Raw genomic sequence first — 41423 nt, 5'->3', positions numbered from 1 at the left:
GCAGCGCCCGCGCCGCAGCTGGCTGGCCCTGGCCGCGCTGGGCGGGGCGATTGCGGGCGCGGCGCTTCTGGCCCTGGTCGAATACCTGGCCTGAGCGCCTGACACCCGCGTCGCGGTCATGCCGGCAGATCGCCCGGATCAGCCGGCCCGCGCACCATCCCCAAATAATTCTTGAATGGAAACGAGACAGAACTCTTCTTGGACTCCTTCGGCAAGCGCCTGCTACCTGCTTCTTGGACACAGACATTGAAAGTTTTTGACGTGGCGCCTTCACCGCCGGTGAGCGCAACGCAAAAGCACAGAAGGTATGGGAGAGGTGAGAATGAAGTTTGCCGTTATCGGGTCTCTGGGTTGGGCCGGCATCCGCCACGTGGAAGCTTTGACGCAGCTGGGCCACGAAATCGTGGCCGTGGTCGATCCGGGAGAGGGATGTGCGGCGCAGGCGGCCGAGATCGGCGCCGTGGCGGTGCCCAGCCTAGACGAGCTGGACCTGTCGAGCATCGAGGCGGCAACGCTGGCGCTGCCCCCCAGCCTGCATCCGGCGGCCACTCGGAAGCTTGCCAAGGCCGGTATCCACGTGCTGTGCGAAAAGCCGATGGCCCCCGACAGCAAGGAGGCGCAGGAGCTTGTCGACTTCGCCAAGACCGTCGATGTCACCATCATGCCCGGCTATCTGCTGCGCACCAACCCGCATATCCGCGGCTTTGTCGAAGGGCTCAAGAAACTGGGGCCGCTGCGCCGGCTGCATATCTCGACCAATGTGCGCAAGCCGTCGATGGCCGGCTGGCGCAGCGAGCCGGTGATCGGCGGTGCGCTGCTGGTGAACGCGATCCACCAGCTTGACCTGGCGACCTGGTTCATCGGCGAGCGGCTGACACCGCGGATGGCACAGCTCGACAACGCCCATCACGAAGCCCCGACCGAGGACCTGTTCTATACCGCGCTGGTGTCGCCCAGCGGCGTGACCGCCAGCGTGCTGAGCTCGTGGTCACCGCATCCGCCGATCTCGAACGACGGGCTGATGGTCACCGATGCCGGGCGCCTGCGGATCGAGGCGGAATCCGACACCGGCAATATCGTCCTGATGCAAGAGGGCTATCGGCTCAACGGCGAGGACGTGGTGCTGGACGATATCCACGGCGCGCCCGAAAAGATGGTCGGCGTTAACCAGTTCGTCCGCGAGTTCGAGCATTTCGTGGACGCCATCGAAAACCGCACCCCGCTTTGGGTCACGGTCGAGGACAACTTCGCGGTGCAAAAGCTGATCGAAGATTGCCGCGCCGCCGCCATTGCTCCCGCCGGGCGGACGGCCGCGCGTCGTTGATCCCACCGGTCTGTCCGCAACGTTTTCTGCCTGCGGACAGACCGGAAAGCCACCAATGCATGGGGCGCAGGTGACTGAACCAACCGAAACCGATGTGATCGTCGTCGGCTCTGGCGCGGCCGGCCTTGCCACGGCCTGTGCCGCCAGGGCGATGGGGCTCGATGTGGTGGTGATCGAGAAAGAGCCGCAGTTCGGTGGCACCACCGCGCTGTCGGGCGCGGCGATCTTTATTCCGTTGAGCAAGGCCGCGCGCGACGCGGGCTGTGACGACACTCGGCAGGCGGTACTGACCTATTTGCAGGAAACGATCGGCGAAGGCGCGGATCAGACGCTGCTGGAGGCCTTCGTCGATACCGCGGGCGAGGCGCTGGAGTTTCTCGAACACCACAGCCAACTGCGCTATCGGCTGCGCCAGGTCGCGCCCGATTACCATGGCGAGAACAAGGGGGCGAGCCGGCACGGCCGGGTTCTGGACGTGGTGGAATATGACGGTCGGCGGCTGGGCCGGCACTTCGCAGCGCTGCGACCGCCGCTGCCGACGCATCTGGTGTTCGGCGGCATGATGGTCAACCGCGCCGATGTCAGCACCCTGCTCAATTTCGGCCGCTCGCGCGCGGCCACCTGGCGCAGCCTTGCGCTGATCGGGCGTTATGCGCTGGACCGTCTGCGGGGCCCGCGCGGCACGCGGCTGGTGGTGGGCAGCGCGCTGGTGGCGCGGCTGGCCCAATCGCTGTTTGACGCGCAGGTGCCGCTGATGCTGAACGCACCGGTGCGCGACCTGATCAAAACCGATGGGCGGGTGACCGGCCTGCGCTATCAGGGGGCCGATGGCGCGGCACGCGTTCTCCATGCCCGGCGCGGCGTGGTTCTGGCAACCGGTGGCTTTGCCGCCGATGCAGCGCGCAGCCGCACCGCACGCGGCGGTCCGGAGGCCGATCATTTCAGCATGGCCGCGGGTTCTGCGCAGGGCGAAGGCCAGCACATGGCCCTGTCCGCCGGGGCGCAGATGGCACAGGCGGGGCGTAACCCGCATTTCTGCGCGCCGGTCTCGCTTTACCGCAACGGTTCGGGCGAGGTGGCACAATTTGCCCATCTCACCCTCGACCGTGCCAAACCCGGGATCATCGCCGTGGACCGGACCGGGCAGCGCTTTACCAACGAGGCCGATTCCTACCATCGTTTCGGAGAGGCGCTTCAGGCGCTGCCGGCACCCGGACATGGACAGCCGGTGGCCTGGCTGATCTGCGACTCGCTTGCCCTGCGCCGCTATGGGCTGGGGCTGGCACGCCCCGCCCCGGCGCATCTCGGCAATCGCCGGCTGATCCGGGATGGCTATCTGATCGCGGCGGATAGCATCGCCGCCCTGGCGGCTCGCCTGGGGGTGCCCCCCGACAGGCTGGAAACAACGGTCGAACGCCACAACGGCTTTGCCCGCGCCGGGCGCGACGCGGATTTCGCCAAGGGCGAGACGCCGCATAACATCTCGCTGGGCGATTCCGCGATCGGCCCCAACCCCTGCCTCGCCCCGCTGAAACACGGGCCATTCTACGCCGTCGGGCTCTACAGCGGCGATCTGGGCACCGCGCAGGGTCTGGCCACCGACCATCGCGCGCGGGTTCTGACCGCAACTGGCACGGTGATCGCCGGGCTTTATGCCGTGGGCAACGACATGAACTCGATCATGGGCGGCACCTACCCCGCCGCCGGCATCACCCTGGGGCCTGCTCTGACATTTGCCTATATCGCCGCGCGCGATCTTGCCGGGCACCCCGATCCACAGGAGGACAAGACATGAAATGCGATCAGGTGACACTGGCCCAGCTTGGGCTGAACGACGAAGGGCCGCTGGCGATGCTGGAGGCGGCCGCCGAGTCGGGTTTTCGCGGGATCGGCCTGCCCCTGCGCTCGGGCGCGCTAAAAACGCTCAAGGTCGAAATCGTCGGCAATCACAAGCTGGTCCATCAGATCCGGCGCACGGCCGATGACGCCGGGCTGATCATCTTCGACACCGAGTCGCTGGTCTTGGGTCACGAGCCCGACCGCGAGACGCTGCGCATGATTTTCGAAACCGCTTACGAGCTTGGCGCGACGCGGATGTCCTGCCTCGGCTTCGAACCCGCGATTGGCCCGGGGCATATGCGGGAGGGGGAAGAGCCGCACCGGCTGGCGACGATCTGCGAGATCGCGGCGGAATTCGGGTTGATGATCGGGATCGAATTCATGATGTTCCGCTCCATCGCAACGCTGGAGGATGCCCGCAGGATCGTGGTGGACTCGGGCGCCCCGAACGCGCGGATCATCCTCGATGCGCTGCACTGTTTCCGCTCGGGCCTGACGATGGAACAGCTGCAGGCACTGGATCCGGCGCTGGTGTCACACCTGCAACTCTGCGATGCGGTGGCCCAGGCCCCGGCCCCCGACAAGCTGGTCGACGAGGCGCGCGCGCACCGGCTGATGCCGGGACAGGGTGCCATCCCGCTGGCCGAGATGATCCGGATTCTGCCGGATGACACGCCGCTGTCGCTGGAGATACCGGTGCAGGAAAACGCCCACCTGCCGGTGAAGGAGCGTGTGAAACGCGGTGCCCAGGCCCTGGCGGCGTTCAACCCCTAACCGGCGCGCCGGTCAGAGCTTGTGCACCAGGTTGCCCATACGCTCGGCAAAGCTGTCGACCATCGCGAACAGGAAATCGGATATTTCCGCCTCGGCCTGGAACGGTGCGCGCCGCGAGGAGCGCACCAGATAGAGCGTTCGCGAGACCACCGGGTTGACGATGCGCAGGCCGACCAGCCGGCCGGTGTCGATCTCGGCCCCGACGCTGCCGCGTGGCATGACGCTGGCGGCGTCCCCCCGCATCACCAGGCTTTTCATCATCGAGACCGAGGTCGCCTCGAAGCCGACCTTCAGCGGCAGCGCCAGCCGTTCCGCCGCGCCCACCACCAATTGGCGCACCGGGTCACGTTCACCGGCAAGAACCAGCTCGCGTTCCAGCACATCGGCCATCTCGATGGTGTCGCCCAGCCCTTCTGCGGTTTTGGGCGCCGCCACGAAAACCAGTTCCTCCACCAACAGCGGCGCGCGCAGCAGCGCCGGGCGATCGGCGACCTCATAGGCAATCGCAAGGTCGATCTCATCCCGCTCCAGCGCCTCGATCAGCACATAGCTCATCTCTTCCACCATGCTGAGATGGACATCGGGCAGGGCTTCGCGGGCATCGACAAAGATCTTGCGGCCCATCACATTGGTCAGGCCGGGGGTGATGCCCAGGATCAGGCTTTCCCGCTCGCTGCCGGCAAAGCCCATGATCTCGTTCTTGGTGTTCTCGACAATGCGCAGGATCTCGCAGGCGCGCTCGTACAAAACCTGACCCGAACGGGTCGGCGTCACCCCGCGCGAATGGCGCACAAGCAGCGGCACGCCCAGTTCGTTTTCAAGCTGGCGGATCTGAAGCCCCAGCGCCGGCTGCGCGACGTTAAGCTGCTCGGCCGCACGGGTGATGTTCCCGACCTCGACGGTTTTCGAGAAGTATCGCAGCTGTCTGATATTTATGGGGGCATCCTCCCGTTGCCATTGGCCCGTGTTGCCGGTTCGAGGCGCGGTTATCGCTGCTGCGGCAGCTGTCGACAGGTCCGCGCGCGCCCCGAACAGATCATCCTGTCATTTGCTCACGATAATCGAACATCGACAACCGCCACGCCACCCTTCTCGACATGATGCACGGCTTTCGCCAGGGCGGCCCCCAGCTGAGTATAGTCTGACCCTGCATCAAGGCCCAGTGCGCCCAGGGACTCTGCCAGCGCACAGATATCAACCTCTGGCTGGCTGATCCGATGCCCGATCCAGGCGTTTTCGGCAGTGCGGCCGCGCGCCTGGGCAATCGGGGCCTGACCGTCGGAAGACCCGTCTCCGGCGGGCTCGCTGATCACCAGCAGCATCAGCGGAATGCGATAATGCGCGGCGGTCCAGAGCGCGGCCGCACCGGCGATGAACCCGGCCGCCCCGACCACGGCCGCGGTCATGCGGTCGCTGCCGACCAGCGCCAGCGCCGAGCCGATGGCCTGCGCCGGCGCGCTGTTGCCCGCCCCGAGATAGTCGAGCGGCCCCTGGACAGCAAAACCGCCTATCGGCCAGCCCCGGGGCACCGAGGCAATACAAAGCGCCCGGCTCGCCGCGACCCGCGACAGGGCGCGCGTGACATCGGCGCGCGACAACGGCCCGTCGGTCCTGTCGCCCGGCGGTTCCGGTGCAACCGCGGCATGTTTCACGGTTTGATGGGGCGACGAGATATCGCCCATCTCTTCAACCAGGGCGCCGATCACCTGGTCCACATCCGCCTCGATCAACATGTCGCTGGGTGTCGGGGTGTCACATTCACCGCCGCGTGCCAGCTTGCGCGCCACGTCGGGCGACACTTCGATGATCGTGGCGTGCGGATTGCGTTCGCGATAGCTGCCGCGCGTGAACCCGGCCAGATCGGGCCAGTCAAGGCTGAGCAGGACATCGGATTGCGACAGGTCGCTGGGGCTGATCTCGGGCAGAAACAGGGGGTGGTCGGTGGGGAAGGCTGCCGGGTTGCCCGCGGCGGCGTGAACCTGCGCCCCCAGCAGTTCCGCAAGCCTGACACGTTCGTCCCAGCCCGCGGGCGACCGCGAGACCAGTCCGGCCAGGATCAGCGGGCGTTCGGCCTCGAGAAGCATGGCGGCCAGTTCGGCCACATCCGCGCGCCCGGCCCCGTTGCTGACGCGGGCGCGATAGCGCTGCGGGTTGCGGCGGGTGTCCAGCGGCGCGACCGAGGCACTCTGCACCGCGCGGCTCAGGGTCACACGCACCGGCCCCTGCGGCTGGGCCTGGGCCATGCGGTTGGCCTGCAGGATGGCATAGCGGGCTTCGCCGGGACAGGACGGCGCAAAATCCGCCAGCAATATGGGCGAGGCGGGTTCGTGTGGCGCATCGGCGGTTTCCAGCACCACAAGCGGCACCGCATCGCGCTTTGCCGCGCATAGGGTCGAGCCGGGCGCGAGGGGCGCGCCCTGCGACAGCGCCACCGCCATCGGCCGACCGGTCACCTTGGCATAGCCATGGGCCATCGCCAGCGCGATCTCGTCATCGAGACAAGACAGCAGCTGGGGCCGCGTGTTGCCCAGGTAGTTCACCAGACTGTCGTTCAGCTCGCCCAGCACCGGCCCGGACGTCATGGCGACGAAGGGGATATCAAGCTCGCGCAGGGTTTCGGCGATCAGGTCGCTCCCGAACAGCGCTTTTGGCGGCGTCACCCGAACCGGGCGTTCCACCTCGAATCGCGCCGGCTCGATCGAAAACCCGAAGACCGAACCGCGCCGGTTGGCGGCGATCCCGGCGATCTCGGGCCGGGCGTCCTGCTGATCGTCATCGCGGCTGCTGGAGGAGGTCATGGCTCAACCGGCGAATTTCATGTGGATGTTCTTGAGGTCGGTAAAAGACAGCATCTCTTCGATACATTCCTCGCGGCCGATGCCGGATTGCTTTTTGCCGCCAAAGGGCGCGCCCACGAAATGCTTGCTGACCTCGTTGACCCAGACATAGCCAACCTCGACCGCGGTGGCGGTTCGCAGGGCCGCGTCGAAATCGCGGGTCCAGATCGAACAGGTCAGGCCGACGTCCAGCGCGTTCACCTCGGCCAGCATCGTCGCCTCGTCCTGCCAGCGCAGAACGGAACAGACCGGGCCGAAGATCTCGTCGCGCGCGATGGTCATGTCCGAGGTGACGTCGGTAAAGATCGTCGGCTCGACAAAATAGCCCTCGGCAAGGGCGGGGGTGTCGGGGGGTTTTCCCCCGGCAAAGACGGTGGCGCCTTCGGCGCGGCCGGTTTCGATATAGTGCAGGGTGCGGTCGTATTGCGCCTTGCTGGCCAGGGCGCCCATCGTGGTGTCCCACGACTCGGGCAGACCGGGGGTGAAGGCCTGGATATGCTTGGCCACCCGGGCCAGAACCGCGTCGTGAATGTCACCATGCAGGAACACCCGGCTGGTCGACCCGCAGGACTGGCCGCACCAGGCGAAATTCATGCCCGCGACCATGGCCTGCGCCACCGCATCGGGATCGGCGTCGGGATAGGCGATCAGGGCATTCTTGCCGCCCAGTTCCAACAGCACCGGGCGCAGCGCATCGGCCGAGTTGCGCATCACCGCCTGCCCCGCCGCGACGCTGCCGATCAGGCCCACCTTGGCCACGCGCGGATCGGCGACGATCCAGGCGCCCACCTCGCGCGAACTGCCGGTGACCACGTTGAACACGCCCGGTGGAAAAAGATCGCCGGCCAGTTCAGCCAGGCGCAGGGCGGAAAGCGGGGCCTGTTCCGGCGGCTTGATCAGCACCGTGTTGCCGGCGGCCAGCGGCGCCGCGATCTTGGCGGCGGCGAACATGAAAGGGTGGTTGAAGGGCGAGATCCGGGCGACCACCCCCAGCGGTTCGCGCACCGACACGTTCAGCCGGCCGGGTCCCATCGGGATCGAGGCGCCTTTCATCTCGGTGACCAGCCCGGCAAACAGCTCGATCTGCGCCGAGGCGATATTGGCGTCCCCGACCATGGCGCGCACCGGGTTGCCGCAATCGACAGCGTCAAGCAGGGCAAGTTCATGGGCATTTTCGCGCACGATGCGGGCCAGCTCGCGCAGGATGCGGGCGCGCTCCAGCGGCGGCACCGCGCTCCATTCCGGAAAGGCCGCATGCGCCGCGCCGATGGCCGCCGCAACATCCGCCTCGCCGGCCTCGGCCACCTGGCCCAGGGACTTGCCGCTGCCCGGGCTGAAGGTCTCAAAGCTGCGCGCCCCGGTCGCCTCGTGCCATTCCCCGGCGAAATAGAGCCCGCGTTGCTTGGGCAGCACGGATTCGGTTGCAGGCAGCTGCGCGGCTATGGCTTCGGACATTCTTGGCCCCCTTTAATTCGACAGGAACGAGTAGACCCGGATCGGGCGATGCTGTCCAAAACCGGATCGTTCTTCCTGCCAGAGAGATCCTGGCTTAATCCGCCGGTTTCAGAGCGCGGCCAGCGCATCGACATCGACCCAGCCGCCCGTTTTGACCGATTCAGACACCGCAAGCGTCGCGGCGGCGGTTCTCAGCCCGTCCTCGGCGGTGATCGCCGGCGGCTCCTCACCCCGCATCACCCGGAGGAAATGGGCCATCTGCAGCGTCATGGAATCCGCCGCGACATAATACAGGCGCTGGCGGGTAAAGCTGGCGTCGCGGCCGCCATTGGGCAGGTTGCTCCACCGCTCCAGTGTCGGGATCGCCAGCGAGGCTTGGGTGCCGCACAGCAGATAGCTGTTTTCCGGCACGGTGGCAAAACGCGGATCTTCCCGCGCGGTCATCTCCCAGCACCACGGGGCGACGACGGTGTCCGACACGGTCAGCGTGGCCAGCGTGCCCGATTTGAACCGGGCGACGATGGCGGCGGTATCCTCGACATCATAGCCGCGGACCGCGTTCGAAGTGGTGGCGCAGATCGCCTCGATATCGCCGCACAGCATCCGCAGCGTGTCGAAATCATGCACCGCGTTGATCAGGATGACGCCGCCGCCGCTGGCATGGTCGCGCTTCCAGGCATCGTTGAAATATTCATCCGGCTTGCGCCGCAGCCAGGTGGCCGAAACGGCGCAGATGCGGCCCAGCCCGCCCTCGGCAATATGGGCGCGGGCGGCCTGCAACAGCGGATTGTGCCGCCGGTGATGGCCGACCAGCACCGGCACATCCTGCTGTTGCTGTGCCGCCAGCACGGCACGCGCGGCGGGAAGCGTATCGGCCAGCGGCTTTTCCACCAGGGTCGGAATCCCCCGCTGGATGCAGTCGATGGCAATCGGGGCGTGAAACGCATTGGGGGTGGCAACCAGCGCACCATCGGGCGCGGTGCGGTCAAGCAATTCGCGATGGTCGGCGAAGGTGGGCACGCCCAAACTTGCCACCTTCGCGCGCGAGGCGGCGACCGGGTCGGCCACACCGACCACCTCGATCTCGGGATTGGCCAGCGCAACCGCCAGGTGATGGCGCCCCATCAGGCCGGCGCCGATAATCGCCAGTTTCTGCCGCTCAGCCAATGCGCCCCCTCCCCTTCGGCCCGCGCCCGGTCACTCGAACGGCGGCTTCAGCAGCAGCTGCATCGCCTCGATGGCCGCAAGATAGCCACTTGCGCCAAAGCCAAAGATCACCCCCGTCGCCACCGGGCGGACATGCGACAGATGGCGGAAGGCCCGGTCGGCATAGCGGTAGGAATTGTTGAAATGCAGCTCGATGATCGGGCAGTCGAGGATCCGCAGCGCGTCGGCAATGGCGATCGAGGTATGGGTATAGGCCGCCGGGTTGATGATGACGCCATCAACCTTTTGATAGGCCTCCTGGATCCAGGTCACCAGCTCGGCCTCGGAATTGGACTGACGAAAATCGATCTCGATCTCGTGGCTGGCGGCACGCTCTTCCACCGCGGCCTTGACCTGCGCCAGCGTGGTGCGCCCGTAGAGTTCGGGTTCACGAACCCCCAGCATGTTGAGGTTGGGGCCGTTGAGGCAGAGAACTTTGGAGGGCATCGGGTTTCCTTCAGTTGGTCAGAGCGGCCGGGCGGCTGCCGAAAGCGGCCTCGAAACGGTCGCAGAATTTAGGCCAGGCGGCCGGGTTGATCAGACGGGGCGGCACCTCGCCCCGGAACAGCGTGATCCACTGCGCGGCGGCCTCGGCACTCATGGTGTAGAGGGACTCGTGGGTCAGCCCGGCAATATGCGGATTGGCGACCACGTTGTCGAAGGCCAGCAACGGGTGATCCTGCGCCGGCGGCTCTTCAAGAAAAACGTCCAGGCCGGCGCCGGCGATGCTGCCGGCGCGCAGCGCCGCGGCCAGCGCGGTTTCGTCATGGATGCCACCGCGCGCGGTGTTGATGAAATAGGCCGAAGGTTTCATCGCGGCAAAAGCCTCGACGCCGAACATGCCCAGCGTCTCGGCGGTGCGCGGACAGTTGACCGAGACAAAATCGCTGCGGGCCAGCAGGGTGTCGAAGGTGGTTTCGGTGGCACCGCGCGCCGCGATCTCGTCGCCGGGCAGATAGGGATCACAGGCAAGCACGGTCATGCCAAACCCGTTCCGGCAAATCCCGGCCACCCGGCGCCCGATATGGCCCAGGCCGACAATCCCCACCGTCTTGCCGAACAGATCATTGCCGGGATAGGCGAAGCGTTCGACGCGGCCCTGCCGCCGCAGCGCGCGGTCGGTCGAGACCAGCCGCTTGGACAGGGTCAGCATCAGCGCCACGGCATGTTCGGCCACCGGCTGCGCATTGGTGCCGGCCTGGTTGCACACGACAATCCCCGCCCGGGTACAGGCCTCCACGTCGATCACGTCATAGCCGGAGCCGGTGGAGCAGATGGCAAGCAGCGCGGGGTGGCGGGCGACAAAGGCGGCATCGGCGAACCATGGCGCCTTCAGCTCGACGCGCGGCGCGATCTGATAGCCCTGCGCCGTGTCCATCAGCTCGCGGTTGAGCGCCTCGGGGTCGTCATAAGACTGCCGGATCAGGTCGATGCTGCCCTCCTCCTCCAGCCGCGTCACCGCGACCGGATCGACCCATTTCTCGAAATAGGTGACACGCGGTTTCTGCCCGTTCATCCTGTCTCTCGGCATCATCATCACTTGCGATCAGGTTAGATGCCCGTCGGCGCGAAACCGAATAGTATTAATGTCTCGCAGCCACATCGGCTTATGTATGGGCCCCGCGCCCTCATCGTCCCGTTCTCAAGGCAGTTGGCAGGAAGGGCAGGCAGAGGCCGATCACCAATCCGCAGGTCAGGAACACACCGCCGGTGCCAAGCCAGGGGGTGGCGACGGCGGACACCAGCGGCATCGCAAATTGCCCGGTCCGGTTGACCGCCAGGCGAAGCGACAGCGCCGTTCCCTTGGCCCGCGCCGGGGCAAGCTGCATCGTCAAAGACACCGAACAGGTCACCGCAAATCCCAGGCTGAGGCCCGCCGCCGCAAGAAACAGCGCCATGATCATGGCGGGCATCGGCAGGGCAAAGGCGGCGAAGATGGCCGCGGTGATCAGCAGCGATGCCGCCATCAGCCGTTCGCGGCCCCAGCGGGCGGCGGCACCGGGATAGACCGCCCGGGCCACAAGCTGGGTAAATGAAAACGCGCCCAGCATGATCCCGACCAGCGCCGGGTCGATCCCGCGTTCGGTGGCCACCAGCGGCATGAAGACATAGGTCATTTCCTGCGTCGCCACACAGAGGCTGCCGGAGACCGCAAGCCAGGCAAGCCCCGGCGTGCCGACGATCTCGCCCAGCGGCAGCGGCATGTCATTCTGCACCGGTATCTTGGAGAACCTGCGGATCTGCAGGGCCAGGCCAACCTGGCCAACCGCAAACGCCATGGCGATCCACATCATCGCGACATGGGGCACCGGAAACTGCAGGAAACTTGCGGCGGTCAACAGCAGCGGTGCCATGACCTGACCGGTGGATTGCCAGACCATGAACCAGCCGATCATCCGGTCGCGGTGGCGGATCCGCCCGGTGAGCGAGATTTCCGCCTGCAGCGACGCGATCTGAAAGGTCTGCCCGACGCCGAGACAGGTCATCGCCAGCAGGAAAACCGGAATCGAAGGCGGCAGCAGCGCCGGCAGGGCAGCGCCGACAAACAGGATGCAGGCTCCGGCCAGGATCACCCGGCCCGCTCCGTTGCGGTCGGTGAACCGGCCGACAAACATCGTCAGGAAGATCGGCACAAAGGAGAAGGCCGCGGTCAGCACGAGGATCGCAGAGGCGGAGAGCCCGATCTCGATCGCCTCATAGCCGATGCCGATGCGGGTGGACAGGCCGACGATCTGACCGACAAAGCCGCTCGCCATGATCGGCACCGCCAGATTCAACACCCTGCCGCGTTTCACGTCGGTCCTATCCTCGTTCGCGCCGCGTCAGGCGTGGCGGATCGGTTCAATGGTTCAATGGTTCAAGCCGCGGCCCGGATGCCCCGCATAAAGGACAGGGTCTGCGCCCCGGCGCGACGCACCCGTTCGGTTGGCGGCAGGTCCTGCTGGTCGCGGTGCGGGGCCTCGAGGCTTACCGCGATATCGCTGCGCAGCACCGAGAACAGCGCCGCAAGCGGCAATTCGCCCTCGCCCGGATACAGCCGGCCCGCGCGGCTTTCGGGGGTCAGCCCCTCCTGCCCCGGATGGGCGAGCGGGGCGTCGCTGAGATGGACATAGGCAATCTTGTCCTCGGGCACCGCCGCCAGTTCCTCGATCGTGCCACCCGAGCGGATCAGGTGCAGCACGTCGATCAGCAGCCGCGCGTTGGGGTGATCCACCTTGTCCAGCACTCGCAGACCGTCACGCAGGGATTTCATCGGGCGCGAGGGCATGAATTCGATGGCCATGGTGATCCCGAACTCGGCCGCGGCCTCGGCCAGCCGGGCATAGTTCTCGACCAGCCGGGTCTCGTCCGGATCCACCGCGCCGGATACCAGCACCGAGGCGCCCAGCACGGCGCCGGCCTCCAGCCCGGGCAGGAAGGTTTCGATCGATGCGTCGGCCTCCATCGCGAAGGATTCCGCCTCGAACACGGTAATTCCCAGGTCATCGGCCTGCATCCGCAGCGCCTTGCAGCGCGCCGGATCCACCGCCACCGGGTATTGCAGCGGCGCGTGCCGGGGCGGCAGAACCCGCAGACCCACACCGGTGAACCCGGCGTTGGCCGCCGCGGTGATAAACAGCTCGGGCGCGGCGTCCAGCGCGGTCAGGTGCGAGACGCAGATCATGCCATCTTTCATGCCTGTGCCGTCCGCTCGGCCGTGCCTGCCTGCGCGTTTGGCTTGGGCAGGGCGGTCAGCTCGATCCGTTGAAACCGCCAGCCCGCCGCGATGCGCTTGAACTCGGACTTGCAACTGCCCAGCGCCGCCAGGCGTCCCTGCCCCGACCGCCAGTCGGTGACTAGGATCAGCGAATGACCCACCGCGCTGTCGGCATCGGCACCGGGCAGGATCACGATATCGGTCTGCTGGTGTCGAACCTGGCCCTGGAACATCTCGCGCCGCCCCTTGGTCATCTCCAGAAGCGCCGCGTGCCCTTCGACGGTCTGGGCCGAGGTGCCCAGCCCGCCCTGCGAAGCGCTGAGCTTGGCAAAGACGCCGTCGGGTGTGAAAATCGAAACCCACTCCTCCGGCTCGCCATGGGCGAAAAAGTGACAATAGAGGGCATAGAGCCGGTGGATCCTGCGCTCGTCCTCGGGGTCGATAAAACTGTCGAGCATGGCTGTTCTCCGCTTCTGCATCAGTCAAGGATCGCGCTGGGCAGCCACAGGCTGAACACCGGGACGACGGCCACGATCAGCATCACGATGATATTGACCAGAATGAACCAGCGGTTCACCTTCCACATCTCGCCGATGGATATCCCGGCGATGGCGCAGGTAAGCAGCATGGTCGAGGCCACCGGCGGGGTTTGCGACCCGACCGTGGTGGCCAGCGCGAAGATGATACCGAAATGGATCGGGTCCATCTCGATCGCGGTCATGATCGGCAGCAGCACCGGAACCAGGATGATCATGGCCGGGACACCGTTGATCATGGTGCCCAGCATGATCAGGAAGGCGCTGACGATCAGCGTGATCGCATAGTAGTTGTCGGTGAATTCCAGCAGCGCCATCGCCATCTGCTGCGGGATCTGCCGGTTCGACAGATACCAGGCCAGAATGCCGGAGGCGGCGACGATCATCATCACCATGCCGGTGCGCTTGGCGGTGATCAGCAGGATCTCGTAGGCATCCTTCAGCGATACGTTGCGATAGAACACCAGCACGATGGCGGTGGCCGCGAACACCGCGACCGAGGCGGCCTCGGTCGCCGTGAACACCCCGCCAAGGATGCCGCCCATGATGATCAGCGGGATCAGCAGGGCCGGACCGGCCTTGCGCGTTGCGGGTGCGACGCGCTTGACATTGAAGGTCTCGTGAACCGGCCACTGATGCTTGACCGCAAAGTAATGCGACAGCGCCATGTAGGCCAACATAAGCACGATGCCCGGAATGATGCCCGCCAGGAACATGCGGGTGATCGAGACATTCGCCAGAACGCCATAGACGATCAGCGTGATGCTGGGCGGGATCAGGATGGCGGCGTCGCTGGTGCTGGAGGTGATCGCCGCGGCAAAGTTGACCGGATAGCCCTTGCGCTTCATCTCGGGGATCAGGATCGGCCCCATGCTGGCCACATCGGCCCCGGACGAGCCGTTCATGCCAGCAAAGAGGAACGAGACCACGGTGTTCACATGGGCCAGGCCGCCGCGCATCCAGCCGACCAGCGTGCTGGCAAAGTCGATCATGTGCTTGCCCATGCCCGCCTTTTCCACGATCGCGCCCATCAGCATGAACAGCGGAATGGCGGTGAGCGCATAGGCATTGGCCGAGTTGTAGATCAGTTGCGGCACCGCCTGCAGCGGCAGGCCCGCCGAGAGCACCACGATCAGCCCCGTTCCCCCAAGCGCCAGGGCGATCGGCATCCCGGTCAACACCAGGAAGAGCAGGGTTCCAACGATAAACAGTACCGTCACGATATCATTCCCTTTTGGCTTCAGTCTTCGAGGTGTTTCGGACCGGTCAGGACCGATCGGCGGATCACGTAATAGGCCATGCAGACGAAGCAGACCGGGACGGTGGCCACGAACAGGCCAACCGGCACATCCAGGGTGGTCAGATCAACCCGCCACATCCGCACGACGTTAGGCCAGGACACCCAGGCCACCAGCAGCAGGAAGGCGATGGACAGAACGTCGGCGGTGACGCGCACGATGTTCACCCAGGGCTGCGGCAAGGTGTACCACAGCACCCGCACGCGGATATGGGCGCCATCGCGCATCGCCAGGGTGCCGCCGACCATCGCCAGGGCGACCAGAAGGTTGCCCACCAGTTCGTCCGGCCAGGGCAGCGACTGGTTCATCACGAACCGCTGAAACACCTGCAAGGACATGGTCGTCGCGATGGCCGCGACCAGGAATGCAGCCAACAGGTTGAATATTTTGCTGAGCATCGCCGATCTTTCATGCTGGCGGGAAGCCGCGGACAGGGCCGCGGCTTCACCGGATGATCTCATTCGAGTGTCGAAAGGATCGCGTTGACCAGTTCCTGGTTGGGGAACTGCGCATACATCGGTTTGAGCGCCGCCTGGAAGGCCGCAAAGTCGACATCGTTGATCTCGATCTTGCCCTGCAGTTCGGACAGCATCTGCGCGTCCACCGCATCGCCGTCGGCGCGGTATTCGTCACCGATCTCTTCGGCGGCACGGCGGACGGCCGCCTTCTGTTCGTCCGAGAGCATGTTCCACTTGATCGAACTGACGACGACGATCTGCGGGTTATAGACGTGCTTGGTCAGCGACAGGTATTTCTGCACTTCGAACAGCTTGTGCGACAGGATCAGCTGCAGCGGGTTTTCCTGGCCGTCAAAGGCGCCGGTCTGCAGCGCGGTGAACACCTCGGTAAAGGCCAGCGGCGCCGGGTTTGCCCCCATCAGCTTGAACATCTCCATGCGGGTGACGCTCACCGGGGTGCGCATCTTCAGCCCGTCGAGATCCTCGGGTTTCTGGATCGGCTGCACGTTGTTGGTCATGTGGCGAAAGCCGTTTTCCCACCAGCCGACCACCACCAGACCCTCGTCCTCGAGGCGCTGCACCACGTCCGCCACTTCGGGCAGGGCCAGCGATTTCACGAACTGGTCGCGCGATTGATAAAGGTATGGCAGGCCGAAAACCTCGACGTCCCGCACGATGGGCGCGAAGGTGTCCAGCGACTTGGTCATGTCGACCGTGCCGATCAACATGCCCTCGATGCTTTCGCGGGCATTGCCCTGCTGGCCGCCGGGATAGACGATGACCTTGACCTCGCCGCCGGAATACTCCTCCACCAGATCGGCGAATTTCTCGGTCAGCTCGGCATGGTACGATCCGGCCGGGTCCTCAATGTTGAAGCCGAGCGTGACCTGGGCCTGCGCTGCCATCGACCCAAAGCACAGGCTGGCAGCAGTGGCAGCACCCGCCAGCGTGGCGCGCAATGCATGTTTCATGAGATGTCTCCTCCTCTGAAGCGGATCGGCTTCGACGGCCGGTCCTAGTTCCTTAAGTGTTCCGTCTTTCACCGGACCAAGGCCAAAGCTATTTGGATAGCTGAGCCATATGAAAACCTTTGCCCGTCTCCCCGCGGGACCTGTCCCGATATGTTTCACACCCCGAACTCAGCAGAATTATCCTCGGTAATCCAGCGTAGTTTCAGTATGTTACCAGTATTCTCCATTCCAGATCCGCAATGACCTCGAACCCCAGCTTTTTGCGCTCTGGCGATCGACACCCGGTCAGATCACATGCGCGTCGATCGAGCCGGGGTGAAACAACTCCTCGACCGCGACACGCCGTTTCGACAGCCCCTGCGCATGGTGCTGCTCAAGGAAGTAATCGAGTGTCTTGCGGTTCGCGGCCAGACCGTAGGGCCAGAAATCCGGTCCCATCAACGCCTTGGCCTGGCGCAGCTGCTCTTCGACGAAGGGCAGCGTGATCTTGGTGGCCGAGGTGTCTTCCAGATGGTCCAGGGCGATGTCCTTGGACGCCTGAAAGCCTTTCAGCACCGCCATCGGCAACCAGGGATGCGCCTCGGCCAGGCTTTTGCGGATGCCGATGATATGCATCATCGGAAACATGCCCGTCTTGCGGTAATAGGCCATCGCCTCGGCGGTGGGATCGTCGAACAGCCAACGCAGCGACGGATTGTCGGGCCGAAAGCTGGTGGGCGCGCGCGGACCCATAAAGGCGTCGATCTCGCCGCTGTCGAGCATATCGCGAAGTGTCTGCTCGGGGCCGATCTCGCTCATTTGCACGCCTTCCGGCAGGTCGATCTTGACCTTTTCCGCCCGGCCCGGCTCTTCCAGACCGCCGCGCACCCAGTGAATCTCGCTGGCCTTCACGCCGTATTCGTCCTGCAGGATCGCCCGCATCCAGACAATTGCGGTCAGCTGCCATTCGGGAATGCCCACCCGGCGGCCGCGCAGGTCGGCGGGTGTTTTGATCCCGCTGTCCGAGCGCACGATGATCGAAGTGTGGCGGAATGCCCGCGACACGAAGGCCGGAACGCCGACATAGGGACAATCGCCGCGCGAGGTGCGCAGGGTGTGACTGCTCAGCGACAGCTCGCAGATGTCGAAGGCCTCGTGGCGCATCGCGCGATAAAACATCTCTTCCGGCGTCAGCGTCATGACCACCGGGTCGACACCGTCGATCTGGCAGCGTCCGTCAATCAGCGGGCGGTTGCGGTCATAATCTCCGATCGCGACGGAAAGGCGCAGGTTGCTCATTTCGCTTTCTCCCCAGCGTGGCGGTTCAGCGCGGCAACCATCGCCGGCGTGTAACCGGGCTCGGTGCGCACGTCGACAACGGCGACACCACCGGCCTCGACATGGGCCACGGCTTCGGCAAATACCGCTTCCAGATCTTCGGGCGTCTTGACCGGGCCGAAGCCGCGCGCGCCCTGGGCCGCACCCATGCCGGCAATGTCGATTTCGGGGTCGGTCATGCGCATGCCGATCCACTTGTTTTCAACCTTGCGGTCGCGCATCCGCGCCACCCGCTCCTGGTGCACCTCGTCATTGTAGAACGACTGGTTGTTGGCGACGATATAGAGCAGCGGAATACGATAATGCACCGCCGTCCAGAGCGCGGTGACCCCCATCAGGAAATCGCCGTCGCCACCGATACAGACCGGCAGCCGGTCTGTTTCGCGCAGGGCCAGCGCCGCACCCACGGCGATGCCCGGCCCGCCGCCGATGCCGCCGCCGCCATCAGATCCGAGGAAATCCAGCGGATGGCGGAAGTGCCAGAACGCGCCATCCCAGCCCAGCGGCAAGTGCACGAAAGACACCTTGCGCCGCCCCACGGCACGTTTCAGCCCGGCGGCAAGATGGGCCATCATGAGGTTCGGGCCGCTCAGTTCGGGCAAGTCGGCCTCGGGCTTGCGCTCCCGAGCCCCGGGCGCGGGTGTCTCGGCCTCGCCAAGCGCCGCCAGCATCGGGCGCAGCACCTGATCCGGATCGGCGCCGATCATCATGTCAACGGTGGGCAGGGCCTGATGATCCATCGACCAGCCGTTATGTACCGTGTGATCCAACGAGATCTGCACCACCGTTGCGCCGGGCGTACCACCTTCAAAGGCCGAATCCAGCGCGCCGCCCAGGTCGACCCAGTCGAGGCTGAGGATGACGTCGGCTTCGGCCAGCGCGGTGCGCCCGTCCTGATTGACGTAAATGCCCGGCGCGCCGCAGTGCAGCGGGTGATCGGTCGGGAAAGTGCTGCCGATCTTGAGGTCGGTCACCACCTTGGCCTGCAACCGTTCGGCCAGCTTGACCCGCAGTTCCCATGCCTCGGTGCTGCGCGAGGCGCGGCCGGCCAGGATAACCGGCCGCTCGGCCTTGGCCAGAAGCGCGGCCAGGTCACCCACCTGTTCGGCCGACGCGCCGGAACTGACCTGCGGCCGAAAGCGGGCGGCATCGATGGGCGGCAGCGGCGCGTCAAGAACCGCCTCCTGCAAACCGGCGTCGAGATTCACGTAGACCGGGCCTTGCGGCACGGTATCGGCGATCCAGGCCGCGCGCAGCAGCGCCTCGCGCGCAGCCGCGGCCGAGGCGGGCTGATCATCCCATTTGGTATAGTCGCGCACCAGGGCGCCCTGGTCGCGCGCAGTGTGGATCCATTCGATCCAGGGGCGGCGCTTGGCGGCGTCCACCGGCCCGGTCGCGCCCAGCAACAGCACCGGCATCCGGTCGCACCAGGCGTTGAACACCGCCATGGTGGCATGCATCAACCCGACATTGGAATGGGCCACGGCGGCCATCGCCTTGCCGGTCACCTTGGCATAGCCATGGGCAATGGCCACGGCGTGTTCTTCATGCAGGCACAACAGCATCTGCGGGGCCGAATTGCCGAGAAAGTTCACCAGGCTGTCATGCAGCCCGCGATAGCTCGCGCCCGGATTCAGGGCGATATAGGGAATCGACAGGGAACCGATGGTTTCAGCCATCACATCGCTGCCGAACAGCACCTCGAATTTCTCTTGTTTCAAGGGCGTTTCGACATCGGCCGGTCCAGCCCGTGAAACTACACTGTCGTTCCGCTTGTTCATCCGGTTTTCCTTCGCGCAGCCTTTAGCCTTGGAAGTGGATATTTCCGGGAAGACGGTCTCAATTACCAAGATCGAAAGATTTTGGCAGAAGTCACAAACGCTTTGGTCGGCAGCGTGGGCGCGCAGGGCAAGAGCCAAATTCTGGCTCTAAACGGGGTGTTTTACCAGGATTCAGGCGCGGGGCGTGCCCGCCAAGCGGATCTTGCCGCCGGTTTATCCGACCGAGGCTTCGCGCGGACGATCAGACGCCGTGTCGGCCTCGGCCTGCGCGGCGGGCAGGGTGAAGACAAAGCGCGAGCCGACACCTTCGGTGCTTTCCACCTTGATCCAGCCGCCGTGGCGCTGAACCAGTTCCTTGCAGATCGCCAGCCCCAGGCCCAGGCCGTTATGGCTGCGGGTATTGCTGTTGTCGGCCTGGATGAACCGTTCGAACACCACCGGCACCAGCTCCTTCGGCATGCCGATGCCGGTATCCTCGATCTCGACCCGGATGGCATCGTCCACCCGCCGGCTGCGCACGGTGATCGCGCCGCGTTCGGTGAACTTGATCGCATTGCCGACGATGTTGGTCAGGATCTGGCGCAGCCGCGATTCATCGCAATAGGCGATGTCGTCCTCGGCATCCACGTGCAGCTCCAGCGCCTTTTCATCGGTCAGCGGCCGCATATGTTCAGCCACCGAGTCGATCACGGCGCGGATCGGCACCTCGCGTTTTTCGATACGGATGGTATTGGCCTCGATCCGCGCCAGATCGAGCATGTCGTTGATCAGCGTCTTGAGCTGGTCGCCGGCCTTGTCCATCTTGCCGGCGATGTTGCTGACCTCGTCGGCAAAGGCCTCCAGCAGGGGCGGCACCTCGTCAAAGGCCTGCGCATCGGTGGCGTTTTTCAAACGTTTAAAGCTTGGCAGCATCCGCGCCTTGGCCAGAAAGGCGTTGAACCCCAGGACCGAGGTCAGCGGCGTGCGCAATTCGTGGCTGATCACGCTGAGGAACTGGGTCTTCGCCGCGTCGGCCTTGCGCGCCTCGCGCAGGGCGGAATAGAGCGGGGTCACATCTGCGGTGGTGCCGCGATAGCCCTTGTAATTGCCTGCCTTGTCGAACACCGGCTTGCCGCTGGTCCTGAGCCAGCAGCTTTCCCCCTTAAGGCCGGAGGCTTCGAAGATGAAATCCTCGAAAGGCTGCCGCTGGTCCATGATCTCTTTCAGCTTGCGATAGCCGTCGTCACTGCCATCTTCCTGCTGCATGACCTCGGCCCGGGTCCGGCCCAAAACGCGGGTCAGCGACAGGCCCATGGCCCGTTCGAAACTGGCCGAGACATATTGAATCCGCATTCCGGCATCCTGTTCCCAGAACCATTCGGTGCCGATATCGGCAACATCCTCAAACCGTTTTTCCGCCGCTTCCTTTTCGGCCAGGACAAAGCGCAGCTCGCTGTTGGAGGATTCCAGGCGTTTCTCGTGCCGCCGGGCTTCGGTGACTTCGACCCGGAACATGACGATGCCACCCTCGCTGGTGCGGCGCGAGGCACAGCTGAACCAGCGGTCGCCGGCCACGCCGGTTTCGAACTCGGCGGCGTCCTGGCGCAACAGCGCCAGCAGGGCGTCATCACTGCTGGTGTCGCCGGCCTGCATGTTCGGTTCGCCCAGGAACCGGTTTTCCACCACCTGCTGCAGGCTCATCCCGCTCTGCAGCTTCTGGGTGCTGGCCGGGGTCAGCTCTTCGGACATATCGTTGAACGAGATCAGCCGTTCGCAGGAATCGAACAGCCAGAACCCGATGGGCAGCGAGCCGATGGCATCGGTCAGGCGGCGCTCGGCCAGTTCAGCCCGTTCGCGGCTTTGCACCTGGTCGGTGATGTCGACCCGAACGCCGACCCGCCCGCCATCGGGGGTTTCCTTCTCGATCACCCGCAGCGAACGTCCGTCCTTCAGTTTCTGTTCGAACAGGCTGCTGGACGCCTGGTGTGCGGCCATCCGTTCGGCCAGCCATTCCTCTTCGCGCCCGACCGCTTCGGGATATTGCTGATGGCGCAGACCGAAACGGATGATGTCCTCGAACTTTGCGCCGCGCTTGATCGCCCGGTGGCTTTCGGAATAAAGCCGACGGTATTGTTCGTTGAACACGATCAGCCGGTCATCCTTGTCGAACAGGACGAACCCGTCGGGCAGCGCGTCGATCGCGGCGCTGAGACGCGCGGCATTGTGCCAGGCCTCGGCCCGCAGGCGAAGCAGATAGCGTGCCACGCCCAACGCCACCAGCCCCAGCAGAATGTCGACCAGGATCTTCAGCCCCATACCGGGCGCGAATTGTGTCCAGCCGCCCACCGGCCTGATCGCGATCGACCAGGTCGACGCGTTCACATCGATCGAACCCGTGACCACGTTTTGCCGAAACAGGTCGGGCGAACCATGGATCGTCCGCACAGGGTTGTTTTCCTCCACAACCTGGATGGCGATGTCATATTGCCCGGCATAACGATCCAGCTGCAGCTCTTCGAGAAAGGTGGTTTCGGCAAACACCACCGACACCACACCCCAATAGTCGCTCTTCCCGTCCTGGCCGATGAACACCGGCTGGCGCACGATATATCCCGGGAATCCCTGAATCAGGTTGATCGGGCCTTGCAGCGCCATCTCGCCGGTCTGGTTGACGGTTTCGATCACCTTGGCCTGATCCGGGCGCGCGCGCAGATCAAAGCCGATAAAGGCGCGGTTCTTCTCTTCCGGATAGACATGCGTGATGGTGAAATCACGGACCGCGGCGATATCAACGATGGCGGGTTCGTCCTGCACCAGCCGGCTGGCGAAACGCGCGAAATCCTGCTGGCTTTGGTCAGGGTCCAGTGCGATACCGCCGGTCAACACCCGTGCCAGCAACAGTTTGCGCCTCAGCTTTTCGGACAGGCGCGCGGAAATGTCGATGGAGACATCTTTGGCGCGATGCACCTCGAGATCATGAACGCGGGCCAGTTCCAGCCGGGCGACGACCACCGCAAACAGGGCCGTCACCGCGATGATCGCGCCATAGATGCAATATGCATAGCCCTTGGTATATTGCTGCGGCAGTGCCTTGTTCGGCATTCTGTTCTCCGGTCCTTTTTGAACCGCGCCGATGACGCGTGAAACTTTGCTTCTTTGCGTCCTCGGTGATTCACCCTCTGCCGCACAGGTCAGGGTGGTGGCGAAATCGGGCATCAATCCGCCAAGAAAGTTCGCAAACTGTGAAAATTCGACGTGACGCTACGTAACACCTGCCGCCGGTGAATTTTTCCGCTTTTGCCGGCACCGGTGCTAAGGTCGGGTATGGCTGCGCGTGGCGACATATCCGGGTTTTATGACAGCCTGCCGCGGCTGTCCGATTTCGATGCGTTGACGCGCGCCGACAGCTATACACCGCTGCCGCAGGATTGGGTGATCGGCGCCGCCGATATCGAGGGATCGACCCAGGCAATTGCCAGGGGGCAGTACAAAACCGTCAACATGGTTGGCGCCGCGGTGATCTCGGCGCAGATCAACGGCGCCGACGGGCGCGATTTTCCCTTCGTGTTCGGCGGCGATGGTGCCGCCTTTGCGGTGCCGCCCGAGATGGCCGAAGCCTCGGCACAGGCGCTGGCGGCGGTGCAACGCTGGGCAGCCGAGGAATTTGGGCTGGTCCTGCGCACCGCGCAGGTGCCGGTGGCCGAGGTGCGTGCCGCCGGGCGCGAGGTGGCGGTGGCGCGTTACCAGGTCTCGGAAGATGTCGATTACGGCATGTTCTCGGGCGGCGGCATCACCTGGGTCGAGGCGCAGATGAAGGCCGGCGCCTATGCCCTGCCGCCGGCGCCCCCCGGGACCCAGCCCGACCTGACGGGCCTGTCGTGCCGCTGGGCCAATGTGCAGGCCGAACATGGCGTGATCCTGTCGCTGGTCATCGAACCGGTCGTCGACGTCACCAGTGCCGATTTCACCCGCCTGGCGGAACGGGTGATCGACATCGCCCATGCGCTGGACCGCGAAGGCCACCCGGTGCCGCGCAGCGGTATGAAAACCCGCTGGCCACCCCCCGGTCTGGATAACGAGGCGCATGCCACCCGCAAGGGCCGCGCGCTGGCGTGGCGGCGGCTGCAACTGCTGTTCAACACCTTCATTGCCTGGTTCTTCTTCGCCACCGGACTGCCTCTGGGACAGTTCCGGCCCGAAGCCTACCGCCAGCAGGTGACGCGCAATGCCGATTACCGCAAATTCGACGACGGGCTGAAAATGACACTGGACAGCGACGCCGCCACCGAGGCGCGGCTGCGCGCCGAGCTGGATGCGGCGCAACAGGCCGGGATCATCCGCTATGGCCTGTACCGGCAGGACGAGGCGATGATGACCTGCATCGTGCCCTCGGTCATGCAGGGCAATCATGTGCATTTCATCGACGGCGCGGCGGGTGGCTATGCCCAGGCCGCCGCCCAGATCAAGGCGGCGCCTGCGACCTAGCCGGAGACTGCAATCGCCGTCGCGGTCGCTCAGGCCAGTTGCGCAGCGAGTTCGGTGATCACGTCATAAGCCATCATCACGTCCCGTTCGGTGGTGTCGAACTGGCCGGCCTGGAACCGGATCACCATGGCGCCGTCGACGCGGGTCTGGGTCAGGTAAATCCGCCCGTCATCGTTGATCGCGTTGATCAGCGCCAGGTTCAGCGCATCCGCATCCGCAGCCCCCGGCGGGGCAAAGCGGAAGGTGAACAGCGACCACATCGGCGGCGTCACGATCTCGAATCCCGGCGTGGCGGCGATCCGGTCATGCAGCAGGTGCGACCAGGTGATGTGGTTGTGCAGCCGCCGCCGCAGGTTCTCCAGCCCATAGGCGCGCAGCACGAACCACAGTTTCAGCGCCCGGAACCGGCGGCCCAGCGGCACCGACCATTCGGAATAGTTGATCATCCCGTCGGCGCCGTGGGTCTTGAGATATTCCGGCTGGATCGCCAGCGTCTTCACCAGGTCGTCGGGTTCGCGCAGGAAATGCGCCGAGCAGTCGAACTGCACGCCCAGCCACTTGTGCGGGTTGAACACGATGCTGTCGGCGCGTTCGACCCCCTGCCACATGTGCCGGTATTCCGGACAGATCATCGCCGATCCGGCCCAGGCGGCATCGACATGGGTGTAAAGCCCGTATTTTGCCGCCACGGCCAGGCAGTCGGCAATGGGGTCGGTGGCGCCGGTGCCGGTGCCGCCGACACATAGGATCACCCCCGCCGGCGTCAGCCCGGCGGCAAGATCGGCGCGGATCGCCGCCTCCAGCGCCTGCGGATCCATGCCGCGCCAGGCGCCGGTGATCGGGATGCGCACCAGGTTGTCCTGGCCGATCCCGGCGATCCAGATCGCCCGGTCGACCGAGGTGTGCACCTCGGCCGAGGAATAGACCCTAACCTGAGGGTTTTGCGCAAGGCCACGGGTGTTTCCGGTCCAGTTCAGCGCCTTTTCCCGCATCGTCAGCACCGCCGCCAGCGTCGCCGAAGAGGCGCTGTCCTGGATCACCCCGGCAAAGGGCTCGGGCAGGGCCAGCGCCTGGCGCAGCCAATCCATCATCCGGGTTTCCATCTCGGTCGCCGCGGGCGAGGTCTGCCACAACATGCATTGCGGGGCGAGCGCCGCGGCCAGGAACTCGGCCAGGACCGAGGCCGGCGCGGCATTGGCGGCGAAATAGGCAAAGAACCGGGGATGCTGCCAATGGGTGATGCCGGGCATCACGATCCGTTCGAAATCCTCGAACACCTGTTCCAGTGGTTCGGGCTTTTCCGGCGGTGTTTCGGGCAGCGCGTTCAACACCTCGCCCGGCCGGGTCCGGGCCCGCACCGGGCGCTCGCCCACCGTGGCGTGATAGTCTTGCGCCCATGCGGCCACTTGCGCGCCCCAGGCCCCGAACTCGTTCCATTTCATTGCCCGCCTCCCCTGCTGTCCCGGCCATGCAGTCAAGCATGCCGGGTGCCGAAGCGAAAGGCGTTTCGGGTCGTGGCAGGCGGCGACGCGGCTCAGCCCGCCGCGATCATCTCGGATTGCTTGACGATCACCTCGGCCTGCTTGATCGAGGCGATATCCACCAGCCGGCCCTTGTACACCGTCGCGCCGGCGCCGGTGCGGGTGGCTTCCTCCATCGCGGCGAGGATCTCGCGCGCCTCGGCCACCTTGGAGTCGGGCGGGGTGAACACCTCGTTGGCCAGGGCGATCTGCTTGGGGTGGATCGCCCATTTGCCCACCATGCCCAGCGTCGCCGACCGCAGCGCCTGAGCGCGGAACCCGTCATCATCCGAGAAATCGCCAAACGGGCCATCAACCGGCAACAGCCCATGGGTGCGGCAGGCGGCGACAATCGCCGTCTGCGCCCAGTGCCAGGGATCCGACCAGAATTTCTGCCCCTGGTGCAGCATGTAATAATCTTCCTGCGTGCCGCCGATGCCGGTGGTCTGCATCCCCATCGAGGCGGCGAAATCGGCGGCACCCAGGCTCATCGCCTGCAACCGCGGCGAGGCGGCGGCGATCTCTTCGACATGGGCGATGCCCGCCGCGCTTTCGATGATCACTTCCAGGCTGATCGGCTTGCTGCGGCCCTTGGCGCGTTCCACCGCGGTGACCAGCGCATCGACAGCATAAATATCCGCGGCACAGCCGACCTTGGGGATCATGATCATGTCCAGCCGGTCGCCCGCCTGTTCCAGTATATCGACCACGTCGCGATACCAATAGGGCGTGTCCAGCCCGTTGATCCGGACCGACAGGGTCTTGTTGCCCCAGTCGATGTCGCCGATCGCCTCGATCACGTTCTTGCGCGCCTGCGCCTTGTCATCCGGCGACACCGAATCTTCCAGGTCCAGGTTGATCACATCCGCGGCGCTGCTGGCCATTTTCGGCGGCAGCTTGGTGTTCGAGCCGGGACCAAACAGCTGGCACCTGTTCAGACGGGCCGGGGCGGCGGGTTGAATGCGGAAGGACATATGGGACTCCGTGCGAAAGGATGTTTCATATTGATTGCATGTGGGGTTATTAAATTGCGCCGCTATGCGCAATAGCGATTGCGCAACCGCAGCATTCTCCGGGGCCGCGCCGCAAGCCGGGTGGTGACGGCCACGCGCCCTGACCGCAGCGCGCCGCAGAAAACTGGCATCCCATGGCCAATTGCAAGATTTTTGCGCAATTGGCCGGGTTTACCGAAGGATGCTGCATAGCAGCATCGCGCCACGCTGAAAACCGGAAGCGTTGCCCACGGCCAATCCCTTATCCTTGGCGGAGAATCAGAAGGAATATGAAATGATCGAGACCCCCTATCTGTTGTTCCTGGGCGACGCGCCCGACCAGTTGGCCGCCAAGGTGGCGCAGGGGATCAAGGACTGGCGGCCCGAAAACGCGGTGGGCCAGTTCCGGATGGACGGTTGCAAGGCCGATATGAAACTGGCCGATATGGACCTGGCCGCCGCCAAGGCCGCCGGCGCCAAGACGCTGGTTGTCGGCGTCGCCAACCGCGGCGGCGTGATCTCGCAGGCCTGGAAAAAGGTTCTGGTCAACGCGCTGGAGGAAGGCTTCGACCTGGCCAGCGGGCTGCACAACCTGCTGCGCGACGAGCCCGACCTGGTGGCGGTCGCCGAGGCGACCGGCCGCAAGCTGCACGATGTGCGCATCCCCTCGGTGAAATACCCGATCGCCAATGGCGTCAAGCGCAGCGGCAAGCGGATGCTGGCGGTGGGCACCGACTGTTCGGTCGGCAAGATGTACACCGCGCTGGCGGTCGACGAATCGCTGCGCAAGATGGGTGCGAAAAGCACCTTTCGCGCCACCGGCCAGACCGGCATCCTGATCACCGGCGGCGGCGTGCCGCTGGACGCGGTGATCGCCGATTTCATGGCTGGCTCGATCGAATACCTGACCCCGGACAATGACGACGATCACTGGGACCTGATCGAAGGCCAGGGCAGCCTGTTCCACGTGTCCTACTCCGGCGTCACCCTGGCGCTGGTGCATGGCGGTCAGCCCGACGCGCTGATGCTGTGCCACGAACCGACCCGCGAGCATATGCGCGGCCTGCCGGATTATCAGCTGCCGACGCTGGAAGCCCTGCGCGACACCGCGCTGCCGCTGGCCCGCGTCGCCAACCCGGCCTGCGAGGTGGTGGGCATCTCGATCAACACCCAGCATATGGGCGAGGACGAGGCGCTGAGCTATATGGCCGAGGTGGAAAAGCGGATGGGACTGCCCACCGCCGATCCCTATCGGCAGGGCGCCGACCGGCTGGCCGAAGCGCTGCTGGCGCTCTGACCCGACGACCGGGCGGGGGTGTCCCATGGCGGACACCTCCGGCGGGCGTCATGACGGCAAGAGGAAAGGCAGGGCGATGCAGATCGAGCTAACACGCGACACATTCAAGCTGGCGCAGGTCTTCACCATTTCGCGCGGATCACGGACCGAGGCGCAGGTGCTGACGGTCACGCTGCGCGACGGCGATGTTCAGGGCCAGGGCGAATGCGTGCCCTATGCGCGCTATGGCGAAACGCTCGATTCGGTCGCCGACCAGATCGCCGCGCTGCCCGCCGATCTGAGCCGCGCCGCGCTGGCCGAGCTGCTGCCGGCGGGCGCGGCGCGCAACGCGGTGGATTGCGCCCTGTGGGATCTGGAGGCCAAGCGCGCCGGCAAACCCGCCTGGCAACTGGCCGGCCTGGCCGCCCCTGGCCCGGAAATCACCGCCTTTACCCTGTCGCTGGGCACGCCCGAGGCAATGCGTGCGGATGCGGCGAAAAACGCCCAGCGCCCGCTGCTGAAGATCAAGCTGGGCACCCCGGATGACATGGCGCGGCTGGAGGCGGTGCGCGAAGGCGCGCCGGGGGCCAAGATCATCGTCGATGCCAATGAAGGCTGGACCGCCGAGGTCTATGCCGAACTGGCGCCGCATCTTGTGCGGCTGGGCGTGGCGATGGTGGAACAGCCGCTGCCCGCCAGCGACGATGGCATGCTGGCCGAGATCGAGCGGCCGCTGCCGGTTTGCGCCGACGAATCCTGCCATGACCGCAACAGCCTGCCGGGACTGAAGGGCAAATATGACATGGTCAACATCAAGCTGGACAAAACCGGCGGCCTGACCGAGGCGCTGGCCCTGCGCGATGCGGCGCGGGCCGAGGGCTATGAGATCATGGTCGGCTGCATGGTGGGGTCCTCGCTGGCGATGGCGCCCGCGGTGCTGGTGGCGCAGGGCGCGGCGGTTGTGGATCTTGACGGGCCGCTGCTTCTGGCCGAAGACCGCGCCACGCCGTTGCACTATGACGCGGCCGGGGTGCACCCGCCCGAGGCGGCGCTTTGGGGCTGAGGCCCAAGCGGCGATGGGCACGAAAATAAGAACTGGGGACGTAAGATGAGCCGGATTGTCTATGTGAACGGAGACTACCTGCCGGAGGAAGAGGCGAAGATCTCGATCTTCGACCGCGGCTTCCTGATGGCGGATGGCGTCTATGAGGTGACCAGCGTGCTGGATGGCAAGCTGCTGGATTTCGGCGGCCACGCCGCGCGGCTGGAACGCAGCCTGACCGAGCTGGACATGGCGGCACCGGCCACCACCGAGGAACTGCTGGAAATTCACCGCGCGCTGGTGGAGAAAAACGGCATCGTCGATGGGCTGGTCTATCTTCAGATCACCCGCGGCGCGCCGGGCGACCGTGACTTTGCCTTCCCCGATCCCGCAACCACGCCCTCGACCATCGTGCTGTTCACCCAGAACAAGCCCGGCCTGGCCGACAGCCCGCAGGCCCGGGCGGGGATCAAGGTGATTTCGGTGCCCGACATCCGCTGGCACCGGCGCGACATCAAGACGGTACAGCTGCTTTACCCGTCGATGGCCAAGATGATGGCCAAGAAGGCCGGCGCCGACGATGCCTGGATGGTCGAAGACGGCTATGTGACCGAGGGCAGCTCGAACAATGCCTATATCGTCAAGGGCGGCAAGATCATCACCCGGCAGCTGTCCAACGACATCCTGCACGGCATCACCCGCGCCGCCGTTCTGCGTTTTGCCCGCGAGGCGCAGATGGAAGTGGAAGAGCGCAACTTTACCATCGACGAGGCCAAGGAAGCGGACGAGGCGCTGGTCACCTCGGCCTCGTCCTTCGTGATGCCGGTGGTCGAGATCGACGGCGTCGCCCTGGGCGATGGCACCCCCGGCCGCGTGGCGCGCCGCCTGCGGGAAATCTATCTGGACGAAAGCCGCAAGACCGCGATCTGACGGCGTGACCCGACCGTCCGCCGAGCCCAGCAGGCGGACCCGGTGTTGCTTGCGCTCACCTGAGCGCGCCGGATCGCCGGCGCGCCGCTTGCGGCATGGCCGGGCACCGCCTATGCGTTAACCGTAGTATCCGGTTTCTCCGAAAGAGAGTGTAACGCGCGCCATGTCCATCGTTCTGACCCTGTTGCTGGTTCTGCTTCTCGCCTTGGCCCTGCTGTTTGGCTGGCTGTTTCTCAGAACCCGGTCGCTCGCCCGTGAGGCCGAAGCCACCGTGCCGCAGGCGGGCCAGGTGGTGCCGGTCGAGGGCGGCGCGATCCATTATGTCGAATACGGCAAGCCCGATGCGCCGCCGGTGGTGCTGATCCATGGGATCTCGGCGCAGCTGCAACATTTCACCTATGCGGTCGCCCCCTTGCTGAGCGAAGAGTTCCGGGTGATCGTGATCGACCGGCCCGGCTGCGGTTATTCCCGGCGGGACCGCGACGAATTGGCCGCCTTGCCCGAACAGGCGCGGATGATCGGCGAATTCCTGGACAATCTGGGAATCGAAAAGCCGGTGATCGCGGGCCATTCGCTGGGCGGCGCGGTGACCCTGGCCATCGCGCTGGACCGGCCGGACAAGACCGCCGCCATCGCCCTGATCGCGCCCGCCACCCAGATGCAGGACAAGGTCGACCCGATCTTCAAGGGGCTTGAGATCCGCTCGCCTTTCATGCGGCGGCTGATCGGCCATACCATCGCCGTGCCGGCGGCCAAGGCCAGCGCCGCGCAGGTGCTGGCCCATGCCTTTGCCCCGGAATCGCCGGCCGCTGATTTCATGACCCGCGCCGGCGCGGCGCTGGGCCTGCGGCCCAAGGCGTTTATCACCGGATCGTCCGATCTGGTCATGCTGGAAGGCGCGATGCCGAAACAGGTGGTGCGCTATGACAAGCTGAAGGTGAAGGGCGGCATTCTCTACGGCACCGAAGACAAGGTGCTAAGCGCCGACCTGCACGGGCGCTCGATGATGCGCTATGGCCTGTCGTATGACGAACTGGAGGGGCGCGGGCATATGTTGCCGATCACCGCCCCCGAGGATTGCGCCAATTTCATCCGGCGCATCGCCGAACGGGCCAAACCGCCGGCGCCCGCAGCCGAGCCCCCGGCCGAGCCCCCGGCCGACATGCCGTACACCGGCGGCGAAGCCTAGCGCTTTTCGACATTCTCGCGAAAGGACGTGTCGAACGCCGCTTTCTGCTCGGGCGTCGCCTCGGCCTGGTGACGGGTTTTCCATTCATCATAGGGCATGCCGTAAAACGCGGTGCGCCCGTCTTCCTTGCTCATCTCGATGCCGCGTTCATTGGCGGCCTCCTGGTACCAGCGGCTCAGGCAGTTGCGGCAGAACCCGGCCAGGTTCATCAGGTCGATATTCTGCACATCCACCCGATCTTCCATCAGGTGCTTTTTCAACCGGCGAAAGGCGGCGGCTTCCAGTTCGATTTCGGTCTGGCGGTCCATGGCGGTCTCCTGTGCTCTGTGCTGTCATTTAGCGCCGGGGGCGCAACGGATCGACCGCTTTTGGCCCCGGCCCGGTGTCAAAGCCCGGTGAGGTCCAGCGCCCGGGTCAGGATCGGCGCCAGCCGCGCCGCCCAGGCGTGTTGCAGGTGGTGATCGGCGATCAGGTCGTTGCGCAGCTCAATCAGCACGTTGGGGCGGCCAAACGCGCTGGCATGACGGTCGATCGCGTCGCCGGGCAGATGGCCACCATAGGGCTGATTCTGGCCGACGACCAAGTCGGGCTCCGCCTGCAGCAGCCGCAACAGCGGATCGGACAGCCGGGTATCGGCGGCATGCAGGACGCCGACATGCCAGGGCCGCGGGTCACGGCCGCGCAGTTGCCGGGTGAAGGAATGCACCGACACGATCACCGCATGCGGCAGCGCCGCCATGCGCGCCAGCTGATCGTGGTAGGGGCGGTAATATTGTGCAAGCCGCCGTTCCCGCTCGGCCGGGTCGGCATAGCGGTTTGCCGGAATGATCGTCCCGTCATAGAGTTTCATCAGCACGGTTGGATCGTCCTCGCCCCGGTTCGGGTCGATGACCAGCCGCGAGAAGTTGGAGGCAATCACCGGAGAGTCGAGCAATTGACCCAAGTGCTGCGCCAGCCCATAGGCGCCGACGTCATAGGCGATATGGCGTTCCATATCCTCGCGCGGCAGGCCCAGGTCGCCGCCATTCACATCGGGCGGCACCGTATTGGTCGCGTGATCGCAGGTGATCAGCCAGCGGCCGGGCCGATCTTCGCCATGAATGTAGAAGGGTTGATATGTCATGTGCCTGTTCGATTGTTGCCCGATGATCTAGGCCAGTTGCCCGCAAATGGGAATTGGGCCATAACCGGAACTGGAATGTTTGCGTTAACAGAAGCTGATTTGAGGATTGCCGGAGCATGAGACGCCTGCGCAACGTGAAAATCGTTGCAACCCTTGGTCCGTCATCGGACACTTATGACACCATCCGCGCGCTGCACGAAGCCGGCGCTGATGTGTTCCGCCTGAACATGAGTCACGGCACACATGACGAGATCAGGGCCAAACATGCGATCATCCGGCAGGTCGAAAAAGACCTGGAAAGCCCGATTGCCATTCTGGCCGACCTGCAAGGCCCCAAGCTGAGGGTCGGCACCTTCGAATATGGCGAGGAAACCCTGGAGGAAGGCGCGCCGTTCCGGTTGGACCTGGACAAGGACAAGGGCGACCGCAGCCGCGTCTGCCTGCCCCATCCCGAGATTTTCGCCGCGCTGACCCCCGGCGCGCATCTGCTGGTCAATGACGGCAAGATCCGGCTGAAGGTGAAGGACTGCGGGCCCGACTTCGCCAATTGCACGGTGGTCACCGGCGGCGTGATTTCCAACCGCAAGGGGGTGAACGTGCCCGATGTGGTGTTGCCGCTGGCCGCGCTCAGCAAGAAGGACCGCGGCGACCTGGAATTCGCCTGCGCGCTGGGCGTCGACTGGCTGGCGCTGTCCTTCGTCCAGCGGCCCAGCGATGTCGAGGAAGCGCGCGATCTGGCCAAGGACCGCGCGGCGATCCTGTCGAAAATCGAAAAACCCGCGGCGGTGGAAAATTTCGACGCCATCCTCGAGGTGTCCGACGGCATCATGGTGGCGCGCGGTGATTTGGGCGTGGAACTGCCGGTGCAGGCGGTGCCGCCGATCCAGAAGCGGCTGACCCGGAAATGCCGGGCCGCGGCCAAGCCGGTGATCGTGGCGACCCAGATGCTGGAATCGATGATCGAAAGCCCGATGCCCACCCGCGCCGAGGTGTCGGATGTCGCCACCGCGATTTACGAAGGCACCGATGCGATCATGCTGTCGGCGGAATCGGCGGCCGGGCAATACCCGATCGAGGCGGTGACCACGATGGACAAGGTCGCGGCCGAGGTCGAAAACGACCCCAACTATATGCAGATCATCGCCGCCTCGCGCGGTGGCCGGCAATCCGGTGTGGCCGATGCAATCGTCGCGGCGGCGCGCGAAATCGCCGAGACCACGGATATCAAGGTGATCTGCTGTTTTACGCAAAGCGGCACCACCGCCCTTCTGGTGGCGCGTGAACGGCCCGGTGTGCCGATCATCGCGCTGACCTCGGAAATGGGCACCGCGCGGCGCCTGGCGCTCAGCTGGGGCTGCAATTGCGTGATCGTCGAAAAGCTGGACCGCTTCAAGATGGCGGTGGTCAATGCCGCGCGTGTCGCCCGCGCCGGCGGCTTTGCCACCGAGGAAGACCAGATCGTGGTGACCGCAGGCGTGCCGTTCAACGTCCCCGGCACCACCAACATCTTGCGGGTGGCACCCTGTGACGAGCGTCTGATCTACAACACCGACCCAGGATAAAAGTTGCGGTGTCTTGGTCCTGGCCGGTAATCGCGGCATGATGCACGCATGAATCCTGACCTGCTTCTGGTACTTGGGCTGATCGTCATCACCCTGTCGATTCCGGCGATCCTTTCGGCGCTCAGCGATCGCCGCGCCCCGCGCGCGCCGATCATGACCATCCTGATCGGCGGCGCGATGATCCTCTATGCCGCGACGACCAAGCCGGGCGGCTACCGCCTGGAGGATATTCCCACCGCGATCTACACGGTGGTTGGAGAGATCCTGCCCTAGGCACAAACGCTGCCGACAATCCCGGCGCACCCAACTTCGCGCTTGCAACGGCGGGGTATTCTGCGTAAACGGCGCCTCTCATCCGCGCGACCGGCCGATGTGGCATGCCGAGTCGCACGTACACCGACCCGAATGAAGGAGACGGAAATGCCCAAGATGAAGACCAAGTCGAGCGCTAAGAAGCGCTTCAAGGTTTCAGCGACCGGAAAGGTCATCAGCGCGCAGGCCGGCAAACGCCATGGCATGATCAAGCGCACCAAGAAATTCATCCGCGACGCACGCGGCACCACCACGCTGAGTGCCCCCGACGCCAAGATCGTCAAGGGCTATATGCCCTACGACCGCTGAGAGGAGGCCTGAGAAATGTCCCGAGTCAAAGGTGGAACCGTCACCCACGCCCGTCACAAGAAGGTCCTGAAGGCCGCCAAAGGTTACTATGGCCGCCGCAGCACCACCTTCAAGGTCGCAACCCAGGCCGTCGACAAGGCCAACCAATACGCGACCCGCGACCGCAAGAACCGCAAGCGCAACTTCCGCGCCCTGTGGATCCAGCGGATCAACGCCGCCGTGCGCGCGCATGACGAAGCACTGACCTATTCCCGCTTCATCAACGGCCTGACGCTGGCCGGGATCGAGGTGGACCGCAAGGTGCTGGCCGACTTGGCCGTGCACGAGCCGGACGCTTTCGGCGCAATTGTCGAGCAGGCCAAGGGTGCGCTGACCGCCTAAGCCGGCGCCCCTGGTAAAATCCGAAAACGCGTCGCCCCGGGGGCGGCGCGTTTTTTGTTTGCCGCTCCCCGCGCGGTGGGAAAGAAAATGGGATGTCGCATGTTGCGCGGAGAGCTCTTCGCATCCGCGCAGCAGTCTCAAGCGCCGGACCGGTACAGATGACCGGTCCGGCCCTTCCGGTCATGCATAGGCACCGGCCGAATAAGTCAACTCGTAGCCGTGGCTGTAGACCTCGAAGACAATCCCGAACGGGTCTTCGACATAAACCATGCGATAGGGCTTTTGGTCGGGGAAGTATTCGCGCACCGGCATCCGCTGCCGGCCGCCGGCCGCGACGATCCGCTGCACCAGCCCTTCGACATCGGGGTCCTGCACGGCAAAGTGAAAGGTGCCGTGACGCTTGTTTTCAAGGTTGTTTTCCGGCGCATAGTTGCCGGGAAACTCGAACAGTTCGATGCCGATGCCGTCCGCCGTCGACAGGTGCGCGATCCTGAGCGACCCCCATCCGGGGCCGAACACGTCGGTGCACATGACACCGATGGCGCTGTCGTCCTCGATGGCCTCGGAGGGCTGCATCACGACATAAAAGCCAAGAACGTCGGTATAGAATTTCACCGCGGCGTCGAGGTCGGGCACCGACAGGCCGATATGCGAGAAGGTGCGGGGGGTCTGGTTCATTTGGGGTCTCCGGCAATGTTGCAATAACGCCGATGTAGACAGGGCAAGGCGGTTCGTGAAATTATCAAATATCATAAAAATCATAACATGACGCAAACAACCTGATGCTCAACGCAACCTGGCTCCAAACCTTCACCATGCTGTGTGAAACCGGGCATTTCACCCGCACCGCCGAGCGGTTGAATATGACCCAACCCGGCGTGTCCCAGCATCTGCGGAAGCTCGAACAGCAGATCGGCCAAGCTCTGATCAGCCAGCACGGCAAGAGTTTCACCCTCACACCGGCCGGCGAAGCGCTCTACGCGCTCGGCCTGTCGCGCCAAGCCGAAGAAAAGCGTCTGCGCGAGGCGATCATGGCGGACGACCAGAATGTCGGCGAAGTGCGGATCGGCTGTTCGGGCAGCTTCGCCATGCTGCTCTACCCGATCCTATTGCAATGGATGGCCGCGGCGCCGGAACTGGGCGTGCATCTCAAGGCAGCGCCGCAGGCAGACATCTTGTCGGGTCTGCTGGAGGGGCGGTTCGATCTTGGGGTGCTTGGCACCGATCCCGATCACGCGCGGCTGGAGGCGCAGAAGGTCGGGCGCGAGGAATTGTGCCTTGTGCTGCCCGCAGCGGCGGCCGATGCGGCGGTGACATTCGCCGAACTCGAGGCACGCGGCTTCATCGCGCATCCCGATGGCTATGCCTATGCCGACGACCTGCTGAACTTGAATTTTCCCGGCACCTATCCCGGGTCCGACCGGATGCGCGTCCGGGGCTACGTGAACCAGATCGGACAGATCCCCGCACCGGTCTCCGCGGGGATCGGCTATACGCTTCTGCCACGCAGCGGTGTCGAGGCGTTTGCACGCAAAGAGCAACTTGGCGTGGTGCAACTTCCGAAACGCCGTTGGCATGACCTGTGGCTCGTCACGCGCCGCGCACGCCCGTTATCGGCACGCCTGGCCCATGCCCGCACGCTGGCGATCGAGGCCGCCGGGCAGCTGAGGTGAACGCCGCGCCCCGGCGCCCGGGCGGATCGGCACGCGTTGCGCGGCCGCCTTTCCGGCGCGTGCCGGGCCGGGCCTCCACCACCAAATTGCGCCAAGGCTTGCACGCCGGCGCAATCTTTGCCATGTGCCAGCGGAACCAAGACCACCCGCGCAAGGGGCGAGAGAGATGAAATTCACCCTGTCCTGGCTCAAGGACCACCTGGAGACCGAGGCCAGCCTCGACGAGATCACCGAGGCCCTGACCGATCTGGGGCTGGAGGTGGAAGAGGTGTTCAACCCCGCCGACAGGCTGAAGGACTTCACCCTGGGTCATGTCACCCATGCCGAACAGCACCCCGATGCCGACCGGCTGCGGGTTTGCAAGGTGGCCACCGGCGAGGGCGAATTGCAGATCATCTGCGGCGCACCCAATGCCCGCGAGGGCATCACCGTGGTGGTGGCCCGCCCCGGCGTTTACGTGCCGGGCATCGACACCACCATCGGTGTCGGCAAGATCCGCGGCATCGAAAGCCACGGCATGATGTGTTCCGAGCGCGAAATGGAACTGAGCGAGGAACATGACGGCATCATCGAGCTGCCGTCCGGCGCGGTCGGCGACCGCTTCATCGACTGGCTGGCCGAAAACGACCCGGCCAAGGTCGACCCGGTGATCGAGATCGCGATCACCCCCAACCGGCCAGATGCGCTGGGCGTTGCCGGCATTGCCCGCGATCTGGCGGCGCGCGGCCTGGGCAGGCTCAAGGAACGCGCGATCGAGCCGGTGCCGGGCGAATATCCCTGCCCGGTCAGCGTGAGCATCGACGACGACACGCTGGATGGCTGCCCGGTCTTTGCCGGCCGGCTGATCCGCGACGTGCGCAACGGCCCCTCGCCGCAATGGCTGCAGGATTTGCTGCGCGCCATCGGGCTGCGGCCGATCTCGCTGCTGGTCGATATCACCAACTATTTCACCTTCGACCGCAACCGCCCGCTGCATGTGTTCGATGCCGACAAGATGCAGGGCGGGCTGCGGGTACACCGTGCCAAGGGCGGCGAGACCATCCTGGCGCTGGATGAAAAAACCTACACGCTGCAACCGGGCATGATGGTGATCTCGGACCAGAACGGCCCCGAGAGCATTGCCGGCATCATGGGCGGCGAACACAGCGGCGTCACCGCCGAGACCCGCAATGTCTTTGTCGAATCCGCGTTCTGGGATTTCATCCAGATCGCCCATGCCGGCCGCGCGCTGAAGATCAATTCCGATGCGCGCTATCGTTTCGAGCGCGGCGTCGACCCGGAATTCACCCTGCCGGGGCTGGAACTGGCCACGCAGATGATCCTCGACCTTTGCGGCGGCGAGGCCTCCGAAGTGGTGGTGGCGGGCGCGGTGCCGGATCATTCCCGCGCCTATCGGCTGAACCCCGCCCGGGTGCAAAGCCTGGTGGGCATGGAGATTCCCGAAAGCGACCAGCGCCAGACGCTGACGCGGCTGGGCTTCCGGCTCGAGGGCAACATGGCCCATGTGCCCAGCTGGCGGCCCGACGTGCAGGGCGAGGCCGACCTGGTCGAAGAGGTGGCGCGCATCGCCTCGCTGACCAGGCTGGAAGGCAAGCCGCTGCCGCGCCTGACCGAGGGCATGCCGCGCCCGGTGATGACGCCGGGCCAGCGCCGCGAACAGGCGGCGCGGCGGACCTGCGCCGCGCTGGGCTATAATGAATGCGTGTCCTATTCCTTCATCGACCAGGCCAGCGCCGCGCTGTTCGGCGGCGGCGATGACGCGACGATGCTGGAAAACCCGATCAGCTCGGAAATGAGCCACATGCGCCCGGCGCTGCTGCCGGGGCTGCTGCAGGCGGCGGCGCGTAATCAGGCGCGCGGTTTCATGGACCTGGCCCTGTTCGAGATCGGCCCCGCCTTCCACGGCGGCGAGCCGCAGGAAGAACATGTGCTGGTCACCGGCCTGCTGGTGGGCCGCACCGGGCCCAAGGACGTGCACGGCGCCGCGCGCCCGGTCGACCTGTATGACGCCAAGGCCGATGCCGAGGCGGTGCTGGCCGCGATGGGCGCACCGGCCAGGGTGCAGATCCTGCGCGGCGCCAGCGACTGGTGGCATCCCGGCCGCCACGGGCGCATCTGCCTCGGCCCCAAGAAGATGCTGGGCGTGTTCGGCGAGCTGCACCCCAAGGTGCTGCGCGCGCTGGACGTCAAGGGCCCGGCGGTGGCCTTCACCCTCTGGCCCGAGGAAATCCCGGCGGCGCGCAAGGCGCTGGCCACCCGCTCGGCACTGGAGCTGCGCGACCTGCAGGCGGTGGAACGCGATTTCGCCTTCGTGGTCGATGCCGATGTCGAGGCGCTGACCCTGGTCAATGCCGCGGCCGGCGCCGACAAGGCGCTGATCGAGGATGTGCGCGTCTTCGACGAGTTCATCGGCGGCGCGCTGGGCGAGGGCAAGAAATCGCTGGCGCTGACGGTCCGGCTGCAGCCGGCCGACAAGACGCTGACCGATGCCGAGATCGAGGCGATCAGCGGCAAGATCGTCGACAAGGTCGCCAAGGCCACCGGCGGCGTGCTGCGCGGCTAGGCGGCGCCTGTCCGGTTGCCGTCCCGGCCCCTGCGCGGCCCGGGGCGGTGCGCAAAATTGATCCAATCCGGCAGCTGTGCTATCGCTGGCGCCATCACGCGGTGGCCGCCCGGGGTTTGCCGCCGCGGTGGCCTGCGCCGGAGGCACCGCATTGAAACAGGCTCTCGTCGCCCTTTGCACCGCCATTCTGCCGGCGCTGACCGCCGCACCGGCCGCGGCGCAGATGAAAACCTACGAGATCGTCGACCGCCACGGGTTTGACCAGCCGCTGGTGGCCTATTCGCTGGACATCCCGCGGGACTGGCAGGCCGAGGGTCAGATCCTGTGGCAGAAGCCCTGCAGCGGCAACGAGCTGTACGAGCTGGTGCTGACCGCGCGTTCGCCCGACGGGCTGACCGGGCTGCGGGTGATGCCGGGGCACCAGATCCTGTGGATGGACACGGCGATGGGCGGGCTCGACCCCTATATGACCCAGCTGATGCGCGCCGAGATCGAAGCCCAGCGCAACAAGCTGCGCACCCAGTTCCGCGGCTCGAACTGCCATGTGGCGCAGATCACCGACCCCGAACAGATCTTCAACACGCTGGTTCTGCAAAAGCGGCCGCCCGGCACGCAGGTGATCGCGCGCAGGCCGAACGCGGCGCTAAGGGCCAGCCTGAGCCAGGTGCTGGGCCCGTCGCAGCCGGGCTTCCAGGTGTTTCACGACGCCTTCGACGTGCAGATGACCTATGCGCTGAACGGCGTCCCGGTGATCGAGCGGATGGGATTTTCCTGGTACATGTTCCAGACCGAGTTCCATGACCCCACCATGCGCAGTCTCAGCCAGCACACCGTGGTCAATGCGCTGCAATTCGACTGGGCGCCAACCGCCCGGCAGGCGGCCGATCACGCCGTTCTGAAACAGATCGCCGCCAGTTTCCGCGCCAATCCCGACTGGCAGAAACGGGTGCTGGAAGTACAGCGCAAGATCGCGGAACAGCGCCGCCAGCACCATGCCGACGCGGCCGAGCGGCGCAAATGGGACCGGCTGTATCGCGATATCGTCGATGACATCCAGCATTACCGCTTTCTGGATTACATCCGGCAGTAGAGTTGGCCTTCGAGACCGCGCAACCTGCCCGGAACAAGGCGCGCAGCGCCGCCGGGCAGCGCCCGACCGCCCCCCGGGCGGGCGCTTCTTCACCGTCGATCACCCGCACCCCCCCAGGATTTGGCTCGACGATAAAGCACTGACCTCACAGGGAGTTGCGCCCACCCGCGGTCGGGCCCTGCCCTGTGTTGCGATGGCCGATCCCGCCTCAATCGCCCACCATCGCGCTTACCACCCGTTCCAGCCGCGCCGCCAGATCGCGGTCGGACACGGTGCGGCGCACCACGGCGCGGGCGGCTTCTTCGGACTGCACGCCCTCGCGTTTCAAATGGCCCAGCACGCCGATCAGGCTGCGTTCGGCGCAGGTGTCCCGGCGATAGGCCCAGACCGGCACCTCGCCGGCCAGCGCCGCCCGCGATTCCAGGCCGCAGCGGTGCTGTGGCGCGGCGTTGCGCCAGAACAGCGTCATCAGGTCGGCCAGCGCCGAGCTGTCATCGGCGAAATAGCTGTGCGACAGCATGTCCTCGCCCAGTTCCGACATGTCGATGCTGTCGATATGGGCATCGCTCAGCGTGGTGGCGCCGCCGATTCCGGCCCGCGGCATATCGCCATGCAGCTTGCGCGAGGCGGTCAGCGCCCAGTCTTCTTCCGAAGCGTACAGCGTCAACCGCCGCGCCACCGGCCGGATCGTCGGCAGCATCGCCTTGAACAGGCCGGCATCCACATCCGGCGCGGCAAAGATCACCTGGCCAAATACCGGCGCATCCCCCGGCTGCAGCCCGTGGCGCAACGCCAGCAGCTCCAGCGCATCGGTCAGCGCCCGGTTGCCCATGGAATGGGCGACGATATGGATGGTCTCCGCCCCCGAGCGCGCCACCAGGTCATCCAGGAAACGGCTCAACCGCCGGCCCGACAGCCGCACCACCGCGGTGTCGGCGACATAGCCCACGGTGCTGCCGCGCGAGGGCCAGGAATAGAGGATCGGCACGCCGTCGTAATTCATGTCATAGGCCATCTGCGCCGCCCGCCGCGCCGCCTGGTCGAAGCGCACGTTATAGCCATGGACGAAGACAAAGGCTTCCTTGCCCGGTGCATCGGCAAACACCGATTGCAGCCGGCTGTAGAACGCCTGTTCCGCCAGCGGCGTAATGCGTTGCAGCACCACGTGCTTGGCCGGGTCGGCGCGGAATTCCAGCCGCCAGATCGACGGCGCCTCGACCACGCCGGGGGTGTGTGTTTCGGGGATCGAGACGGTGGCGATGCCCAGTTCCAAAGCGCCCCGGTCGGCACCGTAAAAGGTATTCGGGTCATCCTCGCCGCTGCGGGCGCGGTCGGTGGCGTAATAGACATCGACCTCGCGAAAGCCGGGATTGTCACCGCGCGTCACCGGGTCGGCCGGCGCCGCCAGCGCCGCCTGGGCCGCGTCGCGATAAGAACGCGCGGTTTCGGCCTCGCCCAGCAGGTCGGACAGGCGCGCCAGGCGGGCCAGATCGCCGGCGATCAC

General features: G+C 65.4%; 36 protein-coding genes. 15 read left to right on the top strand and 21 right to left on the bottom strand.

All coding sequences use genetic code 11. From position 1 onward, the window contains the following. Positions 1-322 precede the first annotated feature (322 nt). From CVM52_RS08765 to CVM52_RS08755, 3 genes are all read left to right on the top strand, one after another. Positions 323-1324, top strand: coding sequence for a Gfo/Idh/MocA family protein (locus tag CVM52_RS08765; protein ID WP_172720955.1), 1002 nt, complete (start codon positions 323-325; stop codon positions 1322-1324). A gap of 70 nt (positions 1325-1394) precedes the next feature. Further along, positions 1395-3119 (top strand): FAD-dependent oxidoreductase, encoded by a 1725-nt coding sequence (locus CVM52_RS08760; protein ID WP_205964911.1) that lies wholly within the window; start codon positions 1395-1397, stop codon positions 3117-3119. After that, complete coding sequence (locus CVM52_RS08755; RefSeq protein WP_100162132.1) at positions 3116-3937, top strand: sugar phosphate isomerase/epimerase family protein; 822 nt, start codon at positions 3116-3118, stop codon at positions 3935-3937. Before CVM52_RS08760 ends, CVM52_RS08755 begins: the two co-directional genes overlap by 4 nt. A gap of 12 nt (positions 3938-3949) precedes the next feature. Here CVM52_RS08755 and CVM52_RS08750 read toward each other — a convergent pair whose 3' ends face one another. The 15 genes from CVM52_RS08750 to CVM52_RS08680 form a co-directional block, all read right to left on the bottom strand. After that, the gene (locus CVM52_RS08750) at positions 3950-4858 is read right to left on the bottom strand and encodes a LysR family transcriptional regulator (protein WP_276308631.1); all 909 of its coding nucleotides are present in this window, start codon (positions 4856-4858) and stop codon (positions 3950-3952) included. 131 nt (positions 4859-4989) lie between these two features. Further along, positions 4990-6735 carry a thiamine pyrophosphate-binding protein gene (locus tag CVM52_RS08745; protein WP_100162130.1) on the bottom strand — a complete coding sequence of 582 codons (1746 nt, stop codon included), beginning with the start codon at positions 6733-6735 and terminating at the stop codon, positions 4990-4992. A 3-nt stretch (positions 6736-6738) separates the two neighbouring features. Continuing rightward, positions 6739-8229, bottom strand: coding sequence for an aldehyde dehydrogenase family protein (locus CVM52_RS08740; RefSeq protein ID WP_100162129.1), 1491 nt, complete (start codon positions 8227-8229; stop codon positions 6739-6741). Between the two features lie 108 nt (positions 8230-8337). Further along, positions 8338-9396, bottom strand: coding sequence for a Gfo/Idh/MocA family protein (locus CVM52_RS08735; protein WP_100162128.1), 1059 nt, complete (start codon positions 9394-9396; stop codon positions 8338-8340). A gap of 30 nt (positions 9397-9426) precedes the next feature. Continuing rightward, entirely contained in the window at positions 9427-9882 is a 456-nt protein-coding gene (aroQ, locus tag CVM52_RS08730; protein WP_100162127.1) for a type II 3-dehydroquinate dehydratase, read from the bottom strand. Between the two features lie 10 nt (positions 9883-9892). Beyond that, complete coding sequence (locus CVM52_RS08725; protein WP_100162126.1) at positions 9893-10951, bottom strand: hydroxyacid dehydrogenase; 1059 nt, start codon at positions 10949-10951, stop codon at positions 9893-9895. Between the two features lie 112 nt (positions 10952-11063). After that, a complete protein-coding gene (locus CVM52_RS08720) occupies positions 11064-12230 on the bottom strand; it encodes an MFS transporter (RefSeq protein WP_100162125.1) in 1167 nt (388 codons plus the stop codon). A gap of 62 nt (positions 12231-12292) precedes the next feature. After that, on the bottom strand, positions 12293-13111 hold the full coding sequence (locus CVM52_RS08715; RefSeq protein ID WP_100162124.1) for a sugar phosphate isomerase/epimerase family protein: 819 nt from the start codon (positions 13109-13111) through the stop codon (positions 12293-12295). Continuing rightward, positions 13108-13590, bottom strand: coding sequence for a nuclear transport factor 2 family protein (locus CVM52_RS08710; protein ID WP_172720954.1), 483 nt, complete (start codon positions 13588-13590; stop codon positions 13108-13110). The genes CVM52_RS08715 and CVM52_RS08710 overlap by 4 nt, the downstream gene beginning before the upstream one ends. Before the next feature lie 20 nt (positions 13591-13610). Beyond that, positions 13611-14888: a TRAP transporter large permease gene (locus CVM52_RS08705; protein ID WP_100162122.1), complete on the bottom strand. Its 1278-nt coding sequence runs from the start codon at positions 14886-14888 to the stop codon at positions 13611-13613. Between the two features lie 20 nt (positions 14889-14908). Beyond that, positions 14909-15364, bottom strand: coding sequence for a TRAP transporter small permease (locus CVM52_RS08700; protein ID WP_172720953.1), 456 nt, complete (start codon positions 15362-15364; stop codon positions 14909-14911). A gap of 59 nt (positions 15365-15423) precedes the next feature. Continuing rightward, a complete protein-coding gene (locus tag CVM52_RS08695; RefSeq protein WP_100162120.1) occupies positions 15424-16395 on the bottom strand; it encodes a TRAP transporter substrate-binding protein in 972 nt (323 codons plus the stop codon). A 285-nt stretch (positions 16396-16680) separates the two neighbouring features. Further along, complete coding sequence (locus CVM52_RS08690; RefSeq protein ID WP_100162119.1) at positions 16681-17673, bottom strand: ABC transporter substrate-binding protein; 993 nt, start codon at positions 17671-17673, stop codon at positions 16681-16683. Next, positions 17670-19493 (bottom strand): thiamine pyrophosphate-binding protein, encoded by a 1824-nt coding sequence (locus CVM52_RS08685; RefSeq protein ID WP_100162118.1) that lies wholly within the window; start codon positions 19491-19493, stop codon positions 17670-17672. Before CVM52_RS08685 ends, CVM52_RS08690 begins: the two co-directional genes overlap by 4 nt. A gap of 213 nt (positions 19494-19706) precedes the next feature. Beyond that, positions 19707-22574 carry a sensor histidine kinase gene (locus CVM52_RS08680; RefSeq protein ID WP_172720952.1) on the bottom strand — a complete coding sequence of 956 codons (2868 nt, stop codon included), beginning with the start codon at positions 22572-22574 and terminating at the stop codon, positions 19707-19709. Between the two features lie 222 nt (positions 22575-22796). On the opposite strand from CVM52_RS08680, the gene CVM52_RS08675 reads away from it, so the two are divergent. Then, positions 22797-23957 (top strand): DUF3095 domain-containing protein, encoded by a 1161-nt coding sequence (locus CVM52_RS08675; RefSeq protein WP_100162116.1) that lies wholly within the window; start codon positions 22797-22799, stop codon positions 23955-23957. A 29-nt stretch (positions 23958-23986) separates the two neighbouring features. On the opposite strand, the gene CVM52_RS08670 is transcribed toward CVM52_RS08675, so the two are convergent. Continuing rightward, positions 23987-25399 (bottom strand): pyridoxal phosphate-dependent decarboxylase family protein, encoded by a 1413-nt coding sequence (locus CVM52_RS08670; protein WP_100162115.1) that lies wholly within the window; start codon positions 25397-25399, stop codon positions 23987-23989. Between the two features lie 92 nt (positions 25400-25491). Beyond that, positions 25492-26451, bottom strand: a complete 960-nt coding sequence (locus tag CVM52_RS08665) for an L-malyl-CoA/beta-methylmalyl-CoA lyase (protein ID WP_100162114.1) — start codon at positions 26449-26451, stop codon at positions 25492-25494. Between the two features lie 313 nt (positions 26452-26764). Here CVM52_RS08665 and dgcN point away from each other — a divergent pair, with 313 nt between their 5' ends. The 4 genes from dgcN to CVM52_RS08645 all read left to right on the top strand — a co-directional run bounded on the left by dgcN (position 26765) and on the right by CVM52_RS08645 (position 30906). Continuing rightward, the gene (dgcN, locus tag CVM52_RS08660) at positions 26765-27766 is read left to right on the top strand and encodes an N-acetyltransferase DgcN (RefSeq protein WP_100162136.1); all 1002 of its coding nucleotides are present in this window, start codon (positions 26765-26767) and stop codon (positions 27764-27766) included. Between the two features lie 76 nt (positions 27767-27842). Next, complete coding sequence (gene dgcA, locus CVM52_RS08655; protein ID WP_100162113.1) at positions 27843-28808, top strand: N-acetyl-D-Glu racemase DgcA; 966 nt, start codon at positions 27843-27845, stop codon at positions 28806-28808. A gap of 45 nt (positions 28809-28853) precedes the next feature. After that, positions 28854-29717 carry a D-amino-acid transaminase gene (locus CVM52_RS08650; RefSeq protein ID WP_100162112.1) on the top strand — a complete coding sequence of 288 codons (864 nt, stop codon included), beginning with the start codon at positions 28854-28856 and terminating at the stop codon, positions 29715-29717. 163 nt (positions 29718-29880) lie between these two features. Beyond that, entirely contained in the window at positions 29881-30906 is a 1026-nt protein-coding gene (locus tag CVM52_RS08645) for an alpha/beta fold hydrolase (RefSeq protein WP_100162111.1), read from the top strand. Here the strand turns inward: CVM52_RS08645 and CVM52_RS08640 are convergent. Beyond that, complete coding sequence (locus CVM52_RS08640; protein ID WP_100162110.1) at positions 30903-31214, bottom strand: DUF1244 domain-containing protein; 312 nt, start codon at positions 31212-31214, stop codon at positions 30903-30905. The two genes, CVM52_RS08645 and CVM52_RS08640, sit on opposite strands and share 4 nt — an antisense overlap. A 77-nt stretch (positions 31215-31291) precedes the next feature. Next, positions 31292-32029: an N-formylglutamate amidohydrolase gene (locus tag CVM52_RS08635; RefSeq protein WP_100162109.1), complete on the bottom strand. Its 738-nt coding sequence runs from the start codon at positions 32027-32029 to the stop codon at positions 31292-31294. 116 nt (positions 32030-32145) lie between these two features. Here CVM52_RS08635 and pyk point away from each other — a divergent pair, with 116 nt between their 5' ends. The 4 genes from pyk to rplT all read left to right on the top strand — a co-directional run bounded on the left by pyk (position 32146) and on the right by rplT (position 34593). Next, positions 32146-33591 carry a pyruvate kinase gene (gene pyk / locus CVM52_RS08630; RefSeq protein ID WP_100162108.1) on the top strand — a complete coding sequence of 482 codons (1446 nt, stop codon included), beginning with the start codon at positions 32146-32148 and terminating at the stop codon, positions 33589-33591. Between the two features lie 48 nt (positions 33592-33639). Then, on the top strand, positions 33640-33864 hold the full coding sequence (locus tag CVM52_RS08625) for a hypothetical protein (protein ID WP_100162107.1): 225 nt from the start codon (positions 33640-33642) through the stop codon (positions 33862-33864). A gap of 147 nt (positions 33865-34011) precedes the next feature. Beyond that, entirely contained in the window at positions 34012-34212 is a 201-nt protein-coding gene (gene rpmI, locus CVM52_RS08620) for a 50S ribosomal protein L35 (protein ID WP_100162135.1), read from the top strand. 15 nt (positions 34213-34227) lie between these two features. Next, positions 34228-34593: a 50S ribosomal protein L20 gene (gene rplT / locus CVM52_RS08615; RefSeq protein ID WP_100162106.1), complete on the top strand. Its 366-nt coding sequence runs from the start codon at positions 34228-34230 to the stop codon at positions 34591-34593. A gap of 180 nt (positions 34594-34773) precedes the next feature. Here the strand turns inward: rplT and CVM52_RS08610 are convergent, their stop codons facing one another. Continuing rightward, complete coding sequence (locus CVM52_RS08610) at positions 34774-35271, bottom strand: lactoylglutathione lyase family protein (RefSeq protein ID WP_100162105.1); 498 nt, start codon at positions 35269-35271, stop codon at positions 34774-34776. A 104-nt stretch (positions 35272-35375) separates the two neighbouring features. On the opposite strand from CVM52_RS08610, the gene CVM52_RS08605 reads away from it, so the two are divergent. The 3 genes from CVM52_RS08605 (at position 35376) to CVM52_RS08595 (ending at position 39919) form a co-directional block, all read left to right on the top strand. Further along, entirely contained in the window at positions 35376-36266 is an 891-nt protein-coding gene (locus CVM52_RS08605) for a LysR family transcriptional regulator (protein WP_100162104.1), read from the top strand. A 166-nt stretch (positions 36267-36432) separates the two neighbouring features. Next, entirely contained in the window at positions 36433-38829 is a 2397-nt protein-coding gene (gene pheT / locus CVM52_RS08600; protein ID WP_100162103.1) for a phenylalanine--tRNA ligase subunit beta, read from the top strand. 151 nt (positions 38830-38980) lie between these two features. Then, a complete protein-coding gene (locus CVM52_RS08595; protein WP_100162102.1) occupies positions 38981-39919 on the top strand; it encodes a hypothetical protein in 939 nt (312 codons plus the stop codon). A gap of 208 nt (positions 39920-40127) precedes the next feature. Here CVM52_RS08595 and CVM52_RS08590 read toward each other — a convergent pair. Continuing rightward, on the bottom strand, positions 40128-41423 hold a 1296-nt coding region (locus CVM52_RS08590), incomplete at its 5' end, for an alpha/beta hydrolase (protein ID WP_172720951.1).

It is taken from the genome of Pseudooceanicola lipolyticus (assembly GCF_002786325.1).
GTDB classification, from domain to species: Bacteria; Pseudomonadota; Alphaproteobacteria; order Rhodobacterales; family Rhodobacteraceae; genus Pseudooceanicola_C; species Pseudooceanicola_C lipolyticus.
This window is presented reverse-complemented; position numbering and strand designations above follow the sequence as displayed.

Excerpts from the sequence above, each read along its gene's own strand:
- CVM52_RS08765 (WP_172720955.1), top strand. The coding sequence starts at position 323 with ATGAAGTTTGCCGTTATCGGGTCTCTGGGTTGGGCCGGCATCCGCCAC.
- CVM52_RS08755 (WP_100162132.1), top strand. The coding sequence starts at position 3,116 with ATGAAATGCGATCAGGTGACACTGGCCCAGCTTGGGCTGAACGACGAA.
- CVM52_RS08745 (WP_100162130.1), bottom strand. The coding sequence starts at position 6,735 with ATGACCTCCTCCAGCAGCCGCGATGACGATCAGCAGGACGCCCGGCCC.
- CVM52_RS08740 (WP_100162129.1), bottom strand. The coding sequence starts at position 8,229 with ATGTCCGAAGCCATAGCCGCGCAGCTGCCTGCAACCGAATCCGTGCTG.
- aroQ (WP_100162127.1), bottom strand. The coding sequence starts at position 9,882 with ATGCCCTCCAAAGTTCTCTGCCTCAACGGCCCCAACCTCAACATGCTG.
- CVM52_RS08725 (WP_100162126.1), bottom strand. The coding sequence starts at position 10,951 with ATGAACGGGCAGAAACCGCGTGTCACCTATTTCGAGAAATGGGTCGAT.
- CVM52_RS08715 (WP_100162124.1), bottom strand. The coding sequence starts at position 13,111 with ATGAAAGATGGCATGATCTGCGTCTCGCACCTGACCGCGCTGGACGCC.
- CVM52_RS08710 (WP_172720954.1), bottom strand. The coding sequence starts at position 13,590 with ATGCTCGACAGTTTTATCGACCCCGAGGACGAGCGCAGGATCCACCGG.
- CVM52_RS08700 (WP_172720953.1), bottom strand. The coding sequence starts at position 15,364 with ATGCTCAGCAAAATATTCAACCTGTTGGCTGCATTCCTGGTCGCGGCC.
- CVM52_RS08695 (WP_100162120.1), bottom strand. The coding sequence starts at position 16,395 with ATGAAACATGCATTGCGCGCCACGCTGGCGGGTGCTGCCACTGCTGCC.
- CVM52_RS08690 (WP_100162119.1), bottom strand. The coding sequence starts at position 17,673 with ATGAGCAACCTGCGCCTTTCCGTCGCGATCGGAGATTATGACCGCAAC.
- CVM52_RS08685 (WP_100162118.1), bottom strand. The coding sequence starts at position 19,493 with ATGAACAAGCGGAACGACAGTGTAGTTTCACGGGCTGGACCGGCCGAT.
- CVM52_RS08680 (WP_172720952.1), bottom strand. The coding sequence starts at position 22,574 with ATGCCGAACAAGGCACTGCCGCAGCAATATACCAAGGGCTATGCATAT.
- CVM52_RS08675 (WP_100162116.1), top strand. The coding sequence starts at position 22,797 with ATGGCTGCGCGTGGCGACATATCCGGGTTTTATGACAGCCTGCCGCGG.
- CVM52_RS08670 (WP_100162115.1), bottom strand. The coding sequence starts at position 25,399 with ATGAAATGGAACGAGTTCGGGGCCTGGGGCGCGCAAGTGGCCGCATGG.
- CVM52_RS08665 (WP_100162114.1), bottom strand. The coding sequence starts at position 26,451 with ATGTCCTTCCGCATTCAACCCGCCGCCCCGGCCCGTCTGAACAGGTGC.
- dgcN (WP_100162136.1), top strand. The coding sequence starts at position 26,765 with ATGATCGAGACCCCCTATCTGTTGTTCCTGGGCGACGCGCCCGACCAG.
- dgcA (WP_100162113.1), top strand. The coding sequence starts at position 27,843 with ATGCAGATCGAGCTAACACGCGACACATTCAAGCTGGCGCAGGTCTTC.
- CVM52_RS08650 (WP_100162112.1), top strand. The coding sequence starts at position 28,854 with ATGAGCCGGATTGTCTATGTGAACGGAGACTACCTGCCGGAGGAAGAG.
- CVM52_RS08645 (WP_100162111.1), top strand. The coding sequence starts at position 29,881 with ATGTCCATCGTTCTGACCCTGTTGCTGGTTCTGCTTCTCGCCTTGGCC.
- CVM52_RS08640 (WP_100162110.1), bottom strand. The coding sequence starts at position 31,214 with ATGGACCGCCAGACCGAAATCGAACTGGAAGCCGCCGCCTTTCGCCGG.
- CVM52_RS08635 (WP_100162109.1), bottom strand. The coding sequence starts at position 32,029 with ATGACATATCAACCCTTCTACATTCATGGCGAAGATCGGCCCGGCCGC.
- pyk (WP_100162108.1), top strand. The coding sequence starts at position 32,146 with ATGAGACGCCTGCGCAACGTGAAAATCGTTGCAACCCTTGGTCCGTCA.
- CVM52_RS08625 (WP_100162107.1), top strand. The coding sequence starts at position 33,640 with ATGAATCCTGACCTGCTTCTGGTACTTGGGCTGATCGTCATCACCCTG.
- rpmI (WP_100162135.1), top strand. The coding sequence starts at position 34,012 with ATGCCCAAGATGAAGACCAAGTCGAGCGCTAAGAAGCGCTTCAAGGTT.
- rplT (WP_100162106.1), top strand. The coding sequence starts at position 34,228 with ATGTCCCGAGTCAAAGGTGGAACCGTCACCCACGCCCGTCACAAGAAG.
- CVM52_RS08610 (WP_100162105.1), bottom strand. The coding sequence starts at position 35,271 with ATGAACCAGACCCCCCGCACCTTCTCGCATATCGGCCTGTCGGTGCCC.
- CVM52_RS08605 (WP_100162104.1), top strand. The coding sequence starts at position 35,376 with ATGCTCAACGCAACCTGGCTCCAAACCTTCACCATGCTGTGTGAAACC.
- pheT (WP_100162103.1), top strand. The coding sequence starts at position 36,433 with ATGAAATTCACCCTGTCCTGGCTCAAGGACCACCTGGAGACCGAGGCC.